The following is a 57,671-nucleotide window of genomic DNA, read 5'->3' as shown; positions in this document are numbered from 1 at the left end:
TGGAGGAATAATAATATTATGGAAGCTTTACCAAATTGTCCGAAATGTAATTCAGAGTATACATATGAAGATGGAAGTAACTTTGTTTGTCCGGAATGTGCACACGAATGGTCGCAACAGTCAGTAGGCGATAGTAATGAGGAACAACAAATTGTAAAAGACTCTAATGGAAATGTCTTAAATGACGGGGATGCAGTAACGGTTATTAAAGACTTAAAGGTAAAGGGTAGTTCCTCTACATTGAAACAAGGTACGAAGGTAAAAAGTATCCGCTTAGTAGAAGGAGATCATAACATCGACTGTAAAATTGATGGGTTCGGTGCGATGAAACTAAAATCGGAATTTGTGAAAAAGATATAACTAAAGAATTGAGGGTGTAATATATGATTAAAACGACACTTGGACAATTAAGGATTGCCGGCATTTTAGATGGTATTTCCCTAGTAATCCTCCTATTTATAGCGATGCCATTAAAGTATTGGATGGATATACCAATGGCGGTTACAATAGCTGGCTCAGTACATGGTTTTATCTTTGTGTCGTATGTGCTTGTTATTTTATATGCACAAATTCGATTAAGATGGAATATTATTTGGTCTATGTTAGCTTTGGCAGTAGCATTTATTCCTTTTGGAAACTTTTTTTATGACTGGCAATTAAAAAAGATGGAAACGCGGTTCCAAAACTAAAAATATTCATGTCTGTAAGTCAAGAGATTCTAGTATTTTGAAGAATAAAATCTATCTAATAATCCTGCTGAACTACATTATAGAAGGGTGCTTTCCACAGGGTAAGCGGTGAGCCTACAAATCACTGTGAAAGTCTTACTACGGAACGAAAGATAAGAGCGCAACTCCGTGTGGCAACGGCTGCGACTTACATCTTGTTGGTCAGCGCTGTACCCTTCTCATGCCAACTTCAGATAACAAATTGAATAATTAAATGTACTAAGAGAAGTATTTCTTGGCTCATTTTCTACCTATCTCTTCTACTAAAGAACAAGTTAATTGAATAACACTTTAGTTTTTGAACTCCATAAAGTGACTTGAATTTAGATAAAGTTTTCCTTTTGAGAATCCAATAGAAGAATAAAATTCATCAGCCTGTTCGGAATCAGTGTGAAGCACCAAAATTTTATAATAACCTTTTGCTTCGTCAATTATCCTTTTTAACAATAGACTCCCTATACCAATTCTCCTATACTCTTTGCTGACATAAAATCTTCTCAGTCTGCCAATATGTGGTTCATTAGAAAATGGGTCTTTATTTAATCCACCAATAGCAACAAGTATATCTTCTTCGTTAAATACACCAAATAAACCTTCTCCAAAATGGTTAAAAGTATTCCTACCATTTTTATAATCTATTATTAATCTTTCTACAAAACGAAAGCCTTCACCTTTGCTTTGATTTACTAAACTATCCAAATCAACATTCAATAGATTATATATATGTTTTACCTCATATTTCATATAATTCCTCACTAATAGCGCAATTCCTGTTCAACTATTTTGTTCTCATGCTTTTTTCTATTATCAGCTGTTTTACTTTTACCCAATCATCATCGGTAATTGAGTATATAACTGCATTTCTAATATATCCGTTTTCAAGAATTCTTTCTTTCCTTAAGATACCTTCTTTAGTAGCTCCTAAGCGTTTGATAGCTTTTTGAGAACGGATATTTCTCTCATCTGTCTTAAATTGTACTCTTATCATCTTTAATTCCTCGAAACAATATTTGAGTAGTAGGTACTTACACTCCAAATTGACAAAAGTCCCTAAAAAGTTACCTGCATACCAAGTTGCTCCTATTTCACATGACTTCTGACTTAGGTTGATATCATAAATACTTGTACTTCCTATAATTTCATTTGTTTCTTTTAAAACAACCACAAACGGTAATGCTGTCATTTGATTGCGAAGTAGAATTTTTTTTGACACATGTTTTTCCATTTCAGTTTCCGAATTAATTGCACCAAACATATAAGTCCAAACTTCAGGGTAGCTAATAGAAAATAAATATTTTGCATTCTCTTGTTGTAAAGGCCTGAGTATGATGCTTTCACTCTCTAAGACAGGTGGTTCAGCAAACAATAACTGACTCAAATAGGTTCCCTCCTTCATAGAACATAATTTCACTAAAATAGTCTCCTTTATACTTTTATTTCAACAAATGTTATAACGATTCCTTCTTCAAAAAGGCACCTTATTTCATGAATCGTGTAAAAGTAAGTGAAACACGGTTATAACAATAATATGATTAAAATATCAATTAGGATTTTGAACTGCTGCTAGTTTTTATTGTGTTACAAAACTACGTTAAATTTTTCAATTAATATGCTAGATAGTTAGTTGTATTGATCATCGGATTATTTGTATATTGTTGAGGCAAAAGTTCATGGAGTTCATGCAATATGTCCAGATGATCATGTACTACTGAAAAGAGTTAGACTAACTAAAATTTTGGGTAAGTAAAAAAGCCCCATTAAAATAGAGCTCTCTCTTCTCATCACACTTATTAAGGAGTTAAAAACTTAAACAGCTAAATAAATGGAAGTTAATTATTGCTGTTTTTTTCTCCCCATTCACATAACTGTTCCAAAACAGGTAATAGAGTAGTTGCTTTATGTGTGAGACTGTACTCAACTTTAGGAGGGATTTGAGGATACTCCTTCCGTAAAACCATCCCGTCTGCTTCCAACTCTTTAAGTTGTGAACTTAACGTTTTAAAGGTAATAGCTCCTATTATTCTTTTCATTTCATTAAAACGAACAGGTTGTTTTTCTGCTAGTAGGTAGAGGATGAGCATTTTCCATTTACCACCAATCACTGATAATGTATATCCAAAAGGCGTTTCCTGGATATTCCCCTTTTCTTTATAATCAGCCATACTCATGTTGACACTATCCTTTCTGACAGTAGCTACCAAAAATGTGCGTACTATTTATTTGTTTCTGTTCATTCTATACTTAATTTACTTTAAAATAAAGGAGAGAAAAAGTAATGGCTAATGTTAAAACCTACAACCACAATCTTTGGGATCATGGAATTACCCAAGGATACAGCGTCAACGACACTATTTACATTTCAGGACAATTTTCCCACAATCAGGAGGGGGTGTTCGTAGGCGAAGGTGACATAGAAGCACAGGCACGACAAACCCTTGAAAATCTCGACCGTGTACTGGAGGGATTTGGTGTAACGAAGTCAAACATTGCATATGTTGAACTCTATCTAACAAATCCTCAAGAGCATTTCGAGCAAGTCATTGGACTGTTTAAGGAATATATAGGAGAGCATCGTCCAGCCGGCAGCTGTATCGGCGTGACTTACTTGGCGTTCCCAGAGCAACTGATTGAGGTAAGAGCTGTCGCGCACACCGATTAAGTAAACTAAATCTTACATTAAAGGTAGCAACTTGATTGAACCGAACACCGAATAGTGTACACTTGTAGAAAAGTGGATCTATTCGGTGTTTTTGTATTTCTATTGTGCTAAGTTATTATTAAAAAATATTTAAACACCGATTATAATCATGGAACAGAACCCTCTCCCATTTCCAACTAAACTGTGGGCGTTAGTGAAATCAGGATAAGACCCGTAGTCATTTTGTATTTCTAATAAACTAAGCAAAACAGTTATACTTGGTACAAATATTTTGTTTAGAAAGGATGAGTATAAAAATGGAAATTAATAATTTAATTAGAATTAAGACAAGGTCGGATTTAAGAGTTTGGTTTGAGGAAAATTCAAAAACAGAATTTTTTTGTTGGGTAATAGTAAGTATGAATGAACAATCAGAAGTCATCCAGTATTTAGATGCAGTTGAAGAAGCACTATGTTTTGGATGGATTGATGGCATAAAGAAGAAAATATCAGATACTGAACTAGCCCAAAGGCTTTCCCCAAGAAAGCAAAAAAGTAATTGGACACAATTAAATTTAGAAAGGGTAAGGAGATTAGATAAATTAGGCTGGATGAAAGAAGAAGGACTGAGAATTCTCCCTGATATGAGACTTGAATCTTTTACTATAGATAAAGATATTGAAACTCGTTTGAAAGAAGATGACCAGTTATATGAGAACTTCATTAATTTTCCTGAACTATACAGGAGGATTAGAATTGATACAATACAAAGCAATAGAAATGAACCTGAAGTCTTTAATAAAAGATTGGATAAGTTTATTGAAAATACTAGAGAAAATAAAATGTACGGTCAATGGAATGACAATGGTCGCTTGATCAATTATTGAGGAAAGGATAGGAAAAGAGAATTGAAGTTAGAGCGTTTGATATCAATTGTATTTAAGCTATTACATAATGAAGTTTTGTCCGCATCTAGTTTAGCTAATGAATTTCAAGTATCATCGCGGACAATTTACAGAGACATCGAAGCTATTTGTGCGGCTGGAATACCAGTTGTTTCATACCAAGGTACTAACGGTGGATTCGGTATAATAGAAGGTTATAAATTTGATAAAAGCTTAATTGGTTCTTATGACGTATTGAATCTTATAACAGTGTTAAGTAGTTTGTTAAGTATTTTTGAAGACAAGGAAGTTGAACAAACGATAGATAGATTAAAACTATTAGATACAAATAGCAGCAATAAGACTTTATTGGTTGACTTGGAAAGCAATAGGACAGAACCAAACTCATTAATAGATCTAAGGAATGCTATAAATGATCAAAGGGTGATCAGGTTTGATTATGTAAGTAATAAAAATGAACTTACATCACGACAATTAGAACCTATTCACCTTCACTATAAGTTTCGTAACTGGTATTTATATGGCTATTGCAGAGAACGTCATAATTATAGAGAATTCAGAGTATCGCGTATGATGAGTATAACTCTAACAAAAGAAAACTTTCTACAAAATCATGAAATTAAAGATGAATTGTCTTATTCAAATAATAATATAGATGGGTTTGAAGATGTAGTAATCTGGGTAAATCCTAACTCCTTAGCAGAAGTATTAGACCAATTCCAGAATTCCTCAAAAGTCATTAACGGGGATGGAAGTATGACATTTACATTTTCTGTTTATAAACCTCTACATGCTGGGTGGCTTAAATCTATTCTTTTAAGCTTTGGAAGTGGAGCTAAAATTATAAAACCTGTGGAACTGCAATCAATTATAATAGATGAGGCAAAAAAATTAATAAAAGTTTATCAAGATGTATGACAAGCTGCTGTCATATATCTTTTTTTATAATAAACAAGTACCAAGTTTAAAACAAAAAAGGAGTAGAGGTTAAATGCATCATGCAAACAATATGTATAATTACCATATTTGGGCTAATAAGGTGTTACTAGAAAGAGTAAAAGAATTACCAAGCAATGTCCTATATGAAGAGGTTAGCAGTTCCTATCCAAATATTGCTCAAACTTTTAGTCACATCTATGTGGTAGACGTTATGTGGTTACAAGTGCTTAAAGGGTTTGACATGAAAGAAGCATTAGAAGCTTCTATAGCTTTATTAGAAAAGACTAATCTATTTTCTGTAGATGAATTTGTAGAGTCATTTGAAGAACTGGCATCTCAGTATGAAAAATGGATGAATAGTCAAAAAGATTTGGAACAAAAAATTAATTTGAATAATCCATGGTCAGGTGCTAGAGAAACTGCTTACTCAGAAATTTTGTTTCATGTTACTAATCATGGTACTTATCACCGAGGTAACATAACAACTATGTTAAGACAACAGGGGTACGCTTCTACAATGAATGACTTGTCTTTATATTGGTATCAGAGTTAGGTCAACTAGCCCTATAGTTTAACAAGCTAAATACAAAAAAGTCGGTTCCTTATCGTACAGGAATACGACTTTTTCAGCTTAAACTTCCCTTAATGTACAAAATTTACGAAATGTTCGGCACTCCAGTTAGATGTCTCATATATATATGGTCATTTAGCAATAAAAGTCCCTCGTTACTTAAAAATATAATCATAATTGATATTCAATCAACCAACAATCCTGATATACTCCTTCGTGTAACTCGTTCTTAGGAAGTATTTTAACTTTTTTAAAACCACATTTCTGATAGCATTTTATAGCCCTTGCATTTCTTATTTGAGGGTCCATAATTACTCGGTCAGCCTTTTTATGTTCGATTAAAAATTTAACCATTGATGTAACAAGGAATGTTCCAATCCCTCTATTCCAATACTCTACTTCACCTATAAATTGATCTGTACCATAAATATTTTCGTCAAAATATCCATATTCTTTTTTCGTTTCATCATCCAAAAGATAGAATTGAATATATCCTATTTCGTTACCATCAAATTCTACAATGCATTTAAATTCATCATCTTCGGAATCATAAAAGACTTTATTAACTTTATCTAAATCAAAAGGATTGTCTCTGCCTTCATAAAATTCAAGAACTGACGGGTTCGAAAGCCATCTTGCTAACAGGTAATTATCCTTTTTTTCTAATTTACGAACTTTTAAATTCCCATTTTGAAACAACAAAATAATCCCCACTCTCAATTTAAAAGTCTTTTTAAATTAATTCGTTTTCCTTCAATGAGTTTTATACTATCCTGAAAGCTCTAGGGATTGCTCTTAGTTATTCACTAATTCTGCTAGATACTCTCCAGCCACAAGCATTCTAGAGCCGTACCAAAACATTTCACCATCGACTAATATTATTTCTGTATTTGGGAGAAATGCTTGAAACTCAGCTAAATGCTTTTGTTGAAATGGGAATGGTTCAGAGGCAAGAAAAAGTTTATCCAGATTGGCATTTGTAAGCTGTTCATTTGTTACTGTAGGATATCTCGATTCTTCATTTGTAAAAGGATTTTCAAAGCCCATTACTTGTAGTACGTCATTTATGTAAGTTGTACCACCAACGACCATATAAGGTTTTCGCCAAATAACATATGCAGCTTTACCGTTCTCTCTACTTTTTATAGACTGAAAAGATTTTTGACAGGCTGTTAGGAGAAGTTTTGCAGTCATTGTAGTTGCTGTAACTTCACCTAATGTAGTAATAAATCTATAAGCATTCTGTATGGATTTTACCTCTAACACAAAAACAGGTGCTATTTTTTCAAGTTCCAGTACTATTTCTTCTGTATTTTCCTCTTTTTCAGCAAAAATAAGATCCGGTTGAATCTTTTTGACTTTCTCAAAATTGATCTCTTTCGTTCCTCCAACAATCTGCACCTGGTCAACTATCCCTTTAGGGAATATACAATATTTCGTCCGGCCAACAATTTCCTTTTCTAACCCTAATGAGAAAAGTGTTTCGGTAATAGCAGGGCATATGGAAATAATACGTTTAGGCGACTCAGGGAGAACTACTTTTCTACCAAGGTGATCTGTTAATTCGTATGTCATTGTGTTCCTCCTTTTACTATTCCTCTAAGTAATTAGTTCGTTGAAAGTAAAGAGTTCTCCTTTACATTTCAATAAGATAATATATACAAAAAGAAAACCAAGGCATTCCACTGGAAGCCCTCGGTTTTCATGCTCATTTACTTACTTTTTCTCCCTATACTCATTCAATTTCTTTTGTCCCTCTGTTTTTCTCTCTTCAAAAGCTTTTGTATTAATCATTGTTTTCCCTAAAGTAAGTAGCGTTATAAACATAACTCCTGTACCTACAACCAGATAGAGCATTGTAAATATTTTACCTAAACTGGTAACAGGTGATAAGTTTGTATTTACGCCAGTTGGGATTAAACTCACAACACAAAAGTAAATGGCATCTATGACACCCCACCCTTCTTTTTTCGTGTAGAAGAGCGTACCAGATAGAATGATAAGAAATAACGTAGTAAAGAGAGACAAGAACATAGGATTTTTAAAAGCTTTAACAAAAGCTTCTAGAAATCTTTTTACGGTTAAAATAAAGGACAACATACTGATTTCACCTACATATTAGATTATTATTTAAGTAGTATATCAATAAATGTTCCACTCTACTTATAATAAGTGTGAGGATTCCTTATTATATTGTACTAACCGACACAATTTGGATTAATTGTTGTTTGTGAAGCTTTCCCATTCTTCTCGTAATATCCCCATACGAATCGAATCGTAGTATTTCCCGTTATAGATACGTACCTTTCGAATACGGGCTTCCATTGTCATACCTAATTTTTCACCAACTCGAATCATACGATGATTACCTGACCAAGTTGTATAGCCAACGCGAACAAGTGGCAGTGTTGTAAATAGGTGATTCATCCAAAGGCTTAATGCACGGGTCCCTAAACCTTTCCCCCAACTACCTGCTTCGTGAAATCCAATGCCCATTTCCAACCACTTAGAAGGCTCATGCTCCCAATAATAAGAAACAATTCCTCTTAACACACCATCTACTTCAATTCCCCAGAAATTTTCTCGATTAATATATGATTCAGCCTTTTCCATAAAGGTATCATATGGGACAGATGTATATTCATAATATGGGGCATCCCATTTTTTCCATTCTGGCTTTTCATCTTTGCACATTAATTCCCATAGTCTAGTTAAATCCTCATTCTTAATAGGTCTGATAACTAATTCATTGTCTAGGTACAATATTATTCCTCTTTTCATCCTAAAGTATTGTATAGGTTTATTGGATTGAAAAGAAAAAGTGTATTAATCTTTACTTCTCAATCACCTGTAGAACATTTTTCATCTTAATCACTCCTCTATAGTTATTATATAAAGTATATATAATAGTTCCGAAAATTCATATATTTAACAGGAATAAAAGTAGAAATGGCGAATTAACAATAGAGGTGAAAAGATGGTTGAAAAGAAAATATACTTAGTCAGACATTGTAAGGCGACAGGGCAAGATCCTATTGCAGAGTTAACGAATGAAGGAAGAGAGGAGGCTTTAAAGCTTGTTCCTATATTAGAAAAATGTCATATAGATCATATTATTTCTAGTCCATATCAAAGAGCTTTGCAAACAATTAAACCCTTTTCAGAAAGTATAGGAATTCCTATTATAATAGATGACAATTTACAAGAACGAGTGTTGAGTGCGGATCCTATGGAGGATTGGTTAGAGCATCTGGAAAGAACCTTTGTAGAAAGAGATTTAACATTTTCAGGTGGAGAATCAAGTAATCAGGCATTAAAGCGCATACAAAAGGTCATGGACAAGGTTTTCGAAAATGACCAAATGCATCATGTAGGCATCATTTCTCATGGGAATATTTTATCCCTGCTCATTAATCACTATGTTCCGACATTCGGATTTGCTGGGTGGCAACAGATGAAAAATCCAGATGTTTTCGTACTAGAGCAAGATAATGGCATAGTACATATAAACAGGGTTGAACAATAAAAAATCCTGTGTATACAACAACAGGATTTAAGGCTTAGTTATGATAATTCTTTCGTGCTAGGTGGAATTCGGTTACTGCTCATTTGTCGTTCTTGTTCCTGCTCGGCGATAATGTCGTTATCTTCAGCATTGTCTCGTGTAACTTTTTGTGTAAGGATGGCTCCAACTGCAACCAATATCATAACTGCAATATAATATCCTTTTTCATTTAGCTGTAAGTTATCAGCATTATAGAGACCAATACAGAACATGAAAACCCCGGCAATTAACGTAAAATACGCCAATACCGTAAAAGCCATCGTATTACGTCTGCGGTACCTTTTTTGATTCATGACAAACTCCCCTTTAAACTCGTTTTAATAGCTATTGTATGTATTATATTTTAGCAGAAATGAATAATGATGTGAAATATTCTGAAGTATAAGATAATAGTAGAGTGGGAGGGTGATTATGTATTTACATTCAAAAAAATGGTTCATGTTCTTATCTTACTGGTTATATTTTTGCTCGTTTCATGTAGTAACCAAACACCCCTTATTATTGAAGAGGTTGACAGTATTACCGTCCAATGTATGGGTACAGAAGAATTGTTGGAGATAACTGATGAAAAAATGCTGAAGAAAATTATAAAGGAAATAAATAATAGTAGAAGAGAAGGTGCAGAGGAAATGGAGTTTCCAGAAGGTCACGATGTCTCACTTATAACGACCTTAGATGAAAAGTACAATATATCATTATATGAGGGTGGGAAGACGTTATTAGAAGGTTTTTATATTCACTCCAATATTCCGGATTTTTGCGACAAGTAAGGGTGAGGAAATTATGGTTCATAAATGTGATTTAACTATTAGAGTTATGAATGAAAACGATTATCCTTATATGACTAAATGGCTAAATGATGATTTGGTCTTAAAATATTATGGTCCAAGGCTAACATTTGAACAAGTCGTTACTAAATATGGCCCCAGATTTAACAGTGAGCATTACGTGACGGCTTGCATATTGGAATATAAAAGTGCACCAATTGGTTATATACAATATTATGAAATCCCAAAAGATCAACTAAAGATATACGGATATCCTTTGGAAAAGTCTATCTATGGAATTGACCAATTTATCGGAGAAACTGGACTGTGGGGCAAGGGGATAGGGACCCAGATGATTAGTACTTTGTTAGAGTACTTAAGTTCAAAGTTCGATGTATCTATGGTGGTTCTGGATGTCAAAGACACTAACCAACGGGCTATAAATTGTTATAAAAAATGTGGGTTTCAAATTGTTAAGAATTTAAAAGATAATCACCTTTTAATGGAAAGGGTGATATTTTGAAAATAGAAGATTTTTAAATAGTGAACTCGTTTTGTTACAGTTATTCAACGAGTTTGAAGGGTACGAAAAGGAGATGAATCACTGATCGATTCGACACAAAGAGCATTAAATTTTGTTAAAAGTCACGGGGGATTAGAATGAAATTAAGCATACTCGAGCAGGCAGAAATAAAAACATTAACTTCCAGATTAAATGCCATACAATCAATCCCCGGTAACCCAATGGGGGTCCATCAATTAGTTAAGGACACAACTCATGCTTTTGCTGTTAAACATATTCCAGGTCCAGCTTTTAATACCGTTCGAGGATTGAATGAACAGGTACTTTCACATATAGAAGAGATCTTTGGCTTCTATGAGAATCTTTCAATAAATTTTCGAGTCGAGATTGCTCCTACGAACAGTTCAGAAAAGTTATTAAGAAAACTAGCTGAACTGGGGTTTTATCAATCTGGCTTTCATGCATCTTTTATAGGAGAAGTAAAAGGCTTTAAGAGTCAGAGTATGCCATCCTCTCTAGATATTCGACCTCTAGGTAAAAATGATTTTGATTTATTTGCTTCAATTTACGTGGCTGCATTCGGACTACCTGCTTTTATTCAAGAGGGGATTAAACAAAACAATGAAATTCTATTTGAAGTTCCAGGTTGGGAATTTTACATTGCTTACAAGCAAGATGTTCCGGTAGGAGTTGCGGTTTTAAATGTGCAAGAAGAGATTGCGACTTTGGCGGCATCTGCAACTTTACCTGGTTATCGTAATATGGGAGTACATTCTGCATTGCTTAAAAAACGTGTTGAAATTGCAATTGAAAAAGGAGCAAGGTACATAACTAGTGAGGCTACATATGGAAGTGGAAGTCATCGAAATATGGAAAGAGCAGGACTTAAACTTGCCTATACAAAAGCGATATGGACCAAACTTTAAGGGGAGACATGTTTTTACGAAGGGAGTTCTATGTTATACAAGTTAAACAAGTTGGATGAGATAAAGGTGGAAGTAATATGAAAAGTATTTTAGCATTTGAGGCACCTGAAGAAGCGGCTAAATATGATATTATCACAAAAGAATTGATGGCAAAACTAAAGGGATATCAGCATGTATTGGAAGAACATTATCAATTGACCGCTATTCCTAAAGGAGTACTTTGGACGACGGGGGAACTGGCGACTACTACCTTCTCGTCAATACCAATACCAGCATTCACGAGAGAAGATTTCATTTATATGTCCCCAATTCTAAAGGAGTGGCAAAACTTGTTGGTCTCCCAATTGGATGGTAAGGTAATACCCCATATTCAAAGTTTTTATGAGAACTTTAGTACTGACCAGTTATTTGTCATTCTGGCCCATGAACTAACGCATCATATTGATTTGTTCGTAGATGAATTTGAGGATGAACGACATGATAGTATTTGGTTTGAAGAAGGAATGTGCTTTTATTTGCCTAGAAAGTATTGTTTAACAGACGAACAATTTGAAGAAGTAACTGCTATTGAACTTGAGTTATTGACCACTTTTACAGAAGAATATGGTGATAATGACTTGAATGATTTCGGTTCGATGTCTTACCAGGGTTCACTTTCTAGTATTATGTTTGATTATTGGAGAAGTTATTTAAAAGTTAAATCACTGGTTGAAAAGGTGAATGGGGATGTCCATATAGTATTTGAGCTATATAACAAGTGGCATGAGCAAGGAAGGTATATTTCATTAGTCCAGTATTTCGGAAATAATTTAAAATAAATAAAAAGAGGTGTTGTTATGAAACAAGCATTATTAATCATTGACGCGCAACAGGAATTAATAGAAGGGAATGACCAGGAAGGTAGTGTATTTCTAAAAGAACAGTTAATAGAAAACATCAATTTAGTAATTAAAAAAGCAATTGAGTCAGATGCTATTATCGTTTTTGTAAGAGATACAGATGTGGCAGAAGGAAAAGGAGAAGGCTTCCAAGTCCACAGAGGTATTACTATACCTACAGACGCAAAGACATTCGATAAAGCTGCAACAAATTCATTTTATGGAACTGGATTAAGAGAATATTTAGAAGAACAGAAGGTTCAACATGTAGTAATTATGGGCTGCAAAACGGAGCACTGCATAGATACAGCAGTACGAACTGCAACCGTTTCACAATTAGATGTCACGTTAGTTGGAGATGGACATTCAACAACAGGTTCAGCAGTTCTTACGGCAGAACAAATTATTAATCATCACAATAAAGTACTACATGGTCATTATAATGTAGATAATTTTTCAATGGTAAGAAATGCAGCGGAAGATCTATTTGACCCATTACATGATACGCATCGATAAGTGGTAGGTTTAAAAAAATTTTTTATGACCGTATCTTTTTAGTCCATATTTCCGTTTATATTAGTGAAAGACAAATTTGAAGGAGGGGTAAACATGCGGCCGCTTGTTGAAAAAACTCCGTTTGAATTGAATGAGGAATTTGAGATGGCTATTAAGCCTTTTATGCATAGTTTAAGGAAGTATTGTTTATCCCTGACGCGTACAAAGTGGGATGGAGAAGACTTAATGCAGGAGACGATAGAAAAAGCATATATAAGTTGGATGAAAATGCCGAAGGAAATGGCAAAGTCCTATTTGTTTCGTATTGCCTCCAATGCCTGGATCGATAAGCATCGTAAACGTAAAATAGAAGAAAATTTGCATCAAGATATGTCCAATTATAATTATCAAGAAGGAATTTCAGCAGAACTTTTCCCAAGAATCTATGCGTTATTACATGAACTGTCCGCAAAGCAAAGGGTGGTGGTATTACTGGTCATGGGATTTGGCTACTCCTCAAAAGAAACGGCAAATTTGCTTTCGGTCAGTGAGGGTTCTATCAAAGCTGCTCTAAACAGGGCTAGGAAAAATGCTAAGCAAAAATCCTACGAATCCTTCCGATATGATGTTGAAGACGAAACAGCTATGTCTTATTTACACGCGTGGAGCAGTGGAGATCCGAATGCCGTTATTCGTGTTTATCAGAACGATCATCAACAACCATATATGCAAAGTGGAAAAATAGAACTCGCTTCCTCAAGTCACTCTATCGTCCATTCATACGTACAGGGCAATTCTTCTTATATGCTAATTTCGTTCCTCAAGAAAAATGGCGAAGTGCTAATTGTTCCGTTCTATCAATTAGAAGTAGCTAGGTTATTATCTCAGCTTACTTTTTGGAAAGAAGAGGGTCTTTTAGCTATAGCGTAGAAAGGGGAAAGAAAATGTCTAACCTTATTCCATATGTTGTAGAACAAACAGGACATGGCGAGCGATCATATGATATATATTCGAGATTATTGAAAGATCGTATTATTTTCCTTGGCTCGGAAATCAATGACGTTGTTGCTAATAATATCGTGGCGCAACTATTGTTTTTAGAAGCAGATGATCCGGAGAAGGATATTTCTTTGTACATCAATAGTCCAGGAGGCTCAGTAAGTTCTGGATTTGCAATTTATGATACAATGCAGATCATTAAACCAGATGTACGTACGATTTGTACGGGAATGGCTGCTTCATTTGGTGCGACGATATTAGTTGCGGGTGCAAAAGGAAAACGTTTTGCTTTACCGAACAGTGAGATTATGATTCATCAACCTCTTGGCGGGGCACAAGGTCAGGCAAGTGATATTGAAATCAGTGCTAGACGTATTCTGTTGATGAAAGATAGAATTAACCAAATCTTTTCAGACCGAACAGGTCAGTCCATTGAAAAAATAGCAAAAGACTCTGACCGTGATTATTTTATGACAGCTGAAGAAGCGATGAGTTATGGCATTATTGATCAAATCGTATAACGATATAAAACTCCTCACCTTATTTGGTGAGGAGTTTTATTAACTTAGAGCAGTTAATACCACAGCAATACCATTAAAGACGCCATGTATAATCATGCCAGGATATATGGATCCAGTTTTTTCATAAGTCCATGAAAATATAACACCCGTAAGAAAATTGACTGGCAATGTATTATAGGTAGGAATATGAACAAGCATGAAAACGGAAGAACTAAGTAATATCCCAGCTGGCACTCCCCACTTAACTCTAAACCATCTATAAAGAAAGCCGCGATAGAAAATCTCCTCATAAATAGGAGAAATGATAGCAGCTGATACGAAAGCGATGAGAAATGACAAAATTCCCATATTGCTTTGTAGGCTTTGTGTCTTTGTATTTTCTGAAGTCCCCCCAAGGAGTTCCATTAATATAACTATTATTACACTAGTTCCTATTAAAAAAACTGTCCAAGTTATAATAGACTTCCAATAGGACGTTTGGAATGAGTTGAAGCCGACAGCTCGCCATGAAAGGTTATATGGTCTCAAGGCGATGACATACACTCCTCCTGTGAAAAGAATAGACATTACGAGTCCTGTTAATGTGCCTGAATAAAGGCTATCCTCCAAAAATACAAACAAAACATCCTGTAATAGGTTCTCGATAACTATAGGAACAAATAAAAAAGTTATCAATAACAGCAGTATAAGTTCTCTCCAAGACCAAAACATTGTTTTGAACGAAAATTCTTTCATTTTGTAATTCCTCCAATAACGAAATATGTTATTTTTAGAATAAGTGGTGACGTAACGTTACCTGCAAGACATTTTATATGGAGGGGATGAATATTGGTTCACTACACTACCGGAGAGGTATCAAAAAAACTTCATATCTCTGTCCGTACTATTCGTTATTACGATCAAATCAATTTATTTAAACCAACAATGATTCATGAAAGTGGTAAAAGGCTTTATTCGGAAGAGGATCTCTTATCGCTTGAAAAGATAACCTTGTTAAAAGCGGCTTCGCTTCCGCTAAAGGATATACAGCAGATCGTGGAAAGAGTCTCTATTGCAGACATACTTAAAATGCACCGAGAACGACTCAATGTAGATATGCAGCAATTACAAAAATCTATTGAGCATACAAACACCTTACTTAACATAGTCCAGCTCGAAGGGATGCTAAAGTGGGAAGAATTAGTACCGCTTTTCCAACAACATCAAAAGTATAGTAAGGAAGATGTATGGAAGGAAATATTTACCGAAGAGGAAAGAGCAACCTTAACAGCTAGTCTGCCAAAATTAGAACAGGATGCAGATAACACAGTGAAATGGATCAATCTTATAAAACGAATCGAACTATGTTTGGCTGAAGGGAAACCACCAAATTCTCCAGAAGGAAAAATTATTGCGGAAGATATCCGTATTTTATCCAGTATTACATTCGCAAATGAAGACTTAGCTGATAAATTCTGGGAAGTTCGGAAATCTGAAGATACATCCGAAGCGTTAGGTCTCTATCCCGTTAGTCAGGAAATAATTGAGTTTATAGAAGAAGCGGTGGAAGGGATAGCTAGTGTGCAACAATAAGGCGATAGATAAGTGCTAGCTATTCAAAATCGATAATAACTAATTCTCTAAATGCTCCTCGTCACTCAGAGGATAAAACTAAAAATAAGATAAAAGAAGTGATATGTATATAGGTATAAGGAAACGCACACAAGTATTTGTGTGTGTTTTTTTATTTTAACTTAAGTAATTAGTCTCAATCGTTAAGGTATTTTGAAGAAAAAAAGTGCTTATATGTAACTTTATGCCTCTAAAATAAGTCGCAAGGAAAGAATTTATGACTTTGTTTGTAGAAAAAGTAGAGGTTATGAAGAATCCGTTACCCGCAAATTTAGCGAAAGTATAATTATGTTAATCTTCTGTCACTAACTGATTAACTGTTAAGGAGAAGTGGAGGTAAAAATAAACTATATAACTATAAGGAGGTTATTATTTCTAAAATAATAGTTATAAAAGAATGGGCATATGGATAGAATGGTTGGGGCGAGTGAAAGGGGTGTAAACAATGAAAAAAGTTATAGGAACTATCTTGATATTTCTTGTTCTACTAGGATCCAGCACCATTTATGCCAGTGGTTTGCCACAAATTTCCCTTTCCAAATGGTATGGTCAATCATTTCAAGAGGAGAGTGAGGCATTTGAAGTTGTAACATCAAAAAGTATTAAAGAGATTCTAATGGAAATGAAATTATTTCTAACGACAACAAATGAAAAACTTGATGTTGATGTTTCAACTTTTTTAGACACTCAGGTAGAGGCAACAAACTCCAATTTGGAGGGATTTTCAAATGAAACTAAAAGAAGTCTTGCTGAATCAATAAAAGATTTGGAAAAGGTTAGCTTTGATGAGTATATGGACGAAGACGAAGAACTCATAAAAGAAGAGCTCGAACAAGAGGTTGAAGGACTATTAGCAGATGTGTTAAGCAAATAAACACTAATCTAAAAACTACAGTGCCAAGGGAGATTTTTCATTGAAAAAAACAGTTAAACGTAAACTAATCGCAGGAGCAGTGGTAGTAGGCCTAATATCGACTACAGGAGTTGCATTTGGAGCAACGGATGCTGGCGCAGGTTTAAAAGGTTGGTATGACTCACAATTTAAAAAGGCGAATACTGAGGTAGCTATTGAATCGGCAAAACATACTACCCAAAAATTGCTCGAATTTAATAATGAAGCAAAAGAATTAAAAACAGGTGCTACTGAAAGTATTAATGGGACAAGGGATACTGAAACAGAAGCTGCAAAAAGTTCCATTCATCAAGAAAGTAGAGATTATATAAATTCAGTTAATAATAAAAAAGCTGAAATTCAAAATAACATCGACAATCAATTTAAGAAAATTGAGGATGATGCGAATAAGGCAATATTAGCAGCTAGCAAATTAACTTATAGTTTAGCTGAATTGGATTTAAAAACACAAACAAGTAAGGAAGGCAAAGCTGCTCTTGCGTTTTTAAATACAGAAATTGAAAAAGAAACCAACAAAGCACTTAGTGACTTGGAGTGGGAGATTCGTACAACAAAGGGTTTCTTACAGGATTTGCTAAATAAAAAGAGTAGTGCCTCAATCGAATCCATCAATAAAACAGTGGACAATGAGATTGCTAGACTACTCGACTTAATTGCGAAGAAAACTGGAGAATTAGTAACTGCTCAACAGACTGCAATTTCGTCAAAAGCTGCAGAATTAGAAGCAGCTGCTAAATTAAAGTTAGAAGAACGAGTAAATGCATTAATTAATGAAAAATAAAATAAACATATTTGATAATTGTAAGATGGACTAATTCATACAAAATTATAAAATCAAAGGGAGATAGTTAATATGATGAAAACAGTTAAAGGGAAAGTAATCGCAGGAACAGTAGCAGTAACACTTTTTGCAGGGGCGGGGGCAGCATTTGGAGCATCTGATGCTGGCTTAAACTTAAAAAATTGGTATAAAGCTCAATTTACTAGTTCTTCGAATGAAGTAAATAAACAAGTAGCGGAATATGCGGGAAGTAAAGTAGAAGAAATTACAACAGAATATAACACTATTAAATCAGATGCTGGAGATAGTATTAATGAAAAAGGAGAATTTGTCGCAGGCGTAGCAAGTGATATTATCGATGAACGTAGTCGTGAGCATATCGATTCTATTAAAGATGAAAAAGCTCATATTGAAACCTACCTAGCAGGTCAATTTGATTCGCTTTCAACTTTTACACAAGGTTTAATAAATGAGGCAGGTAAAGAGGCATTAAAGTATGCAGACAAAGATTTAACTAAATATACTGGAGATACTGGAAAAGCGGCTGTTGAAAAAGTAAATACAGACGTTAAAGCGGCGACTGCAGTGGCGGTGAAAGATTTAAAGGATACAATCGATTGGGCAAAATCCGATCTTCAAGCGAAACTTGATAAAGAAAGAGATTTAACAGTAGTGGAAATCAAAGCCATGATTGATGCAAAAATTGTTGAACTACGTGGGGAAATTACGAAGAAAACAAATGCATTAGTTAAAGAGCAAGAAAGAATTATCACATTGGCAGCTAAAGGTTTACAAATAGCTGGATTAAAAGAACTTGATGATTTAGTAAGTGGCATGAACAATTAATTAAAATTAATAAGGACCTCTTACTTTAGAGGTTCTTATTCTTCTAATTGGAGGAATATAAATGCTAAGTAGAATTGAGAAATACAAAAAGAAAAGACAAATTAAAAAAGCGACAATAATTATTGCTTTACTAATTATACTTTTGGGACTCTCAGGTGGTGTAAAAACTGCTTTAGCAGATCAAGATATTCAAAGTTTACTGAACAATTGGTTTAACAACAAGAAGGTGGAATCCGTTCAGGAAATTGAAGGGGCGGTCTCATCAGAAAGAGATCGTTTAATGCAGGATCTTGAGGTGGAACTACAAAGAGAAATGCAAGCTGCTGAAAATCAGCTGAATAGCTTTACAGCAACTCAAAAACAAACTCGTATTGCGGCGTTACAAGAATATGCTAACAACATAAAAGCAGGAATGACCATTGATAATAGTGAACAACAAGCTGCAATTATGAAAAACATAGATATTATTTTAGAGAATGCAAAAGCACAGCTGGATGGTCAACAAGCTCAGTTGAATTTAGTGGCAATTCCAAATCCTGAGGCAAATCCTATACCTAATCCAGTAGTGGTTCCAGAAACAATCCCTGCCCCTGAATTAGAAACATCACCAACACCTGATACAGAAGTGATTTCCGAAATAGAAAAAGCTCCTGAAAAGGAAGTTAAGGCCTCATCCCCATCAGTAAAAGAAGAACCTGTTGGGATTCCTCCTGTCGAGGTAGATATTTACTCGGTTACAGATTGGTTTGTTCTGCCGAATACTTCGAATGTACAGATAGAAGAACTGACAATCACAGATGACGTATTTTCTATTAATTCCTCTTTTTCGGATATTTTGATGAACTCCCAGTCTCGAGGAATCTTGAATAGTATTTTACCAGGTTTAGAAAAACACCCGCAGTTTAAACTAATTCAATATAAAACAATTGAAGAGATGTCGCGTGTTGCACCAGGGCATTTTACAGAATCAATTTTATATCTATTAAATAAATCATTAAGCACAGTAAAAAAATAAAAAATACCAGGTAACTCAACAACTAACATTGTTGAATTACCTGGTATTTACTTTTTTCGGGGTAAAAATATTTACTTTATGGAGTAAATAAATTGATTTTTAGAGTAATTTAAATTACTATTAAAAGTAATAAGGAGGGGTATTATGGAAGATATAAGATTGAATGTTGCTTTACTAAGAAGAAAGGTTCCCAATTTGACGACCGCGGCGAAATCAATAGGGATTAGACCTGCGACCGTTTCGAATTTATGTACTGGGAAGATTGATTTGGGAAAGGCGGAGATAAGGACCCTTGTAGGTCTAGCTTCTTTGGCAAATTGTAAGGTAGATGATCTAATCATACGGGGGGAGAAGTTGGATATGATTGAAACAAAAATCAAAGCACTCGATTTTTTTGCTCCATTAGTAAAAGAGGGAACAACTGGTTTAGTTGCAAGACCTGGAATGGGGCAGTTAGTTATTCTTGCGGAACTTTTGCACAGATTTAAAGACGGTGATTATACGACGATATTTTTATTGCCCAAAACACGACAAGAAGAACTTGAAACAGAGGGTATTACTGAGTTAGCGAATTATTTAACTGAATCCACCGAAGAGACATTTTTGAAGTTATCCGAAATTTCTGGGGATATCCTGTTAATAACAGATAATAGTTATGTGGTGTCGGGACAGTTATTAGATCTGCAAGAAAAAATGATCAAAGAAGGAATTAAAAATGTCACCACAATACTATTAGACCTTTCTGGGGAAGTGGTCGATGAGGATATTCCTTTTGGACCTTTAGAAACAGTGTGGCAATTGGATGCTGACCTTGCAGCACGTCACCTTTATCCTGCAGTTCAACCAATTATTTCTACTTCTTCACTTGTGGAAGGAGTGGACGTAGATCAACGTCACTTTAATTTAAGACAAAGAGCACAGAAATTACTTAGACGTTATAAAGAGCTGCGTTCGTTAGTTGTTGTGCATGGTTTAGATAAAATTAGAAGTAATGAATTAGATACTTACGAACGTGGAGAACGACTAGAAGCGTATTTTACACAACCCTTTTATGTTGCAGAGTCCTTTACAGGTCAAGTTGGGCACGAAGTTTCCCTGTCTCAAACATTGCAAGATGTCGAATATATTCTAGATGGTAAGGCTGATGAACAATCAGTAGATAACCTGAAATATATTGGAAGTTTGGTATAAGCTATATCGAAGAAAAGCAACTGAAGCTATTTCGGTTGCTTTTTTATTTAGTATTTTTGTTGACTATTATTATTTCTATATCCCTACCCTTCTGTTTAAATCCTTTCTGAAAAGGAGAAACTTAGTTAAAAAAGGGTGTTAAACATGACAACTTCTGTAAAAACCTCTTCCATTCATAAAAAAAATCCAAATAAAAGAGTATATGCCAAACAGAATATGTGGACAGGTATTTTGTTTGGACTGGGAATTGTAGCATTTATAGATGAAGTAGTTTTTCATCAGCTTCTTCATTGGCACCATTTTTACGATAAATCTACTACGGATATTGGACTAGTGTCTGATGGGCTTTTTCATGCATTTAGCTTCATAGCTACGATAGGAGCATCCTTTTTACTTGCAGATCTTCATAGGCGGCATGCTTTTTGGTTAAAGAGATGGGTAGGGGGAATCCTTCTAGGTGCAGGTGTTTTTCAACTGTACGATGGAATTATTCAACATAAGTGGATGGGTTTACATCAGATTCGATATGGGGTAGATATCCTACCTTATGATTTAGTATGGAATATTTTAGCTGCTTTAATGATTATTTTAGGGTTTATTTTAATATATCAGACAAGCCATGAAAGGAAGGTCTGAGTATAAGTGCATACTCACGAACAGTATTCAGCGACTAGTCTCCAGTTTTTTTTAGCAATTCCTTTTATACTGTTATTTGTTTTTTATATTGTGGCGGTAGGTCTATCCAATCGAAAGAAAAAACCATGGTCAGTGTTCCGGTTAGTAGCATGGAGCTTTGGAGTACTGTGTGCATTGCTCGCAACAATTGGTCCAATTGCAGATTTAGGACACATGAATTTTTCTGTTCATATGATTGGTCATGTATTACTTGGCATGTTGGCGCCGCTTTTAATGGCGTTAGGTGCTCCGATAAAGCTCCTGCTGCGAACGATTAGTGTATATACAGCACGAAAACTAACTACAATCTTACGACGCAATATTTTTCTTCATTTCGTTCAACATCCTATTATTGCTTCTTTACTAAATATTGGTGGCTTATGGGTTCTTTACACAACTGACTTGTTTCTAATGATGCACGAAAATATGCTTCTTTATGTAATTATTCATGTACATATTTTTCTAGCTGGATATGTATTTGCAGTTTCAATTATTTACGTTGATCTGGTGATTATAAGAAAAAGTTATTTATATCGTACGGTCGTCTTTCTTTTTGCATTAGCTGGTCATTCCGTCTTAGCTAAATATATTTATGCGAATCCGCCAAGTGGAGTTCCAATAGATCAAGCGGAATTCGGTAGCATGATTATGTACTACGGTGGGGATACTGTGGAGATAGGGCTAATTTCAATACTGTTTTATCAGTGGTACAAAAAAAGTCGCCCTATACTCAATAATGGAAAGGATGGGTTTGCTATAAGTACTAAAAAATTTACAGTTGCAGGAACAGATATTGAGGAAGTTAAAAGATTAAATGCAAATGCAGGCATGAGTTATCGTGAAATAAATGAGTGGTTTGCAAAAAAACAATCTAAGGCTGGCACAGTAACTAAAAAAAGATAAATCGAGAGGGGTCAAAATAATGTATATGAAAGCTTTATTTATGAAATTTCTCATGATAACTGCGGTGCTATGGGTTGTTTTAAGCCTTATTTATGATGTGTCTTTTACTGACGTAGTTATTACTAGTGTGGTTCTTACAGCAGTAGGATATGTAGGAGATGTCTTTATATTACCTAAAATAGGAAATGTATGGGCAGCTATAAGTGATTTTGTTATTGCTTATGCAATTATTTACTTCCTTGGTTCCTATATTTATGAGCAACCACTAGCCTTAGGGACAGCGGCTTTTATATCTGCGCTGATATTAATGGTAGGAGAACTCTTGTTACATCGATATATGCATACAAATATCTTCGAACCGAGGAAATCGAATCCCAATGAGAAAGTGGGATATTACAACCGAACGAATTTACAGACTGAATTTGCAGAAGAAGTGGAGATTGAATCTTTGTCCAAAGAATTAAAAGGAAAAAATTCAAAGAAGTAATAATTTATAAACAATGAGGTATATATATCAGTCTTTAGACCATTCTAATATGGTCAAGGAGGTGAGCAGTCATGGGAAACAATAATAATCGCAATAATAACAACAACAATAACCGTAATAACAATAACCAAAATAATCCAGCTGAGTTCGGTGAGGATTTCAACTTTGACAATTTAAACGAGCAAAACCAAAACGAACAAAACAGAAACAATAACAACCAAAACCAACGTAATAACAATCGCAACAACAATAACAACAATAACAACAATAACAACCTTAAGTAATAATTGCTTCTAATACAGTTATTCCTAAAGTTAACTTTAGGAATGACTGTATTTTTGGTTTATGAATATCGCCAGTGAGGTAAATAAGAATAATAACCAAAAGTGGGTGGATAAAATGGAGAGTTTAGTAATACAACCTTTGGATGTTACGGATGCGTACATGACTTATCTATTCCCATTTTCTTTTCGAGAGAAAGATCGTCAAAAGTTAATGGAGCAGCTAGAAAAGCACCAGTTCACCTTTTTTACTTTAGAAAAAGAAGAACTACAAGACAAATATTATGGAGATGAAATAAAAATCTCTCATGAGGAATTGGAACAGTTCTTTTTGCCATTCATTGAAGATAAACTATTCCCTCCTAATACCAATAATAGGGGATTTTTGCGTTACTCTAAAGTAGTTGAAGATTATTTTACATATGAATTGAATGATAACAAATTCAATTTTATCATTAATAGTGTGGACATTATTTTATGTCCTTTTGGTATTGGTATAATCACCATACGTGCTGCAATGAATCAGGATCAGGAGACATTAACAAGAATATTGGATCATATTAGCCACTTTCGCGTGCTAGAGCCTAAGCTTTCATTTGATAAAGGATCTAAAATTCACTATAAAAGTAAAGTATTCCAAACTACAAATGAGCTCGTTTTTGACTATTTATGTCAGCCTCTAAAGCCATTTATCATCCACGACGAAAAGCTAGCAGGTTATTATGGCAGTCTCCCTTATTTTGAAGATGAGCGAATGCATACATCTGTATTTTTAGTTGGGGCAAATAATACTGAAATTACAGTAGACCAGTTGTTCCGTCTGGCGCATTTGGATGGGATGGATATAGAAGGGAATGAGTTTATCTCTAGCTCGAATTCCAATTATGTGAAGCGATATGTGAGCGACCGAATTCATGATCGTTGGGCACCGAATACATATGTAATTGCTTCAGAACACACCCAATCAACTATTTCCAATAAGAAAAAAGAAAGTTTAAAGCAAGAGATTTCCCAGTTTATGAGTGTGCATTATTATAATTTAATGCTGCATTATTACTATAAGATTATGCTATTAAAGGTTTCCTTTGAGCATAGTGAGGTTAGTTGGGCTAAGGATAAAAGATATGTGGAGGAGTTAATAGAACTTATATCAAAATTCTACTCACGTTATTACTTTGAAGAGGTTTCTGCTAGATCTGAAGGAAAAGAGCTAACGCAACAGTTACGTAAAGTATTCCGTTTACAGAATCTTTTCAATGAAGTAAAACAAACTGTAGATGACTTGTACCGTGCTCAAGACAATCAATCGGACAAACGAAATAATTCCCTGTTATTTATGTTAACTATTTTTACAGTAGTTTCCGGTATTTATGGGATGAACCTAGTCATTGAGGATTGGAAGGGAAAAACGGACTGGGCAAAAATTCCAGGGTATTCCTTTTTTGAGTGGATAGCGCTTATTACTTCGTTAACTGGAATTAGCCTAGCTATCGCCTTAGTAGGTTACACAGGTGGCAAAGGTATTTACAATAGGTATAGAAAATGGAAAAGAGACAGGTCCTAAAACTTCTTATCAATGGATAAGGAGTTTTTTCTATTTCCTATTTTCAGCAATATCCAGTATATTAAGATTAGTTTATAAGTATAGAAAAGTATTAGAATGGGGTAAAAAAGTGAATCAAACAAATACATCTAAATCAATTGTGTTACCATTAATCATTTCCATTGTAGCAATTTCTTTTGCAGCCATTTTTGTTAAATGGTCACATGCACCCGCTACTATATTAAGTATGTATCGAATGATTTTAGCCACTCTATTGTTACTACCAGTCGTTTGGTTTAAAAGAGCGGAGTTTAAAAAACTAACAAATAAAGAATGGCTACTACTTTTCGTTGCAGGTATGTTCTTAGCTTTACATTTTGCCCTATGGTTCGGATCTTTAAAACTGACAACAGTTGCTAGTTCAACTATCATTCTTGCACTGCAACCTATTATCGCATTGATCGGTGGTGTCATTATATTTAAAGAAAGAACGACTAAATCTGCACTTATGACCATGGGTATTGCAGTGATAGGAGCAGTGATGGTCGGATGGGGAGATTTTGGCTTAAGTAGAAATGCTATTCTTGGGGATATACTTTCTTTTCTAAGCGTTATTGCTGTTGTCGGGTATTTATTAATTGGGCAAAAAGCAGTAAAAAAGGTTTCGCATTGGATTTATAGTTTTGTTGTTTTTGGATTCGCTGCTATCGCGCTTGTTGTCTATAACATGCTGACAGGCGTTACAATGGGAGGTTATGATTTAAAAGAATGGGGAATTTTTGTATTGTTAGCAGTTGTACCAACAATATCTCATTTGATAAATAATTGGCTAATGAATTATGTAACTGCAACAACTATATCTATGAGTATTTTAGGTGAGCCTGTGGGGGCAACTATTCTTGCTGCTATTTTCCTAGGAGAACGGCTAGTAGGCTGGCAAATTGTTGGTGGTATTCTTGTGCTCGTTGGTGTATTTTTGTTTATCCTGCAGCAGATGAATCGATATCCTACAAGTAAAATACAAAAAACTAGACAATCTTAGAGAGTCTAGTTTTTTTGCATTAATTTAGCTTGATCTCTATTTCAGGATGTTTAGTCTAATTCAAATTGCTATTTATTTTAAAAAGCCACCTTCTATTAATAGCTCTTTAATTTCTTGTTTGGTCATTAGTTTTTGTTTTGTATCTATTAGAATAGCAGGCACGGTTGAATTTTGGTTTGTAGAGTTTGAGGAAGAGATCTTTATCAAATCTTTGTTGAATACGGTAGCCATTGGTATTTCATTTTCCGCGATTAGTACCTCGTGGGTCTTTTCTCCAGCTCGAGCTCCGATTTCTATGATGTGGACATCTTTTTTGTGAAAGTACTCAATTAGTACTTCCGCCAAGTCGAGTATATTACAGGCGTTCATATGCATGACAAAAATCTCTCCTCCATTTCCTAACTCTGTAGCCTGAAGAAGAGTTTTGATTGCCTGTTGAGGCGTGACAAAATATCGTGTCATTTTTTTATCAGTAATGCGAATTTGATTTTCTTCTTCTAATTGTTTAATGAAAATTGGTAGTACACTACCGCTACTTCCAAGCACATTCCCTCCTCGAATGCATAAGAACCTTGTGGGCGAGCCCAATTCGTTTGCACAAAGAATCAGCTTTTCTCCAAGTGCCTTTGTCATGCCATACGTATTAGCTGGGTCTGCTGCTTTATCTGTAGAAACGTAAATTACTTTTTTTACTTGGTTCTTTATGGAAGCTTCAATTACATTCTGCGTTCCAACTATATTCGTTTTAATAGATTCTAGAGGATTCTCCTCGCAGACAGGTACATGTTTAAGTGCGGCTAAGTGAAACACATAATCTACCCCAACACAGGCTGCGGAAAGAGCATTTTCATCTCGTATATCCCCTATATTAAATTGTAGTCTTGTATCTTCAAAATTTCTTCGCATCATGACTTGTCTATTTTCATTTCTTGAAAAGATAATAATTTTCCTAGGGTCAAGAAGAAGAAGTTGTTTGATTAATTCAATTCCCCATGAGCCTGTCCCCCCGGTTATCAATATTGTTGCATTGGTAAACACTATTTTTCCTCCCTAATAATTGATTGGTTTTTTTTAGAGACATTCGGTACATTCGGTCACGTACGCAAACGAATCCCACTTAACACCTCCCTCCATAAGTCATGATTTCCTTCCCATTTATCTTTATTTGGAAACTCAATCGAACAAATTTTTTCTAAAGGCCAACTTTTTTCTACAATTCCTTGAACATACGTATGGTTAATGAGTAAAACACTGAAATCATGTTTTACCAATCTAGAAAGGACATCTTGTAAAACTGCTGCATCTTCGAGCGTTCCTTCTGTTCGGACAAATAGTATTCGTTTGGCGTTATCCATTTCTGAAAGAAAGCGTTGTATTCTTCTTTCGTATTTCTCCATGACTTCCGCGTAACCACCTAAATAAGTTAGTGTATTTTTTTCTCCATCAAAATCATGGTTGGAAACAAGATTATAGCCATCATCTGAAACGCAGATAAATGTATCAGCATATCCGATAACTCGTAGATTGTCATATTCGAGGAAATCCATAAAACGATTTTCTAAAAGCTCATTTACCTTTGATAGTTCGACACTAGCCATCCAGTCTAGTACCCCTGAATATGGTCTCAAGTTGTGTTTTTTCAGTTGGATAGATGCTAAGCAAAGATCTCCTAGACTAAATATGGCATCATATTCTCCTTTAAGTTGACTTAAATCCATTTATTTCACCCCCTTCAATCTTCAGCTTCAAGGCGTCATGTACACCTTATTTAATAGTTAATGCGATTTATTAAAAGGGAGCAGGGGCTAGTTTCCTATAAGTAGAAAATATTTATATAGAGAGAAAGATAACCTTGAAGTTTTTTAGAATATCTTACTAGTCGATTGAAAGAACAAAGGCGATGTAGAGCTTTTATTCAAATAAAAAAAGACAGGTTGCCCTGTCTATTCTGATACAATCTCTGGATGGAAGTTGACTGTCTCCATAATAATGGGAGTTCCTTTGGGAATCTCGGAATCCTCTGGAAGAGAGATGAGTAAGGAACCTATTCCGTCCTCTCCAGCGGTATAAGAAAAGTTTTCATCCATCTGCAGTACCCCGTTAATATATACATTAAAATAGCTATTGTTTAAATTCAGGGCTGGTAACGATTGTGCCGTTTCACCTTGATCATCTAAAAAACTTGAAGCGTTGATCTTGTGAGTGGTAACTTCTGTTATTGTTTCTGGCACCTCATGAAAGTAGCGAGCGACAGTGGGTGAAGTTGAAATAGTTTGTTTTGGCGATATAGCTAGTTTAACAATTTTTAAAGCCAAGTACGTTCCTCCTTTTCATTTCTCTTCAACATATGACTCAGAGTGAGTAGGAGGTATGGGCAGATGAGCATTTCTTGAAAAACGGGAAGAATGACCTATGTATACACATTTTTGATTTTAAATGGATACACTAACTTTATCCCGCATTACGGGCAGTGAGGCTTCTGTCTAATGTAACAAAGATTAAGTAGGAGACAACTGCATGCAAATGCCCTGCCTTAGTAGAAAATAGACGAAAACGCAACGTCGTGTGGACTCGTCTATATGACTCGTTACCTGCGAGCCTCGGGCTAACATGACGTTGGTCGCTAAGTCATTCCATAGTACTATTGTCAATCAGTGGAGGATGAAGAAATCCTAACTGATTGAAATTTTACTTTATTTCAGTTGGTAGGAGGAGGGAAGTAATGAAAAACCAACCGTACGTCCCGCGGAAAGCGACTGCACATTTTTCGCAGCCTTTAATCATTCCGATAATGGTAAACAGACCAGAGTCCAAAGTAATTAGTCATAAAGAGGTTATTACAACTGAATTTTTTGTGTTATCCGATGGTATCAAGAAAGTATATACAGAGAAAGACGCTATTGCTGATTATGGAATTCAACGAATTATGAATCCAGTAAGTGTTTCCTATATGAATCTTTTTATTAACGGGATTTTACAACCAAAAGTTAATTATCAAGTAACCGAAGGAATACTCATTCTATTGACAGAGGATGTACCTGAAAAGGGGTGTCCGATTATTCTTCAAATGATTCGAATTTAATCGCCCACACATTATGGAGTTAATAGAAATATGTATAGAACATGCGGTTAAAACGGGGAGATGTATAATTTGAAAATCTTGCTAGCCACATATTGGTCTATTCCTCATTTGGGTGGGGTTTGGAACTATATGGTTCAATTGAAAAAGAAGTTAGAGCAGCTTGGGCATGAAGTCCATATGCTTGGATATGATGAAGACAATTTGAATATCCATATGATTGGTTCAGATAAAAAGGTGCCAAGAGACAAGTTGCTACCTTTACTTCAAGCCAAAATTAACAAAGATAATTATCCTGAAATTTATGAAAACAAATTAGTTGAATACACAGAGTTCCAACGATATATTTTTGAATTAGGAACAGCTTACTTTGGCTTAGAAGATTATGATTTGATACACACACAGGATGTTATTTCAACAGCCTGTATCGATCGAATTCGTCCCAAGCATGTTCCGTTAGTTGCTACTTTACACGGTTCTGTCGCGCATGAAATCCATCATCAATTAACGACTATTCATAAAACACCTAATTCTTACATTGCCAGAGCGTATTACGATGATCTAGAACAACTTGGAGCGGGTACAGCAGAAAAAACTATCGTAGCGAACAATTGGTTGAGAAACATATTAATCGACGAATTCAAAGTGGCAGAGGAACAGATACGAGTACTCCATTATGGTTTTGACACAGAAAGCTTTATAAAACAAATGAAAGTAAAAACACTTATTACACCACCCAAAAATAAAAAAGTAATCATCTATACTGGAAGGCTTACTGACCTAAAAGGAATTAAATATTTGTTAGATGCTTTAGGAAAACTAAAAAAGGAACGTCAAGATTGGGTTTGCTGGATAGTTGGGTCGGGCGATGGAGAATCTAAACTTCGAGTTAAAAGCAAAGTGCTTGGGCTAGATGATTACGTGCAGTTTTTAGGAAAACGTGAAGATGTTCCAGCTTTATTGGGGAAGGCTGATATTTATGTACTGCCTACGTTGTTAGAAAATCAGCCATTGTCATTAATCGAAGCGCAAATTGCAGGTAAAGCAACTATTGTTAGTGAAGTTGGAGGTTTACCAGAAATGGTGCAGCATAAGGTAACGGGTATATTGACACCTCCAGGGGATTCTAATACTTTATTTGAAAACTTAAATTTACTTCTAAGTGATGAACAGCTACGAAAGAAACTGGGAACGAATGCGAAAAAGTGGGGTATGACGCACTGGTCAATCGATCAAGGGATAAAAAGTTTGCTGGAAGTTTATAATGAGGTTGTTTCAATGAGGAAGAATGGTGACCAAGATGTCTCGAATAATCCAATACATTAAACTTTTTTTTCTAGCATTATTCTATAAATGTAAGACCTGGTGGGAGGGCATTTGGAGTTCTAAGGAATTCAATACAATTTCAGAAAAACCAAAAGAAGATACTATCGTGTCTTCGGAGAATTACAAGTCGAGATTTGCTAATGAGGGAATAAATTCAGAAGTAGCAATAGTTAAAGAGATTTGGAATCAAATAGATAGTTCGCTTCCGGAGGGTGTAAAGTATCCTAATAACTCCACTATCAACCTCTTTAAGCCAATGAAATCAGATTACTACAATTTGTTGTTTCCTTACTCACCAACTACTCCAAATTTATTTGTGGATCGTTCAATATGGACAGATATTCTGAGTCATTTGCCAGAGGGGTACGAGATTCCTCCAAATGTAACAATAAAATTAATGAAGCCGATGAGTAGTGAATATTACGAGAATATTTTCACTTCCTCAAAAGCAAATACGAAAGTGTTTGTAGATAATCGTGTTTGGGAAGAAATTATGAAGAATTTACCTAACACATATATGATTCCTAACTTTCAAACAAATATAAGTGTGTGGACTAAAAGACAGAACATGGCTTCCCCAATAATTATGAAACACCAATTTAGTAAAATTTCATAAAAATATATCCTTAGATGAATGATTCTTATAAGATTCATTCATTTTTTTAGTATATTGGGATTCTGCTAATACCAGCATTAGGTAGTGCTGGACTTTCATTTTTATAAGGCGCATGTCCCCATTTTTCTATTCAACTTGCATATATTATGGAAAAGATAAAAGGAGATTGGATATGAAAGTAATAGTTTCAGGGGGGGCGGGCTTCATAGGCTCTCATCTTGTTGATGCACTTATAGACAGAGGTATTGAGGTTTATATTATAGATAATTTGGTTTCTGGACAGAAGGAAAATGTCAATCCACAAGCACAATTATATATCGTCGATATATGTAGCGAGGAAGCAAGTAAAATCATTATGAATATCCGGCCAGATGCATTTTATCACTTAGCTGCACAAGCGGATGTTGGAAAATCTGTACAATATCCCAAGTATGATGGGGACGTAAATATTATTGGAACACTAAATATGCTGGAGGCTTGTCGCAAAGCAAATGTTGGGAAATTTATATTTGCAAGTACCTCGGCTGTATATGGGAATTTAAACAATGAATTACTTTCGGAAGATGAGATCACAGTTCCTGCTTCTTTTTATGGACTGTCCAAGTTAACTGCAGAGTCTTACATAAGGCTTTTCTATGAGCTTTATAGACAATCATATACAATTTTAAGGTACGCCAATGTATATGGTCCAAGGCAACTTCCTAAAGGAGAAGGTGGAGTTGTGTCTGTATTTTTCGATCGACTTCGAAAAGGTGGTCATATCAATGTGCATGGCGATGGAAAGCAAACGAGGGATTTTATATACGTCAAGGACATTGTTACTGCCAATATTGCAGCGTTGGAGAATGGTGACCAAGAAACGATCCAAGTAAGTACATCACAAAGGACTTCTATCAATGAAATACTATCTTATTTAACAGACATTCACGGAATTTCCATTCTAAGAGAATTTACTGCACCAAGAGAAGGGGATATTAAGCATAGCTGCTTATGCAATAAAAAAGCTACTAATCTTTTAAGCTGGAAGCCACTCTATACAATTGAAGATGGATTAAAAGAAACATATGAGTTTCACCAACATGACATGACTAGCGCATATATAGAGAGTGAGCAAATGGGATGACTAAGCAAAAATTAATAATAACAGGTGCAACAGGTTTTACAGGTATTCATGCATGTCGTTATTTCCAGCAAGCAGGCTACGAAGTAATTGGCGTTTCCAGACAACAATCCAAAATAGAAAACAATCAAGTCCATTTCGAGTCATGTGACTTAACCAATAAAGAAGAATTAACAGATCTGATACAAAGGAATAAACCAGACAGAGTGCTTCATTTGGCTGGTCAAAATCATGTGCCCTCTTCCTGGTCAAATCCAATTGCCTCATTAGAAACAAATACAATATCGACTGCCTATTTACTGGAAGCTATTCGCCAGCAAACTCCAAACTGTAAAGTCCTAGTCGTTGGGTCAGCACTTCAATTTGATGTAAATGACATTACAACCCTGGATCACCCATATAGCTTGAGTAAAACCCTACAAGTATTGGTAGCACAATCATGGGAATTATTATATGAAATGAATATTGTTATTGCTAAGCCTTCGAATTTAATAGGTCCAGGAAAATCCAACGGTGTTTGCTCCATTTTAGCTAGAAAGGTAGCAGAAATGGAATTCCTCGGAGCAGAAAAAGTACTTACGGTGAATAATTTATTGGCACAACGGGATTTTCTCGATGTCCGTGACGCAGTTTGCGGATATGAAATTCTATTTCAAAAGGGTCAATCAGGTAGTATGCATGATATGAATTCGGGATTGCCTAGATATTTAAAAGAAATTACTAGTAGTTTACAGGCTATTTCGAGCATTGATTTCACTGTAGAGTCTGTAGAAGACAAATTAGAAGAGAAAATAAGTAAACTTCCTTCAGATCTCTTATTAGAAAATATGCCAGCTTTAATCCCATTTGAAAAATCTATAGAGGATATTCTAAATTATCAGCGTAGTTTACTGCGATAGGTGGTAGAATCTAAAAGTGAAGCTATTTCGTTAGCGTTGCTCATGAACTTAACTGGTTCATGAGCTTTTCATTGTCTTTTATTATCCAAAAAGGAAATTGTATTGTTATGCTATTTCCTGTTATGGGGCATAGAAGTTTTTGAGGTTTGACCAAATTTAATTGGACAAAAGCGATTAACCCAAAAGGAAGCCAATAAGAAATTGTTTCCCGGGAAATAATAAAGTCGAGTTATGTTATATTTTTTACAGGAGGGATGAACGTGGCTAACTATACATACGAACAGCCTATTGATATTGAGGAGACTCCGAAAACCTCTGTTTACAATGAAAACGGAGAAATCGTGTATATATTTCAACGATATTATTCCAATGGTTTAAAGAAGCGATTAGATAAAATAATGGATTACCGTTACTTTCTTTGGTATAACGTTTACGATACAAATGGTGAATTAAAATGTATGTGTAAAAAAGTATCTCGCAAAGGAAAAGTTTATTTTGAAGCATTTGACTATAACGAACAGAAGAAATACATAGTTGCGTATGATAAGTGGAAAGAGCTAGTGCCAGACTTATTAATTACAGATGGTAATTTGCAGATTAAATTAGATAAAGAAATAGAAGGTTGGTCTAAATTTTTCTATAATGACAATGAAATCGCAAGGTGGAAAGCGAGTCTCGACAAGGTTTTTAAAATTCAACTTGAAGTGAATGACAATACTCCTGTAAATAACGCAGCATTCTTTATCGCAATTAGTCAGTGTGCTTTGTTTATAGGTTCCTAAAATAAATGTGTGTGAAGTTTTCAAGTCGAAAACTCCATGCATTTTTTATTATATAAATGCATATTATTTTACATCGTACGCGATGTAGTTTACTGTAATGAATATATCGTAGACGATTAAAATAGAAGGAGGATGTAATATGAGAACATTATACGAAACAACTATTGTAAACACAGGTGGTCGACAAGGTGAGGTACATTCACTAGATAATATATTTTATTTGGATATTGCTAAACCACAAGCATTAGGTGGAGAAGCAACTACTGCATCAAACCCAGAACAGCTTTTTGCTGCAGGCTATAGTTCATGCTTTAATAGTGCTTTAGAGCTAGTGCTCGAACATGATAAAGTAAAAGTAGAAAAGAGTGAAGTTACTGCAACTATTTCATTAATCACCGATAACGAAAACGGTGGCGTGAAGTTAGCTGCTAAGCTAGAGGTTGAAATTTTTGGCTTAGACGATGAGCTAAAAGAAAAATATGTAAAAAAAGCGCATGACTATTGCCCGTATTCTAAAGCAGTAAAAAACTCCATTGATGTAGAAATAATCGTATTATAAATAAATCTTTTAGGTGTGATTTTTTTGAACAAACCTTCCAAATTGGAACAACAGCTATGCTTCGAGGTATACAAAGCATCTAGTAATTTTTCCAAACTATATGCCCAAACTTTAGAACCATTTCATTTAACATTCTCGCAATATCTAGTACTTCTCACGCTATGGGAACAGAATAACTTGTTAGTAAAGGATATCGGAAATCAATTAGGGCTTGGGATTGGAACATTGAATCCTATTATCAACCGTATGATCAGTAATGGATGGCTTAACAAACAGCAGTCTGATAAGGATCGACGAGCATTCGTTATTTCGTTGACGGAAAAGTCTCTAGAGCAGGAGAAACCAATCGAACAGGCAATCATAAGTAAAATTACTAGTTGTAATTATTTAGATATTAACGCACAGACTTTAATGACCAATCTAAAAGAGTTAAATGCAATTCTAAATCAACTTAAGGAGTGAGTAATATGAGCATTTATGATATTAAAGTTAAAAAATCTGATGGCCAAGAGTACGAGTTAAATGAGTATAAGGGAAAGCCAATGCTCATCGTCAACACTGCAACTAAATGTGGTCTAAGCGGTCAGTTTGATGGACTTGAAAGAATATATAATGATTATAAGGATGATGGGCTCGTTGTACTAGGATTCCCTTCAAATCAATTCAAGCAAGAATTAGGTAATGCTGAGGAAGCAGAGCAAGCTTGTCGAATGAGTTATGGCGTCACATTTCCAATGCATGAAATGACCAAGCTTAATGGAAAAGATGCGCATCCACTCTTCCAACATTTAACCGCTAACAGTAAAGGGATTTTATCGAAAAATATCAAATGGAATTTCACTAAATTTCTTGTCGATGAAAAAGGGGAAATCATTAAAAGATATGCACCAACAGATAGCCCAGAATCGATAAAAAAAGACATTGAAAAAATATTTTCTGAATGAATCATAAAACCTGGATATGGAATATTTAGGTTTTATATGTTTAGGATTGAATGTGAAAGGGAATAACAGGGAAAATGATGGAATGGGGAGATACAATGGGGAAATTAGTAGAAAAGGAACAAATACTTTTAGCATACTATGTTTGTAACTTCTTAGAAAAAAATGATAAAAACACAGATGAACTAGGAGAAGTCTTAAAAAAAGCATTAGGCAATAATTTGGAAAGTATTCAGGGTGAACTAAATGATAAAGGTCTACTAAGTGATCATGATCGAATGATAACTAATGAGGGAATATTATATTTGGACAATATATTACACATTCCATCCGATGCTGTGGAGCGGAACAAATTAGCTTATGTGAAGGATAACCTTTTGACGTATGAGTTAGAGTTATCTGTTCCTGAAATCAGGGAGTATATTCATAAACATGTAGGAATTGAATAATATATAATGCACGTTGACTTCCAAATAGTCAAACGTGCATTTTTGTATTGCTGGAAAATTGTACGAAATCACCTCAGTTCTTATAGCGTCTGCACTTTTCCTATAAACCTATAGTAGAAATGCATTTTCTATGGTAAGATTCTTCTTATCAAAATTTCAAGATAAAGAAGGAGTTGCAGTGGTAGTTACTAAAAAAAGCAATTTAGGAGAAAAGTTAAGCCTGTTCACCTTGACTTGGCCGATTTTTTTGGAAGTATTTTTGTTTATGTTAATGGGAATTGCGGATACATTCATGCTAAGTGCCCTTTCGGATGATGCGGTTTCAGGAGTAGGAGCAGCAAACCAGTATATTCATATAGCTATCTTAGTACTAGAGGTTGTCGGAAATGGTGCGGCAATTGTTGTTTCTCAATATTTAGGCTCAAAGCGTTATATAGAAGCATCAAAGATTTCAGGATTGGCAGTAACCCTAAACTTATGTGTGGGGATTCTCCTCAGTATTGGATTCATTCTATTTTCTAAAAGTATGATGGTTGCAATGAATCTGCAAGGGGATGTTCTAGTCCATGCTCATCAATATTTGACGATTGTTGGAGGAGCAATTTTTTTACAGGCTATTATTAATGCACTTTCGGCTATTATTCGTGTTCATGGTTATACGAAGCAGACAATGTTTGTTTCCCTTGGGATGAATATTTTCCATGTCATAGGAAACTATGCGTTAATTTTTGGGAAATTTGGATTTCCAGAACTAGGCGTTCAAGGTGCAGCTATTTCATCTGTAGTAAGTCGTTTTTTAGCATTACTTGTATTCTTCTGGCTGTTATACCGAGTGATGGAGTATCGAGTACAGGTTCACTATTACTTCACTTTGTCCAAAGAGTATATTAAAAAGATTTTACGGATTGGTCTTCCATCTGCATTTGAACAGATTTTATACCAAGGCTGTCAAATTGTATTCTTATACTACGTTACCTATTTAGGAGCAGAATCATTGGCAGCTAGGCAATATGCTGTGAATATTTCGATGTTCACGTACTTATTTGCTATTGCAATTGGAATGGGAACAGCGATAATTGTCGGACGATTGGTAGGAGCAAATGAAAAAGATGAAGCATATAAATCAGTTTGGTTTAGTGTGAAATGGGCCATAGTTTTTACTGTAACAATGGTAACAATCGTTATCATTCTACGTTATCCACTTATGGGGTTATTTACTGACAATACACAAATTATCAAAATAGGTGCATCTGTGTTACTACTAAGTTTTGTATTAGAAACAGGACGAACGATAAATATAGTGATTATCAATTCATTACGTGCTGCAGGTGATGCAACTTTTCCGGTTATTATGGGTGCTCTATCTATGGTGATGATGAGTTTGCCATTGGGCTATTTTTTGATTTTTGTATTGGATTTAGGTTTAGCGGGAGTTTGGCTAGCAATAGCAGCAGATGAATGGACTCGTGCTACAATTATGTACTTTAGATGGAAAAGTAGGCGCTGGGAAAGATTTGCACTCGTACACCCAAAAGTGGAGGAAGATGGATTAAGAGATAACTAGGCAGATCCTGTCTAGTCACTCTTAGTCTTTTTTTCTACTCCCAAAGCTTGGAGATATATGTTAAACAAATAATATATATCTATTAAAGGGTAGGGATTATATTAGATTAAACTCTAGTGAACAAATATTTTCAGAACTAACTTTAAGGCCTATTCTCAACAGTTAAAGTTAATCTGCAAAAAACTTGTTCGTTTTAGTAGCTCCAACTAAAAACAATCTTTAGTCGATAATCAGATTAAAGATTGTTTTTTTATCGGGATAGAAACTCATCTGTTATTTTTGGATTACAAAGAGTTTTATTCTAATATTAACAAATTGTAAGTACTTCTAATTTTTTTAACTGTTCTACCGCTTGTCTCAATACATCTATATCCTGCACTAATGCAACGCGAACGTAGCCTGCACCAGCGGAACCAAAAACGGTTCCAGGTACCATTACGACTCCAGTTTGATCAATTACTTCAAAGACGAAATCCATGTCATTCATTTCATATGGATATTTTGCCCAAACGAACATCCCCCCAGTGGAAGGTGCGACTTTCCACCCAAGATCAGTTAATGCGTTTGTGAGGAAATGATGTCTCTCAGAAAATATCATACGCAAACGTTCTGTTATCTCCTCTGCATGGTTTAAGACAACAATCCCTGCTTCCTGAATGGGACCGTAAATACCAAAATCTAAATTCGATTTTAGTTGCTTCATAATATTAATCATCTCTGCGTTTCCAGCAATATAAGCAATCCGAGTACCAGCAAGGCTAAAGCTTTTCGATAAAGAGTTGATCTCCATCCCTACTTCTAATGCTCCCGGTGTTGAGAGGAAGCTGCTTGGCGAATTCCCAGTAAAATAGAATTCTGAATAAGCTGCATCATGTAGAACAGCTATATTGTATTTATTGGCAAAGGCAACGACTTTCTCAAAGAAAATCGGATCAGGCATTGCTGGGACTGGATTTCCTGGTAAATTTAATATCATTAGTTTTGCCTTCATTGCAATCTCTTCAGGTATTGCATCTAAATCAGGTAAAAACTTATTTTCTTCTAATAGTTCCATATAATAGGGTGCTGCACCAGCAAGTTTAATGCCAGCATCATAGGCTACATAACCAGGGTTTGTCGTTAGAATAATATCTCCTTCATCACAAAAGGCAATTGGGAGGTGGACAAGTCCTTCCTGTGAACCCATCGTTTGAACAATCTGAGTTTCTGGATCCAATAGAACATTGGAGCGACGTTTATAATAATCTGCAACTGCCTCATTGAAGCGTGTTGTTCCAGTAAGAGTATAGCCATAAGAATCTGTTGCATAGCTAAGATCTGATAATACTTTTCTAGCACGTTCATCTGGTGGAAGGTCAGGACTACCTAAGCTCAAATCATATAGGTCAAAGCCTTGAGCTTGCTTGGCAGCTGCGGCGGCTTTCAAATCCCCAAAAATTGCTTTTTCAAATAATGACATTTTAGTAGATGGTTGAACCTTCAATATAAGCACTCCTAACTCAAATGAAATTTTATGTTCTATCATATCATAATTTTCAATAAAATTGTGAGAAACATGAATGCAATATATTACAAATGCCAATACTATTATTTTCTACACAGAATCGCTAAACTGCATTCTTGCTATTCGGACAAGTTTTAAAGTAATAATCTTCACGAAAGAACAAAATATGCTAATAAAACATGTTGAGTGATTAAAACAGAATAGATTTGTATATCCTTTTTTAAGAAGTTCCCAGTAAGATCATTTTCTTTAAGGAGACTATGTATATGACAGAAAAACCAAAAAACTATTCAAGAAGAGACTTTCTAAAAACGACAGGGATTGCTACTGGAGCATTAATTGGTGGCGGGTTAATCGGTGGCTTAGTTGGGTTAAATGTAGATAAGACAGATAAAAGTGTATCTGATACAGGAACTACAAATCATGAGATGGCAACTAACCAGGGATTTCAATTCTTTCAAAATCAGAGAGAGTTCGATGTGCTTTCAAATGCTACGGAACGTATTTTTCCGAAAGATGATTTAGGACCAGGTGCAATTGATTTGGGGGTACCTTATTTTATTGATCACCAACTAGCGGGACAGTATGGGAGCAATACAAAAGAATACATGCAAGGTCCGTTTGCTGTAGGTGCTAAAACTCAAGGATATCAGAGTCGGCTAACAAGAGCATCAATTTTTAGGCAAGGAATTGGTAAGTTAGAAGAAGAGGCTAGTAATAGATTTGATAAGGGATTTTCTAGTTTAGAAGCTGAGCAAATGGATGAAATTTTAACAGCTTTTCAAAACGATGAAATTGCAATGACGGGAGTTACTTCAGCGTTTTTCTTCCGCTTACTTCGAACTGCAACATTAGAAGGAGCCTATGCGGATCCAATGTATGGTGGTAATCGAAACATGGATGGTTGGAAGATGAAAGAGTTTCCTGGACATCAAATGGCATATATAAATGTAATTGAAGAAGATAAATTCCAAAAAATCGAGCCAATGTCACTTGGCGGAATGTAAACGAAAGTAGAGGGGAAGATTTATGGCTACTACATTACCAAAAGTAGATGTCGTTATCGTTGGTTTAGGGTGGACTGGCGGAATCATTGCGGCAGAATGTGCAAAAGCTGGACTAAAGGTGATTGGTTTAGAAAGAGGAAGAAAACGAGGGACAGAAGACTATCAAAAAATACATGACGAGTATCGTTATGCTGTTCGTTATGAATTAATGCAGGAAGTATCAAAAGAGACTATTACTATTCGAAATAACCGAAAGATGCCTGCACTCCCAATGAGACAGATGAGCTCTTTTTTACTCGGTGAGGGATTAGGAGGTTCAGGAACACACTGGAATGGGCATACATGGAGATTTTATCCGTATGATTTTCAAATTAAAACGATGACAGACGCAAAATATGGTCCAAATAAGTTATCCAGTGATTATCTACTTCAAGATTGGGGTGTTACCTACGACGAGTTAGAACCGTATTTTTATAAATATGATCAAACCGCAGGGATTTCCGGGGAAGATAAAAATCCATTTTGGGGTAAGAGGGCGCAGGACTTCCCGACACCTCCCATGAAAAAAACTCCCATCTTGAAAAAGTTTGAAGGAGCGACCAAATCACTAGGCTATTCTCCTTTTATGCTACCCTCTGCAAATCTCTCGGAGGCATACACAAATCCAGATGGAGAGGTCATAAATGCTTGTCAATATTGTGGTTTCTGTGAGCGATTTGGTTGTGAATATGGAGCCAAGACATCACCTGAAATAACTGTTATTCCGACGGCTACAAAAACCGGAAATTTTGAATCAAGATTTCATGCAAATGTATTGGAAGTTGTAAAAAATGGGGATAAGGTGACTGGTGTAAGATATTTAGACACACAGTCTGGGGAAGAATTTATCCAAGAAGCCGAAGTCGTTGTTCTAGCAAGCTACGTTATGAATAATGCAAAGCTGCTAATGGTATCTAAAATTGGTGAGCAATATGACCCTGAAACAGGAAGAGGAACACTTGGTAAGAATTATTGCTATCAAATATTACCTGGTGCAACTGGTTTCTTTGATGAGCAAATGAACACATTTATGGGAGCGGGAGCCCTTGGTATGTCTATCGATGATTATAATGCGGACAACTTCGATCATAGTGATTTAGATTTTATTCATGGGGGTAGTATTTCCATCACACAAACCGGATTTAGACCGATCGAAACGAATCCAATACAACGAGGTACACCAACCTGGGGAGCAGAATTTAAGAAAAATTCTATATACAATTACACTCGTACATTATCAATTGGAGCCCAAGGTGCATCGATGCCTCATAAGGAAAATTACTTGTCGCTTGATAGTAAATATAAGGATGTTTATGGGTTACCACTCCTCCAAATGACTTATAATTTTACGGATCAGGATAGAGCCTTGCATAAGTATATTACTGAAGTATCTACAAATATTATGAAAGAAATGGGAGCGAAAACGGTAGAAGGAAAAGAGGTCATTACGGATTATGATATCGTAGGCTATCAGACAACTCATAATACGGGTGGAACAATTATGGGAGCAAATCCTGAGAATAGTGTAGTAAATCCGTTTTTACAACATTGGGATGCAGAAAACTTGTTTGTAGTAGGAGCAGGAAACTTCGCGCATAATGGAGGCTATAATCCAACCGGAACAGTAGCAGCGCTAGCTTATAAAAGTGCTGAAGGAATTATAAAATACAGTAAATCAGGTGGTTCGCTTGTTTGATAAATAGTATAAGATTTGAAAAAGCTACGGGTCCTTATTGGGCTGGTAGCTTTTTGTAATCTTAGTGATTGCATGTTTTCGACTTTTTATTGACTTAGAGAGTAGAGAACAACTATTTGTAATTTAACTTTACAGGTTTTAATTGTGAATAAACAAAGTATTTTGGTTAAATTATCCTTTTCGCAAGTAAAAGATCATGGGGCACAAGTAAATATAGAATAAGAGCAAGTAAATTCCATACGACCGCAAGTAAGAAACAAATGAAAGCAAGTAAACAAAAGGTGAGCGCAAGTAAACAAAAAATAGTATCAAGTTAATCAAAAATAATATGAAGTCACATGCTTCTTGAGTAACAAAGTCCGTATCTTTTTGAAAGTTGTAGTTGTAGTGGAACGATGATCGGTAGATACAGCAAGATTACCAATCGAGATCCGCATGAAGTTGTAACGCCAGTTCGAGAAAATAGTATGTTCACTTAAAGAGAACTTACGCTATCATCATTTCGATTTTAGTTGTCATTAGCATATGCATTTTAAGGTGAAAAAACAAAATGATTTAGTACAATCAGTAGAGTTTATGGTATGATTAAACTAATAACCAGGTGCTAATAACAGGTATAATATATCTGAATAATAAAGTGGAGGTACATATGAGAGACTTAATTCAATTAAAAGATAAAAATATTGTTGTTATGGGTGTTGCGAATGAGCGTAGCCTTGCATGGGGAGTTGCGAAGTCATTATTTGAAGTAGGTGCAAATGTTATCTTTACATACCGTAAAGAACGTTCCCTTGGAAAAATAGAAAAATTATTGAAAGATAATAGTTTAGAGGCAAAACTAGTAGTAGAATGTGATGTAAATAGCGATGAAAGTATTAAGGCGGCATTTCAACAAATTGGACAGGAAGCTGGAGTAATCCATGGTGTAGTTCACTCCGTTGCCTTTGCACATGCAGAAGATTTAAAAGGTGATTTTTTACAAACTTCAAGAGAGGGTTATGCTTTTGCACAAGATACAAGTGCTTATTCGCTTATTGCTGCAGCTAGAGAAGCAACGCCTTTTATGACCGAAGGTGGTTCTATCGTAACAATGACATACTTAGGGGCTGAACGTGTACTAGAAGGCTACAATGTAATGGGGATTGCCAAAGCATCTCTAGAAGCCTCTGTTAAGTACTTGGCTTTGGACTTAGGGAAAAATAATGTACGTATAAATGCTGTTTCCGCAGGGGCAGTTCGAACACTAGCTGCAAAAGGAATCTCTTCTTTCAATACGATTTTGCACCAGATTGAAGAAAAGTCTCCGTTAAAACGGAACGTCACTCAACAAGAAGTAGGCGATATGACTGTTGCGTTATTAAGTAATTTATCAAGTGGTGTAACAGGTGAGGTCATCTTCGTAGATTCTGGCTATAATATAATGGGCTAAATTAATATTCACGAATAAAAGCGGCGGAAAATGAATTAGTCATTTTCCGCCGCTTCTTAGATAATAAGTATATACAAAAATATACCGTGAACACTGGATTCATGGGACTTTAAAGGATAAATAATACAGTGATTTGCGTTACATGTGGAGAACAAAGGCTAAGTGCGCCACGTCCTGTGGCAAAGCCTTTGTGACCAACATCCTGTTGGCCTCCGCGGGCGAGGTCGAGCCTCCTCGTTGAAAACATATGCTCCTTCGGTTACTCGTCGCGAAGACCTTGACCAGATAAAGTTTGGCCAATGTCTTCACTACGCTCCCTGAGGGGTCTCGACTTTCTCGCTTATCTCGCTGGAGTCGCCACATTTCACTACAATGATTTAAGTGAGTAGTACTCTACTAAAAGGTTTAGCATAGCCTCTAGTTTAGACAATAATAATAGTCAAAGTTAATAGCGGGATAAAACCGTCTGTCCGGTTAAGGATACTATTTTATCATGAAAGAAGAAAGTAGATCTCCATTTATCGGAGTCTATTTCATCCTTATTTATTTTAAGATAAAACATGTATATTTAGGCGGATTTATATCCAATTATTCGTCTATATAAAGTGAATCTAGTTGATTGGAGGGCAGAGCGGCGACTCCAGTGGGAATAGCGCGAGCTGAAGCCCCTGGACTGAGCGTAAGCGAGGGAAGCGGCTAAAGCCGTGCCCACGGAAAGCGTGCGTCCGCTCGGAGTGGAAATCAACGGCATATCTGCTTTTCTGTTCTTAGAAGACCAGCTTTTTATTGTGCTAAATATAAAATGTATAATCCTCTGGTAACACACGTTTTAAGAATTTCTTCGTGCGTTCTTCTTTTGGACTTATGAAAATATCATGAGGGGTACCTTCTTCTACTACTACGCCGCCATCCATAAAGATAACTCGGTTTGCAACATCCTTTGCAAAGGACATTTCATGTGTGACAACTAACATAGTAGTACCTTCATTGGCGATATTTTTCATAACCGTTAGTACCTCCCCAACCAATTCAGGGTCTAATGCAGAGGTTGGTTCATCAAATAGAATAATATCAGGATTTAATGCTACTGCTCGTGCGATCCCAACACGCTGTTGTTGACCACCGGAAAGCTGACTTGGGTAGGAATTATATTTGTCTGATAAACCTACCTTGTCTAGCGCTTTTTTACCAATATCAGTAGCTTTAGTTTTATGTATTTTACGACCAATGACAAGACCCTCCGTCACGTTTTCTAAGGCAGTTTTATTGTTGAATAAATTATAATTTTGAAATACGAAAGCTGTTTTTTGTCGGATGGTGTGGATATCTTTTTTAGAGGCATCATGCAAATTTACTTGCAACTCGCCAAAAGTTGCCATACCACTATCGGCCTTTTCTAAAAAGTTAATGCAGCGCAATAATGTCGTTTTTCCAGAGCCACTTGGACCGAGAATAACTACTACATCACCTTTATCAATAGTTAAATCTACTCCCTTTAATATCTCATTCTTCCCAAATGATTTATGAATTTCATTGATCTTTAACATTTGATAATCCTCCTTAAGCGCTCACATATTTGTATCTGCGTAGACGTTTTTCATATAATTTAAATCCGTATTCGACAAGGCTACACAAAATTATATATACAAGAAAAATATCTATATAAGCTTCCACATAGTTATAGCCTACGTTTGCCGCTACCTTCGCTTTTAATGTGATTTCCTGTAAGGACATTGCATATCCAAGTGATGTAGCTTTTATTAGATTCACGGTAGCTGTACAAATATTAGGTAATGCTACGACCAACGCTTGAGGTATTACGATTCTAAGGTAGGCTTGGAGATTTGAAAGTCCAACTGATTGAGCTGCCTCTAGCTGTCCTTTGTTGACAGTGCTTAAAGCCGATCTAAATACTTCTATCAATATAGCTGTAGTGCTGAAAGAGAATACGATAAAAGCGTACCAAATAGGGTTGATATCGTAGACGTTTATGTTGATATTATACCTCTCAAAAAACAAGGAAAGTATTAAGGGAACACTCGCATAAACGATGAAAATTTGAATAATAATCGGTGTACCTCTTACGAAGGAAACATATATTCTTGAGAACCAGTTTAATACAGGTACTTGATTGATACGTGTTAAAGCCAATAAAAAGCCTAAAGGTAGTGCAATAAGCAAAGCTACAACGGTAACGAGAAGCGTAATTGGTACACCGGATAATGCAATGAAGAATGTATCGATTAAAAATGTATAATTTAAACCTTCCGACATTATTTACACTCCTTAATTTGTGTTAATTGTATGCTTTCCTTTGCTAAATACTTTTTCAAGCTTTCCAAAGAACTTTTCGATAAGTATGGATAAAATCCAGTAAACTAGTGCAAGTGCGATAAATATCTCTAATGCATGTGTATTATAGTTTGCTGCAATGATTAAATTGGCTTTCCCAACGATATCGATTAGCCCGATAGTATATGCAAGTGACCCCTCCTGAAGTAATGCGATAAGGCCATTTCCGAAGTTAGGAAGTGCAACTACAAGTGCTTGTGGGAAAATGATTCTTCTATATGCTTGAAAGGGACTTAAACCAACGCTAACAGCAGCTTCAAATTGACCTTTTTCTATGGACTCATAGGCTGATCTAATAACCTCTGCCATGATAGCTGCGAATTGTAAGGTGAAGGTAATGACGACAAATACTGCTGTATTTAAATCATGTAAATATAAACCGAAGTTGTCGGCTAAAGCAGGTACACCGTAATACACTAAAAACAGTAGTACAATAGATGGTGTACATCTTAAAATCGTTATATAGAAGTTTGCTAGTTTTTGAGCAATTTTACTCTTTCCAAGCTTCATCATAGCGAGAATCAAACCAAAAAAAGTACCGAAAATAATGGATAATCCAGCAACGACAAAAGTTACTTTTAAAAATGGAAGCAATATCGGAAGTGAGTTCCATATGTACGATACATCAAAGTATTTTTCCATATTGTGCATTATTCCCCCTATGATATTTTAAAGGCTACCTGTGCATCCTGCGCCAGGCAGCCTCTATCCCGAATAAACGGGCAGTGACACTTCCAATCCAAGGCTTTATTCTATAGTAACTACTTATAGGTGGAACAACTGCCCGTAAAACTCCTAAAATAAGGTGGGGTGAAGAAAACCCTACTCATTGTTGTTTTACGTTATAGGAATCTAACAATTATCTTTCAACTTGGTCTAACACTTCAAAAAGGTCTCGACCGTAGAACTCTGTACTGAATTCATTTGTTTTCTTTTCTTCTTGTAATTGCTTAATAGCTTTATCGTAAGCATCTGCAAATTCTTGCTCTTTTTTGTTGAATAATGGCCATGTCTTGATAACTGCAAATTCATTGTAAACAACTTCATCTTTTAGATTATAGTAAGGTCCAGTTTCATCTAAAACCTGTTTTTGGAATGGCCCTTCAATTATTACTCCGCCGTCAACACGCCCCTCATTGACCCATTGGATTACATCCACGGTAAATGCATCACCTGCATCTAGTTTTACAGGGTTATTAGGATTTGCTTTGTTGTATTCATCAATTACAGTATACTGCGCATTATTTGCGGCAATCGGTGCTAAAGAATATTCAGCAGTTGCAAAATCCTCTAACGATTTAATATGCTCATTTTCTTTTTTCAATACGAGACCTGCACTACTTAAACCAAGGAATTCTTTGGGGAAAATAAACTTTTCTGTGCGTTCCTCTGTCCAAAAAGCATTTTTCACACCAACCTGAAACTTGCCTTGCTCTACTCCGATTAATAGATCATCACTTGTAGTCCCCACATATTCAAATTCATATTCAGGTAGTAGTTCATCTACTAGTTTCATAATTTCTACATCATATCCAGTGGCATTTCCATTGTCATCCAACCAAGAAATAGGTTTAGAAGCCATGTCATATGCTACTTTTACTTTGCGAACATCACCACCTTCTGACGAAGTAGAAGCCTCCCCGGAACTACAAGCCGCTAAAAAAGTTATGGATACTAAACCAACCGCTACTAATTTGAAATACTTTTTCATGTTCATTCTCCTCATCCTTTTACTAAGTTTTTATTTTTTACTTCTTCTAACGCTGAAAGTGCTAGTTTCTTAATGGTCATATCATCCATAGGAGGATTATGGAGTCCCGCTCGGACATCTCGATAGTAACGTTGTAGTGGATTAGTTCGCTGTAAGCTTTTGGCGCCAACTAAACGCATTGCTTTATCAACAATAGTGATGGCTGAATTAGTAACTATATGCTTTGCCACACTTACTTCGTTGGAAAGTAGTTCTTTTGTAGCCTCATTGTCATACGAGGTAGCGACTCCGTAAATGACTAATCTTGCTTTAGTAAGTTCTAAATCTATTTCTCCTATAAGCTGTTGAACGTTTGGCAGCTGTGCAATAGATCCGTTCAAGCTATTTGGTGAATGGGTATTGGCAAACTGTACTGCGTAGTCTCTTGCTGCCTGTGCGATTCCGAGATAGGTCGCTGGTATATGTAATAGCCACCCATTAATCTTTCCACCACTAGCGAACTCGGGGAGCTCTACTAGATATGACTCATGAACGATTACGTTATTCAATACTAAGTCATTACTACTCGTTCCTCGCATGGATACAACATCCCAGGTTTCTTCAATGGAAAGGCCAGCTGTATTGCGAGGAATAAGGAAGAAACCAACTTTTTCTTTTTCCTCAATCCATGCAGATGTTAAAAAGTAGGATAGAACAGGGGATGCGGTCGTGAATATTTTACGTCCATTTAGTATCCAAGAATCTCCTTTTCTTATGGCTTTAGTTCCAGGCCTACCCCCACGCGTTGGGCTTCCAGTTTGAGCTTCACTGACAGAACGATTTATGAGTGCGCCATTTAATACTTCTGCTGCAAAAAAATCGAGTTTCTCTTTCTTCCAAAGTTTGTTTTCAAATAGTTCACCAACAACACCTAAGCTCCAACCTACTGATAGGGCTGTGTTGGCATCAAAGCTAGCAAGTGTTTCTTGTAAAAGAACCATATCGTATACAGAAAATCCATTACCACCATACGATTCAGGTAGTGTAAGGCTTGCATATCCGATATTGATCAAATCATCCACGTTTTCTTTTGGAAAAATAGATTGTTCATCAATTTCGGCGGACTTGCTTTTAAATTTTTCTTCTAACTCATATAACTGATTAATCCAATACTGCTGTTTTTCCGTTTTGATGTACAAGTTATTCACAGTTGTCGTCTCCTTTTAATTTTAATTATTCCTATGTGTTAAGTTGGTTTTAAGTGCAAATAAAAAACCCTTTTGAAAATCAAAAGAGTAAGTAGTTTTATGTACACTTATCTCTCAAGTTTCTTGCTGGAAGTAGCACCATACCATAGAAGTGGCGGTTGCTGAAGCATCATCGGACCAGTCCCTCAGCTTCTCTTAATAAGTAGTATGGAGTTGTGGGAATAATCGTACTACTTAATCTACAAGAAGTCAATAGTAATTCTTATCAATTTACTATGGATTAAGTATTTGATTCTATTTTAGGGGTTTTTGAACTGTCATTCAGGGTATTAACAATAGTGTAGATATAAGTAGAGGAGGAGTTTGTTTGGATAAGAAAGTAACTGGAAATAGCAAAGATGAACAATTAGAAAAATTCCGTGTGGACGATCAAGGACAAGCATTGACTACGAATCAAGGACTAAAAATATCTGAGGATGAATTTTCTCTAAAAGCAGGAGAACGAGGGCCTACTTTGATAGAAGATTTCCATTTTCGTGAAAAAATGACGCATTTTGATCATGAGCGCATACCAGAAAGAGTAGTACATGCTAGAGGTTATGCGGCTCATGGGGAATTCGAATTATACGAATCAGCTAGTGAATTTACGAAGGCAAAGTTTTTACAAACACCTGGTACAAAGACTCCAGTGTTTGTACGGTTTTCTACTGTGGCAGGTTCACGTGGATCTGGTGAATTAGCTCGCGATGCTAGAGGATTCGCTACTAAGTTTTATACGGAAGAAGGAAATTATGATTTAGTAGCAAATAACATTCCTGTCTTTTTCATTCAAGATGCTATTAAATTTCCAGACCTGGTGCATGCTATAAAGCCAGAGCCACACAATGAAATTCCGCAGGCTGCGACTGCTCATGATACGTTTTGGGATTTTGTTGCTAACAATGAGGAGACGGCACATATGATCATGTGGACAATGTCAGATAGGGCTATACCACGTAGCTTTCGTATGATGGAAGGGTTCGGTGTAAATACATTTCGTTTCATTAACGAGGCAGGTAAATCCCATTTTGTAAAATTTCATTGGAAACCACTACTTGGTACCCATTCAGTTGTATGGGATGAGGCACAAAAGATAAATGGGAAAGATCCGGATTTCCATCGTCGTGACCTATATGATGCGATAGATAATGGGGATTATCCTGAGTATGAATTTGGAGTCCAACTTATCGCAGAGGAAGACGAATTTAAATTTGATTTTGATATTTTGGATCCTACTAAACTATGGCCAGAGGAAGAGATACCAGTAAAAATTTTAGGGAAGATGACATTAAATCGTAACGTAGATAATGTATTTGCTGAAACTGAGCAAGTTGCGTTCCATCCAGGAAGTGTTGTACCAGGAATAGATTTCTCAAATGATCCACTACTTCAAGGACGATTATTCTCTTATACAGATACACAATTAATCCGTCTTGGTGGTCCTAATTTTCATGAGCTACCGATAAACAGACCTGTTTGCCCATTCCACAATAACCAGCGTGATGGATATGGAAGACAATCGATTAATGTGGGAAGAGTGAACTATCATAAAAACTCTCTTGCTGGGAATACTCCGATACCTGTTAGTGAAGCTGAAGGTGGGTATTCGCATTACCAGGAGAAGATAGATGCTCGAAAAGTTCGTGCACGAAGTGAGAGCTTTAAAGACCATTTTTCGCAAGCTAAGTTATTTTGGAATAGCATGAGTAATCCAGAAAAAGAACATATTATTAGTGCATTTAGCTTCGAACTTGGTAAGTGTAAAGAATTGACAGTTCGTCAACAAGTTCTAGAGATGTTCGCGAAAGTTGATTTGGATTTATCGAATAAGGTAGCGGAAAATTTAGGACTTGTAGTGCAAGGTGTGAGTACTACAACTACTACAAAATCTTCCCCGGCACTTAGTCAGTTAAATACTTTTATGAAGCCACATACTAGAAAAATAGCTGTTTTAGTTGGAGAAGGGTTTGAAGAGGATTTACCCTCAATTCTAGCAGATTTAAAAGCAGGCGGAACAATGCCGGAAATAGTGAGTGATCATCATGGATCAGTTGTTGGAGCAGATGGGACGTTGCTGCCAGTAGACCATACTTTCCTAACAGCTGATTCGGTATTATTTGATGCGGTATATGTAGCAAGTTTACATGGTAAAACAGCTATGTTTGAAAAAGAGGCTACGTATTTCATCAAGGAAGCTTATGCACATTTTAAACCGATTGGCGCTACATTTAGTGGTGAGCAACTAGTGGACAATCTTCACTTTACTGGTCAAGCTGGTGTACTCTCCAAAGAATCTGGGAAAAGTTTCGTGGACAGTTTCCTAAAAGCTATTGCTGCGCATCGATTCTGGAACAGAGCAGTATAAATATCAAGTGGGCATGTCCAACTATTAGGACATGCCCATTTTACATAGAACATAAATTATATAGTGTTAGTGAGAAAACGTTTGACCATTTTTCTTTGTGTATAATATAGACAGAGGTTTACAGATACTGAGTAGAAGCAAAAGCAGAGGGGGAAATTTCATGCATTATGTAATAATCGGTGGAGATGCAGCTGGGATGAGTGCAGCTATGGAAATTGTACGTAACGATCCAGACTCTCAGATTACAACGCTAGAAAAAGGGCATATCTATTCCTATGGGCAGTGTGGATTACCCTATGTAGTCGGAAAGCATGTTCCTTCTTCAACAGATGTAATAGCTCGAAGTGTAGAAATGTTCCGAAGTAAGTATGGGATTGATGCAAAAACAGGATACGAAGTGACGAAGGTGGATAACATAAATAAAACTGTATCAGGGGAAATCTTACAAACTAGGGAAAATTTTATATTAAATTATGATCGTTTACTTATAGCAACTGGTGCGACCCCAGTTATCCCAAAATGGGATGGTGGTCATTTATTAGGGATTCATACGATTAAAACGATTCCAAATACAGAGGCGATTATCTCAGATCTAGAAAATGTTCAGCAAGTTACAATAATTGGTGGGGGATACATCGGGCTAGAAATGGCAGAGAACTTTGTGAGTATTGGGAAAAAGGTGCGAATTATTCAAAGAAGCAATCAGCTTGCTGGTATATTTGATAACGATGTAGCATCTTTTATACATGAGCATGCAAAGGAAAATAATATAGAAGTATTATTAAATGAAGAAGTTCAATCGTTAAAGGGAGTTAATCGGGTAAATACGGTTATAACAGACAAAGGGAGTTATCCAACTGACTTAGTCTTAGTGGCTGTCGGAGTTAAACCAACAACTGAATTTTTAAAGGGAACTGGCATTGAAATGCAACTAAATGGGGCAGTTGTAGTTAATAATCATTTAGAAACGAATTTAGATAGTATTTATGCGGCGGGAGATTGTGCAACTCATTTTCATCGTATTAAAGAATTGAATGATTATATCCCTCTAGGAACTACTGCAAATAAACAAGGGAGAATTGCCGGATTAAATATGATTGGTCAACGGACAGAGTTTAAAGGTATAGTTGGCACATCCATCATGAAATTTTTTAATTTGGCACTTGGAAAAACAGGTTTATCTGAGAAAGAAGCAAAAAAGCTTGGTATTTCATATGAAGTCCATGTTCAGGAATCAACGGACATCGCAGGCTATTATCCGGGCAAGGAAACGATGCATATAAAACTGATCTACAGTGTTGGTGACCAACAACTTTTAGGTGGCCAAATTATTGGTGGAAATGGTGTAGATAAAAGAATTGATGTATTAGCAACAGCTCTTTATCATCAAATGACCTTTTCTGAGTTATTGGATCTTGACCTTGCATATGCTCCTCCGTTTAATGGAGTTTGGGATCCGTTACAGCAATTGGCAAAACGAAATACTGTAAAGAAATAAAAAAGTAATGTTGACTATTTGCATTTTGTTGCATATACTAAAAAAAATAATTAGTAACCAGCGAAGAAAAGGACATGAATCATTTTAACTTTCTTATCAGAGAATGGGGTCACCGACTGAAAGCCCTTAAAGAAAAACGAATGGTTTACCACCTTGGAGCAATTATGGGGAACGCATTTATGTAATTATCCATAATCGGGAAACCGTTATCTTGTATGAGCGCAACAGAATTTTTAGTGTTGCAAATTAGGGTGGAACCACGACCACACTCGTCCCTTTACCGGGATGGGTGTGGTCTTTTTGTATTATGGAAAGTCAGTAAAAAATGATAATTTAATATTCAAGCGAAGAAAAGGACATGAATTATTTAAAACTTTCTTACCAGAGAATGGGGTCACCGACTGAAAGCCCCTAAAGAAAAGCAAATGATTTACCACCTTGGAGCAATTATGGGGAACGCATTTATGTAATTATCCATAATCGGGAAACCGTTATCTTATATGAGAGCAAGCATCTTTTTGTGTTGCAAATTAGGGTGGAACCACGACCACACTCGTCCCTTTACTGGGATGGGTGTGGTCTTTTTTTAGGTGAAATTTAATTAAATTGGAGGAATTAAAATGTCAGTTAAAGCAGAAGAAAGAGTTAATCATCAAAATTTAGGGCAGAGATTAGAGCTGTTTATGTCGATGGAAGAAGCACCTGGTATGCCGTTTTATCTACCTAAAGGGATGGTGCTGCGAAATGAACTTGAAAATCTATGGAGAGAAAAGCATCAAAGAGCAGGCTATCAAGAGATTAAAACTCCCATTATGATGAAGCAGGAGCTTTGGGAGAAATCAGGGCATTGGGATCACTACCATGAAAATATGTATTTTGCAGACGTAGATGATCAAAAGTATGCGATAAAACCAATGAATTGCCCAGGAGCTGTCTTAATTTTTAATAGCAAACGAAGAAGCTACCGAGAGCTGCCTATTCGATATGCGGAACTTGGTCTGGTCCACCGCCATGAATTATCAGGGTCTTTGAATGGATTATTACGAGTTCGAGCATTTACTCAGGATGATGCTCATCTATTTGTTTTGGAGGAGCAGATTGAAAGTGAATTAGCAAAGGTGCTAGATCTTGTAGATGAATTTTACTCAGAATTTGGCTTTAGCTATAAAGTAGAGCTATCTACGCGCCCAGAAGATTATATGGGGTCAGTAGAGGCTTGGGATAAAGCAGAGCTAGCATTAGAAACTGTTCTTCAGAGTAAGGAGGTAGAATATCAAATAAATGAGGGAGATGGTGCATTTTATGGTCCGAAGATTGATTTTCATATTTTAGATGCGTTGGGACGTAGTTGGCAATGTGGGACTATTCAGCTTGATTTTCAAATGCCTGAGAAGTTTGGTTGCCAGTATAACGACGAGAACAATCAATTACAACAACCAATTATGATCCATCGTGCGATTTATGGATCCGTTGAACGATTCATGGCTATTTTGTTAGAGCATTTTCAAGGTAGCTTTCCGCTGTGGTTATCCCCAATCCAGGTCAAGGTATTACCCATTTCCGATGCGCATATTGAGTTTGCGGAGGAGGTAAAGCAACAGCTAGAACAAGAGGGATATCGAGTGGAGGTGGACAATCGGGTAGAAAAAATTGGCTTGAAGATACGTGAAGCAGCTATGCAAAAGCATCCTTATATGCTCATTGTAGGCGATCAAGAAAGAGAAAATAATGCAGTTTCTGTTCGCAAACACAAAGTAGGTATTTTGGGTGAGATGAGTATTTCAGCTTTTATAGAGGAATTGAAAAGAGGAGACAAATAGCCCTAGAGTGCAGCAATTAAAACTCTGCTACTATAAATGTTTATTGCTCCTTCTGTATAGACAATTATAAATAAGCTTTAAGTGAATCAATACTGTACCAATTGTCTTAATAACGCAAAAGAGCACAAGTATTCACATTATTGAAAAGGAGTTTCCATACTTTATAACGAATGAATAAAGACAGAGTAAGGAGGTAGTTATGAGAAAGTGGTTATTGTTATTTGGGGGTCTTGCTATTCTAGTTGGTAATGTATGGGGCATCTATTCTATGTATCAGCCGAGAGTAGGGCCAATTGGAAACGGAAAAATTGCGGACCAGGTCTGGGTTAGTATATCTATAAGTTCACTGACGGGGTTATTTGTTATAGCACAATCTGTAGTTTTTTTTCTATATGATAATCATAAAAAAAGATTTCCAAAATTGGAAACAGAACGTTTTTTATTGCGCCCAATTGAAATAAGTGATGCAAAGGACGTATTTCATTATTTTTCACAAGACGAGGTCACCAAGTATTATGACTTAAATACGTTTAAGGACATAAGGGAAGCAAAAGTATTAATAGAAAACTGGCAAAAGCGATACCATAAAAAAGAGGGGTTACGCTGGGGAATTGCTACGAAGGAAGACAATAAAATTATTGGTAGCTGTGGTTATCACAATTGGGAGAAGGAACATTTTAAAGCAGAAGTTGGTTTTGAAGTGACACCAGAGTTTTGGCGAAAAGGCGTTATGACTGAGGTTTTAGAGCCTGTTTTACGTTACGGTTTCGAGGCAATGGAGTTAAATCGAATTGAAGCACTCTATGATCCCGAAAACTTAGCCTCAAAAAAGACACTAGAAAAAGCAGGCTTTGTATATGAAGGAGTTTTAAGGCAATCAGCGTTTGAAAAGGGATATTTTTGTGATGCGGCAATTTGTTCCTTATTGAAAAAAGAGAATGTGCCGCAGCACAAACTCTTTAATATCTAACCCAGCTAAGTCCTGTTGTTCCTTCACCAGCGTGGACTCCAACACAAGCACTAAGAGGAAGAACAACTACTTTTAGTTTAGGGAATTCTTGTAGCAATTCTTCTTTCCAAGTTCTAGCATCAATCGTATTGTTGCAATTAATAACCGCAACTTCTGGAACCGTGGAAATTTTCATGTCGTTTCGTAGCAAATTCATTACATAATTCTTCGCTCTTTTATCTGCGCGAACCTTTTCTTTCATAACAACTTTTCCGTTATCAAAGGAAATAACAACTTTTATGTTTAAAAGGTTACTTAGAAAAGCTTTTGTTCCAGATACACGACCACTTTTATGGAGTTGCGTTAAGCTGGATGGTATAAAGGAAAGTTCGGAGTTATTCGTCATATTTTCAATATGAGCAACAACCTCCTCTATGTCGTGATTTTCTTCCATCATACGCTTACCGACTTCTAGCATTTTGACCATTGGATATGATCCTATTTTAGAGTCAATTGAATACACTTGAAAGTTTGCCAATTTTGAAGCAGTTTGTGAGCTATTATAGGTTCCTGACAACTCACTGGATGTGTGAACAGCAACGGCACAGTCGTATCCTTTTGCTTTTAAGTCTTCATATAATTGCACCATCTCACCGATTGGAGGCTGTGAAGTTTTTGGATGAACCTTTGCTTTGCGTAACTTGTCGTAAAATTCGTCATGCGTCATTTCAATTGTTTCTTTAAAAGCACCATCTTCAAATACGATATTCAAGGGAAGGACATAAATATTATGTTTTTCAATGAAAGTTGGGTCTAATAAAGCGGCGGTATCAGTAATCCAAGCAACTTTTTTCTTCATAATTTTAAGGGCTCCTTTTTTGCAATCCTATTAGCGCTAATTTACATCAGACTTAATATTAGCAATAGTGTTATATGTCATATTTTGTAGGTATTTCGGAGCCTAGTACATATTTTGAACATAATTTCAAAGGAGAGTGAATCATGAAGCAAACATTACCACAGGAGGTACATAAATTAATGCAAGTGTTTTTGCAGTTATTGAACACATATTTAACTAAGGATTTAATTGAAGGAATCTATATTTATGGTTCTACTGCAATAGGCGCATTTGAACAGGAGAAAAGCGATATTGACTTTATTGTGTTATTGAAGCGAACAGCAAATAAAAATGAAATAGAAATTCTGGACGATATTCATGTTCAATTAACAAATGAAAACCTTGGAGCACGTATGGATGGAATGTATATTTTAAAAGACGACGTAGGGAAAACAAATAGTGTCTTAGCTCCCTATCCTTACTATTCGGATGGAAGTCTAGAGGTTGGTCATTGGGATATTAATCATATAACCTGGTGGATTTTAAAGGAGTACGGAAATGTACTACAAGGAACACCAATTATAGAACTTGGCATTGCTACTAAATGGGAAGATGTTTTCAATACATTAAAATATAATATTAATGAATATTGGTACAGTAAGGCAAAAGAAATAAGGGGTTCAGTTTCAGATGAAATGGTGGAATTTGCTACGACAACTATTTGTAGAATTCTATACTCTTTAGATAAAAAAGAGATTATTTCAAAGGAAATAGCATTAGAAAACGGAATAGACACATTGCCTGAACGGTGGAAACCTTTATTGATGGAGGGTCTAAGAATACGTTCATCTAGACAAACTGAGTCATTATTTAATACAGAAAGTTTCCGTGCAGAAGCTTGCCGAGATTTTGTTTTTTTTGCGCATGAATTATGTAATGATAAATATTTCCTGGAGGTATAAGAATGGAGTTTAGACAATTAGTAGGTAAAGATGCGAGTGCGTATTGGAAGTTAAGACTAGAAGCATTGCAAAATAGTCCAGAAGCTTTTGGCACGAGCTATGAGGAAGCGATTCTACGGGACAATCCAATTGAACGAGTAAAAGATAATTTTAAAGTAAAGGAAAATTATACATTTGGAGCTTTCGAACAACATACATTAATTGGTGTAGTTACTCTATTACAAGAAAGTACTTTAAAGATGAGGCATAGAGCTAATATTTTCGCTATGTATATTAGTCCAAAGGCCCGAGGAAAAGGTATTGGCAAGGCGTTAATGGAGATGGCAATTGAACATGCCAAAGAAAGTGAAGAAATTCAAAAGATAAACCTATCTGTCGTATCAAGCAATAAGGCAGCCAAGAATCTGTATCTTCAATTAGGTTTTAAAGTATTTGGTACAGAAGAGATGGCATTAAAGATAGGGGATACTTATTACGAAGAACAGCATATGTCACTTATTTTAGAATAGAGGGTGGAATTATTATGACTAAAAAACCAGAAGTGAAATATCCGATGTTTCAAGCACCAGTACGTTCTATTTTTGAAAAGTTCTCTCGTGAGAAGGATGTTGCGTTAGTTTACGGAGAGCCCATTGTTATGGAGAATAAGCAGGTATTACCTGTTGCCAAAGTAAACTATTTTGTGGGAGGAGGAAGTGGTGGGCAATTGGATGAAGAGCAGGCTGTGTCAATTGGACAAGGAGAAGGAGGCGGAGGTATTTTTTCCATTAAGCCAATTGGGGTATATGAGATTACTGATAAAAAAGTTATATTCAAGCCTATCCTTCCCGTTAAATTGATGCTCACATTCGTTGCGGTTATGTCGTTTGGTTTAGTTTTACTTATAAAGAAAAAACGTTGACTTTACTGTGCAACGTTTTTTCTTTGTTTGTACCACTGATATAATGTTAGTAACAGTATAGCAACAATTGCCCCGGATGTATCCAATATGACATCCTGAAGGGAAGCCGTCCGACCGATTGTAAAAGATTGACGAAATTCATCAGCGATGGCAAGAAACATAGTAATTACGACCACGGTGGCCTTTCGATACTTAATTCTTGATAGTGCAATATAGATGGCTAAAGCAATTACTCCAAAATAAATGAAATGTGTTCCTTTTCGTATCAAAAATTCTAAAAATGCATAGTAACCACG

The 57,671-nt window shown here is 35.8% G+C and carries 67 protein-coding genes and 1 riboswitch (1 of these 68 only partly in view); of the genes, 47 read left to right on the top strand and 20 right to left on the bottom strand.

Annotated elements, in window-relative coordinates; all coding sequences use genetic code 11:
• Positions 1 to 18: 18 nt before the first annotated feature.
• Together MKY60_RS19340 and MKY60_RS19335 are read left to right on the top strand one after the other, a co-directional pair.
• Positions 19 to 360: a zinc ribbon domain-containing protein YjdM gene (locus MKY60_RS19340; protein WP_093496261.1), complete on the top strand. Its 342-nt coding sequence runs from the start codon at positions 19 to 21 to the stop codon at positions 358 to 360.
• Positions 361 to 383: 23 nt separating this feature from the next.
• Positions 384 to 689, top strand: coding sequence for a DUF3817 domain-containing protein (locus MKY60_RS19335; RefSeq protein WP_093496262.1), 306 nt, complete (start codon positions 384 to 386; stop codon positions 687 to 689).
• A gap of 330 nt (positions 690 to 1,019) precedes the next feature.
• Here the strand turns inward: MKY60_RS19335 and MKY60_RS19330 are convergent, their stop codons facing one another.
• The 3 genes from MKY60_RS19330 to MKY60_RS19320 form a co-directional block, all read right to left on the bottom strand.
• Positions 1,020 to 1,472 (bottom strand): GNAT family N-acetyltransferase, encoded by a 453-nt coding sequence (locus MKY60_RS19330; protein ID WP_093496263.1) that lies wholly within the window; start codon positions 1,470 to 1,472, stop codon positions 1,020 to 1,022.
• Between the two features lie 34 nt (positions 1,473 to 1,506).
• Positions 1,507 to 2,106, bottom strand: coding sequence for a GNAT family N-acetyltransferase (locus MKY60_RS19325; RefSeq protein WP_269915825.1), 600 nt, complete (start codon positions 2,104 to 2,106; stop codon positions 1,507 to 1,509).
• Positions 2,107 to 2,557: 451 nt separating this feature from the next.
• Positions 2,558 to 2,896 (bottom strand): winged helix-turn-helix transcriptional regulator, encoded by a 339-nt coding sequence (locus tag MKY60_RS19320; RefSeq protein ID WP_090565842.1) that lies wholly within the window; start codon positions 2,894 to 2,896, stop codon positions 2,558 to 2,560.
• 107 nt (positions 2,897 to 3,003) lie between these two features.
• Here MKY60_RS19320 and MKY60_RS19315 point away from each other — a divergent pair, with 107 nt between their 5' ends.
• From MKY60_RS19315 to MKY60_RS19300, 4 genes are all read left to right on the top strand, one after another.
• Complete coding sequence (locus tag MKY60_RS19315; protein WP_090565843.1) at positions 3,004 to 3,387, top strand: RidA family protein; 384 nt, start codon at positions 3,004 to 3,006, stop codon at positions 3,385 to 3,387.
• A 296-nt stretch (positions 3,388 to 3,683) separates the two neighbouring features.
• Entirely contained in the window at positions 3,684 to 4,253 is a 570-nt protein-coding gene (locus MKY60_RS19310; protein ID WP_090565845.1) for a YdeI/OmpD-associated family protein, read from the top strand.
• Between the two features lie 21 nt (positions 4,254 to 4,274).
• Complete coding sequence (locus MKY60_RS19305; RefSeq protein WP_093496265.1) at positions 4,275 to 5,189, top strand: helix-turn-helix transcriptional regulator; 915 nt, start codon at positions 4,275 to 4,277, stop codon at positions 5,187 to 5,189.
• A 73-nt stretch (positions 5,190 to 5,262) separates the two neighbouring features.
• Entirely contained in the window at positions 5,263 to 5,763 is a 501-nt protein-coding gene (locus MKY60_RS19300) for a DinB family protein (protein ID WP_093496266.1), read from the top strand.
• A gap of 189 nt (positions 5,764 to 5,952) precedes the next feature.
• On the opposite strand, the gene MKY60_RS19295 is transcribed toward MKY60_RS19300, so the two are convergent.
• The 4 genes from MKY60_RS19295 to MKY60_RS19280 all read right to left on the bottom strand — a co-directional run bounded on the left by MKY60_RS19295 (position 5,953) and on the right by MKY60_RS19280 (position 8,544).
• Positions 5,953 to 6,483, bottom strand: a complete 531-nt coding sequence (locus MKY60_RS19295; protein ID WP_245402425.1) for a GNAT family N-acetyltransferase — start codon at positions 6,481 to 6,483, stop codon at positions 5,953 to 5,955.
• 93 nt (positions 6,484 to 6,576) lie between these two features.
• Positions 6,577 to 7,356: an ABC transporter substrate-binding protein gene (locus MKY60_RS19290; RefSeq protein ID WP_340930935.1), complete on the bottom strand. Its 780-nt coding sequence runs from the start codon at positions 7,354 to 7,356 to the stop codon at positions 6,577 to 6,579.
• A 141-nt stretch (positions 7,357 to 7,497) separates the two neighbouring features.
• The gene (locus MKY60_RS19285) at positions 7,498 to 7,881 is read right to left on the bottom strand and encodes a potassium channel family protein (RefSeq protein ID WP_093496268.1); all 384 of its coding nucleotides are present in this window, start codon (positions 7,879 to 7,881) and stop codon (positions 7,498 to 7,500) included.
• Positions 7,882 to 7,998: 117 nt separating this feature from the next.
• On the bottom strand, positions 7,999 to 8,544 hold the full coding sequence (locus tag MKY60_RS19280) for a GNAT family N-acetyltransferase (RefSeq protein WP_340930934.1): 546 nt from the start codon (positions 8,542 to 8,544) through the stop codon (positions 7,999 to 8,001).
• Between the two features lie 214 nt (positions 8,545 to 8,758).
• On the opposite strand from MKY60_RS19280, the gene MKY60_RS19275 reads away from it, so the two are divergent.
• Entirely contained in the window at positions 8,759 to 9,307 is a 549-nt protein-coding gene (locus MKY60_RS19275) for a histidine phosphatase family protein (RefSeq protein ID WP_241598110.1), read from the top strand.
• 38 nt (positions 9,308 to 9,345) lie between these two features.
• Here the strand turns inward: MKY60_RS19275 and MKY60_RS19270 are convergent, their stop codons facing one another.
• Positions 9,346 to 9,639, bottom strand: coding sequence for a YiaA/YiaB family inner membrane protein (locus MKY60_RS19270; protein WP_090565861.1), 294 nt, complete (start codon positions 9,637 to 9,639; stop codon positions 9,346 to 9,348).
• Positions 9,640 to 9,894: 255 nt separating this feature from the next.
• Here MKY60_RS19270 and MKY60_RS19265 point away from each other — a divergent pair, with 255 nt between their 5' ends.
• The 7 genes from MKY60_RS19265 (at position 9,895) to clpP (ending at position 14,455) form a co-directional block, all read left to right on the top strand.
• On the top strand, positions 9,895 to 10,116 hold the full coding sequence (locus tag MKY60_RS19265) for a hypothetical protein (RefSeq protein WP_340930933.1): 222 nt from the start codon (positions 9,895 to 9,897) through the stop codon (positions 10,114 to 10,116).
• Between the two features lie 13 nt (positions 10,117 to 10,129).
• Positions 10,130 to 10,636, top strand: a complete 507-nt coding sequence (locus MKY60_RS19260) for a GNAT family N-acetyltransferase (protein ID WP_340930932.1) — start codon at positions 10,130 to 10,132, stop codon at positions 10,634 to 10,636.
• 137 nt (positions 10,637 to 10,773) lie between these two features.
• Positions 10,774 to 11,562, top strand: coding sequence for a GNAT family N-acetyltransferase (locus MKY60_RS19255; protein ID WP_093496273.1), 789 nt, complete (start codon positions 10,774 to 10,776; stop codon positions 11,560 to 11,562).
• A gap of 77 nt (positions 11,563 to 11,639) precedes the next feature.
• Positions 11,640 to 12,380 (top strand): hypothetical protein, encoded by a 741-nt coding sequence (locus tag MKY60_RS19250; protein ID WP_093496274.1) that lies wholly within the window; start codon positions 11,640 to 11,642, stop codon positions 12,378 to 12,380.
• 18 nt (positions 12,381 to 12,398) lie between these two features.
• Entirely contained in the window at positions 12,399 to 12,956 is a 558-nt protein-coding gene (locus tag MKY60_RS19245; protein WP_093496275.1) for an isochorismatase family protein, read from the top strand.
• 93 nt (positions 12,957 to 13,049) lie between these two features.
• Entirely contained in the window at positions 13,050 to 13,865 is an 816-nt protein-coding gene (locus MKY60_RS19240) for a sigma-70 family RNA polymerase sigma factor (protein WP_093496276.1), read from the top strand.
• Between the two features lie 14 nt (positions 13,866 to 13,879).
• Positions 13,880 to 14,455: an ATP-dependent Clp endopeptidase proteolytic subunit ClpP gene (gene clpP, locus MKY60_RS19235; protein ID WP_093496277.1), complete on the top strand. Its 576-nt coding sequence runs from the start codon at positions 13,880 to 13,882 to the stop codon at positions 14,453 to 14,455.
• 39 nt (positions 14,456 to 14,494) lie between these two features.
• Here clpP and MKY60_RS19230 read toward each other — a convergent pair whose 3' ends face one another.
• Entirely contained in the window at positions 14,495 to 15,190 is a 696-nt protein-coding gene (locus MKY60_RS19230; RefSeq protein ID WP_093496278.1) for a CPBP family intramembrane glutamic endopeptidase, read from the bottom strand.
• A 93-nt stretch (positions 15,191 to 15,283) separates the two neighbouring features.
• Between MKY60_RS19230 and MKY60_RS19225 the strand changes: the two genes are divergently transcribed.
• The 12 genes from MKY60_RS19225 to MKY60_RS19170 all read left to right on the top strand — a co-directional run bounded on the left by MKY60_RS19225 (position 15,284) and on the right by MKY60_RS19170 (position 25,743).
• Complete coding sequence (locus tag MKY60_RS19225) at positions 15,284 to 16,027, top strand: MerR family transcriptional regulator (protein ID WP_093496279.1); 744 nt, start codon at positions 15,284 to 15,286, stop codon at positions 16,025 to 16,027.
• Between the two features lie 484 nt (positions 16,028 to 16,511).
• Complete coding sequence (locus MKY60_RS19220) at positions 16,512 to 16,940, top strand: hypothetical protein (protein WP_093496280.1); 429 nt, start codon at positions 16,512 to 16,514, stop codon at positions 16,938 to 16,940.
• Positions 16,941 to 16,980: 40 nt separating this feature from the next.
• A complete protein-coding gene (locus MKY60_RS19215; RefSeq protein WP_093496281.1) occupies positions 16,981 to 17,760 on the top strand; it encodes a hypothetical protein in 780 nt (259 codons plus the stop codon).
• A gap of 72 nt (positions 17,761 to 17,832) precedes the next feature.
• The gene (locus MKY60_RS19210) at positions 17,833 to 18,606 is read left to right on the top strand and encodes a hypothetical protein (RefSeq protein WP_340930931.1); all 774 of its coding nucleotides are present in this window, start codon (positions 17,833 to 17,835) and stop codon (positions 18,604 to 18,606) included.
• 61 nt (positions 18,607 to 18,667) lie between these two features.
• Positions 18,668 to 19,621, top strand: coding sequence for a hypothetical protein (locus MKY60_RS19205; protein WP_340930930.1), 954 nt, complete (start codon positions 18,668 to 18,670; stop codon positions 19,619 to 19,621).
• Positions 19,622 to 19,765: 144 nt separating this feature from the next.
• Positions 19,766 to 20,812 carry a hypothetical protein gene (locus MKY60_RS19200; RefSeq protein WP_340930929.1) on the top strand — a complete coding sequence of 349 codons (1,047 nt, stop codon included), beginning with the start codon at positions 19,766 to 19,768 and terminating at the stop codon, positions 20,810 to 20,812.
• 216 nt (positions 20,813 to 21,028) lie between these two features.
• Positions 21,029 to 21,448, top strand: coding sequence for a DUF2243 domain-containing protein (locus tag MKY60_RS19195; RefSeq protein ID WP_241598251.1), 420 nt, complete (start codon positions 21,029 to 21,031; stop codon positions 21,446 to 21,448).
• Positions 21,449 to 21,454: 6 nt separating this feature from the next.
• Complete coding sequence (locus MKY60_RS19190) at positions 21,455 to 22,390, top strand: cytochrome c oxidase assembly protein (RefSeq protein WP_093496286.1); 936 nt, start codon at positions 21,455 to 21,457, stop codon at positions 22,388 to 22,390.
• Positions 22,391 to 22,409: 19 nt separating this feature from the next.
• Complete coding sequence (locus MKY60_RS19185) at positions 22,410 to 22,877, top strand: YndM family protein (protein WP_241598095.1); 468 nt, start codon at positions 22,410 to 22,412, stop codon at positions 22,875 to 22,877.
• A 71-nt stretch (positions 22,878 to 22,948) separates the two neighbouring features.
• Positions 22,949 to 23,161 carry a histidinol-phosphatase gene (locus tag MKY60_RS19180; RefSeq protein ID WP_090565896.1) on the top strand — a complete coding sequence of 71 codons (213 nt, stop codon included), beginning with the start codon at positions 22,949 to 22,951 and terminating at the stop codon, positions 23,159 to 23,161.
• A 115-nt stretch (positions 23,162 to 23,276) separates the two neighbouring features.
• Positions 23,277 to 24,722: a hypothetical protein gene (locus MKY60_RS19175; RefSeq protein WP_340930928.1), complete on the top strand. Its 1,446-nt coding sequence runs from the start codon at positions 23,277 to 23,279 to the stop codon at positions 24,720 to 24,722.
• 109 nt (positions 24,723 to 24,831) lie between these two features.
• Positions 24,832 to 25,743, top strand: coding sequence for a DMT family transporter (locus tag MKY60_RS19170; RefSeq protein ID WP_340931120.1), 912 nt, complete (start codon positions 24,832 to 24,834; stop codon positions 25,741 to 25,743).
• A gap of 72 nt (positions 25,744 to 25,815) precedes the next feature.
• On the opposite strand, the gene MKY60_RS19165 is transcribed toward MKY60_RS19170, so the two are convergent.
• The 3 genes from MKY60_RS19165 to MKY60_RS19155 all read right to left on the bottom strand — a co-directional run bounded on the left by MKY60_RS19165 (position 25,816) and on the right by MKY60_RS19155 (position 28,058).
• Entirely contained in the window at positions 25,816 to 26,781 is a 966-nt protein-coding gene (locus MKY60_RS19165; protein ID WP_241598092.1) for a polysaccharide biosynthesis protein, read from the bottom strand.
• 56 nt (positions 26,782 to 26,837) lie between these two features.
• A complete protein-coding gene (locus MKY60_RS19160; RefSeq protein WP_093496290.1) occupies positions 26,838 to 27,461 on the bottom strand; it encodes a DUF1796 family putative cysteine peptidase in 624 nt (207 codons plus the stop codon).
• Between the two features lie 225 nt (positions 27,462 to 27,686).
• The gene (locus MKY60_RS19155; protein ID WP_090565904.1) at positions 27,687 to 28,058 is read right to left on the bottom strand and encodes a DUF4183 domain-containing protein; all 372 of its coding nucleotides are present in this window, start codon (positions 28,056 to 28,058) and stop codon (positions 27,687 to 27,689) included.
• Positions 28,059 to 28,465: 407 nt separating this feature from the next.
• Between MKY60_RS19155 and MKY60_RS19150 the strand changes: the two genes are divergently transcribed.
• The 11 genes from MKY60_RS19150 (at position 28,466) to MKY60_RS19100 (ending at position 37,078) form a co-directional block, all read left to right on the top strand.
• The gene (locus MKY60_RS19150; RefSeq protein WP_093496291.1) at positions 28,466 to 28,825 is read left to right on the top strand and encodes a DUF4183 domain-containing protein; all 360 of its coding nucleotides are present in this window, start codon (positions 28,466 to 28,468) and stop codon (positions 28,823 to 28,825) included.
• A 69-nt stretch (positions 28,826 to 28,894) separates the two neighbouring features.
• On the top strand, positions 28,895 to 30,148 hold the full coding sequence (locus MKY60_RS19145) for a glycosyltransferase family 4 protein (RefSeq protein WP_241598091.1): 1,254 nt from the start codon (positions 28,895 to 28,897) through the stop codon (positions 30,146 to 30,148).
• Positions 30,123 to 30,764, top strand: a complete 642-nt coding sequence (locus MKY60_RS19140) for a hypothetical protein (protein WP_241598089.1) — start codon at positions 30,123 to 30,125, stop codon at positions 30,762 to 30,764. Before MKY60_RS19145 ends, MKY60_RS19140 begins: the two co-directional genes overlap by 26 nt.
• A 172-nt stretch (positions 30,765 to 30,936) precedes the next feature.
• Positions 30,937 to 31,887, top strand: coding sequence for an NAD-dependent epimerase/dehydratase family protein (locus tag MKY60_RS19135; protein ID WP_340930927.1), 951 nt, complete (start codon positions 30,937 to 30,939; stop codon positions 31,885 to 31,887).
• Entirely contained in the window at positions 31,884 to 32,783 is a 900-nt protein-coding gene (locus tag MKY60_RS19130) for an NAD-dependent epimerase/dehydratase family protein (RefSeq protein WP_093496295.1), read from the top strand. The genes MKY60_RS19135 and MKY60_RS19130 overlap by 4 nt, the downstream gene beginning before the upstream one ends.
• Before the next feature lie 260 nt (positions 32,784 to 33,043).
• Entirely contained in the window at positions 33,044 to 33,565 is a 522-nt protein-coding gene (locus MKY60_RS19125; protein ID WP_093496296.1) for a tubby C-terminal domain-like protein, read from the top strand.
• Positions 33,566 to 33,704: 139 nt separating this feature from the next.
• A complete protein-coding gene (locus MKY60_RS19120) occupies positions 33,705 to 34,124 on the top strand; it encodes an organic hydroperoxide resistance protein (protein ID WP_093496297.1) in 420 nt (139 codons plus the stop codon).
• Positions 34,125 to 34,148: 24 nt separating this feature from the next.
• Entirely contained in the window at positions 34,149 to 34,586 is a 438-nt protein-coding gene (locus MKY60_RS19115) for a MarR family winged helix-turn-helix transcriptional regulator (RefSeq protein WP_340880643.1), read from the top strand.
• 5 nt (positions 34,587 to 34,591) lie between these two features.
• A complete protein-coding gene (locus MKY60_RS19110; protein WP_241598085.1) occupies positions 34,592 to 35,068 on the top strand; it encodes a glutathione peroxidase in 477 nt (158 codons plus the stop codon).
• Positions 35,069 to 35,163: 95 nt separating this feature from the next.
• A complete protein-coding gene (locus tag MKY60_RS19105) occupies positions 35,164 to 35,514 on the top strand; it encodes a hypothetical protein (protein WP_139219705.1) in 351 nt (116 codons plus the stop codon).
• A gap of 130 nt (positions 35,515 to 35,644) precedes the next feature.
• The gene (locus MKY60_RS19100) at positions 35,645 to 37,078 is read left to right on the top strand and encodes an MATE family efflux transporter (protein ID WP_093496301.1); all 1,434 of its coding nucleotides are present in this window, start codon (positions 35,645 to 35,647) and stop codon (positions 37,076 to 37,078) included.
• Positions 37,079 to 37,385: 307 nt separating this feature from the next.
• On the opposite strand, the gene MKY60_RS19095 is transcribed toward MKY60_RS19100, so the two are convergent.
• Positions 37,386 to 38,561 (bottom strand): aminotransferase class I/II-fold pyridoxal phosphate-dependent enzyme, encoded by a 1,176-nt coding sequence (locus tag MKY60_RS19095; protein WP_340930926.1) that lies wholly within the window; start codon positions 38,559 to 38,561, stop codon positions 37,386 to 37,388.
• 287 nt (positions 38,562 to 38,848) lie between these two features.
• On the opposite strand from MKY60_RS19095, the gene MKY60_RS19090 reads away from it, so the two are divergent.
• From MKY60_RS19090 to fabI, 3 genes are all read left to right on the top strand, one after another.
• On the top strand, positions 38,849 to 39,589 hold the full coding sequence (locus MKY60_RS19090) for a gluconate 2-dehydrogenase subunit 3 family protein (protein WP_093496303.1): 741 nt from the start codon (positions 38,849 to 38,851) through the stop codon (positions 39,587 to 39,589).
• Between the two features lie 22 nt (positions 39,590 to 39,611).
• Positions 39,612 to 41,324: a GMC family oxidoreductase gene (locus tag MKY60_RS19085; RefSeq protein ID WP_093496304.1), complete on the top strand. Its 1,713-nt coding sequence runs from the start codon at positions 39,612 to 39,614 to the stop codon at positions 41,322 to 41,324.
• A 649-nt stretch (positions 41,325 to 41,973) separates the two neighbouring features.
• Positions 41,974 to 42,753 carry an enoyl-ACP reductase FabI gene (fabI, locus tag MKY60_RS19080; protein WP_093495727.1) on the top strand — a complete coding sequence of 260 codons (780 nt, stop codon included), beginning with the start codon at positions 41,974 to 41,976 and terminating at the stop codon, positions 42,751 to 42,753.
• 791 nt (positions 42,754 to 43,544) lie between these two features.
• Here the strand turns inward: fabI and MKY60_RS19075 are convergent.
• From MKY60_RS19075 to MKY60_RS19055, 5 genes are all read right to left on the bottom strand, one after another.
• Positions 43,545 to 44,300, bottom strand: a complete 756-nt coding sequence (locus tag MKY60_RS19075; protein WP_241598077.1) for an amino acid ABC transporter ATP-binding protein — start codon at positions 44,298 to 44,300, stop codon at positions 43,545 to 43,547.
• Between the two features lie 13 nt (positions 44,301 to 44,313).
• Positions 44,314 to 45,027: an amino acid ABC transporter permease gene (locus MKY60_RS19070; RefSeq protein WP_093495725.1), complete on the bottom strand. Its 714-nt coding sequence runs from the start codon at positions 45,025 to 45,027 to the stop codon at positions 44,314 to 44,316.
• Positions 45,028 to 45,039: 12 nt separating this feature from the next.
• Positions 45,040 to 45,756 carry an amino acid ABC transporter permease gene (locus MKY60_RS19065; RefSeq protein ID WP_340930925.1) on the bottom strand — a complete coding sequence of 239 codons (717 nt, stop codon included), beginning with the start codon at positions 45,754 to 45,756 and terminating at the stop codon, positions 45,040 to 45,042.
• Between the two features lie 208 nt (positions 45,757 to 45,964).
• Positions 45,965 to 46,816 carry a transporter substrate-binding domain-containing protein gene (locus MKY60_RS19060; protein WP_241598075.1) on the bottom strand — a complete coding sequence of 284 codons (852 nt, stop codon included), beginning with the start codon at positions 46,814 to 46,816 and terminating at the stop codon, positions 45,965 to 45,967.
• Between the two features lie 11 nt (positions 46,817 to 46,827).
• Positions 46,828 to 48,003: an acyl-CoA dehydrogenase family protein gene (locus MKY60_RS19055; protein ID WP_093495723.1), complete on the bottom strand. Its 1,176-nt coding sequence runs from the start codon at positions 48,001 to 48,003 to the stop codon at positions 46,828 to 46,830.
• Between the two features lie 104 nt (positions 48,004 to 48,107).
• Positions 48,108 to 48,208: riboswitch (SAM riboswitch) on the bottom strand.
• A 162-nt stretch (positions 48,209 to 48,370) separates the two neighbouring features.
• Between MKY60_RS19055 and MKY60_RS19050 the strand changes: the two genes are divergently transcribed.
• The 4 genes from MKY60_RS19050 (at position 48,371) to MKY60_RS19035 (ending at position 54,695) form a co-directional block, all read left to right on the top strand.
• Positions 48,371 to 50,407 (top strand): catalase, encoded by a 2,037-nt coding sequence (locus MKY60_RS19050; RefSeq protein ID WP_340930924.1) that lies wholly within the window; start codon positions 48,371 to 48,373, stop codon positions 50,405 to 50,407.
• Positions 50,408 to 50,567: 160 nt separating this feature from the next.
• Positions 50,568 to 51,905, top strand: a complete 1,338-nt coding sequence (locus MKY60_RS19045; protein ID WP_340930923.1) for an FAD-dependent oxidoreductase — start codon at positions 50,568 to 50,570, stop codon at positions 51,903 to 51,905.
• Positions 51,906 to 52,525: 620 nt separating this feature from the next.
• Positions 52,526 to 53,725: a threonine--tRNA ligase gene (thrS, locus tag MKY60_RS19040; RefSeq protein WP_340930922.1), complete on the top strand. Its 1,200-nt coding sequence runs from the start codon at positions 52,526 to 52,528 to the stop codon at positions 53,723 to 53,725.
• Positions 53,726 to 53,924: 199 nt separating this feature from the next.
• Positions 53,925 to 54,695, top strand: a complete 771-nt coding sequence (locus MKY60_RS19035; RefSeq protein ID WP_338106507.1) for a GNAT family N-acetyltransferase — start codon at positions 53,925 to 53,927, stop codon at positions 54,693 to 54,695.
• Here MKY60_RS19035 and MKY60_RS19030 read toward each other — a convergent pair.
• Positions 54,685 to 55,533, bottom strand: a complete 849-nt coding sequence (locus MKY60_RS19030) for a DegV family protein (protein WP_241598067.1) — start codon at positions 55,531 to 55,533, stop codon at positions 54,685 to 54,687. The two genes, MKY60_RS19035 and MKY60_RS19030, sit on opposite strands and share 11 nt — an antisense overlap.
• 143 nt (positions 55,534 to 55,676) lie before the next feature.
• Between MKY60_RS19030 and MKY60_RS19025 the strand changes: the two genes are divergently transcribed.
• Genes MKY60_RS19025 through MKY60_RS19015 form a run of 3 tightly spaced genes read left to right on the top strand, consistent with a single transcriptional unit; the run spans position 55,677 to position 57,375 of the window.
• Positions 55,677 to 56,474, top strand: a complete 798-nt coding sequence (locus MKY60_RS19025; protein WP_340930921.1) for an aminoglycoside adenylyltransferase domain-containing protein — start codon at positions 55,677 to 55,679, stop codon at positions 56,472 to 56,474.
• Between the two features lie 2 nt (positions 56,475 to 56,476).
• Positions 56,477 to 56,983: a GNAT family N-acetyltransferase gene (locus tag MKY60_RS19020; RefSeq protein WP_093495717.1), complete on the top strand. Its 507-nt coding sequence runs from the start codon at positions 56,477 to 56,479 to the stop codon at positions 56,981 to 56,983.
• Positions 56,984 to 56,997: 14 nt separating this feature from the next.
• Entirely contained in the window at positions 56,998 to 57,375 is a 378-nt protein-coding gene (locus tag MKY60_RS19015; protein WP_093495716.1) for a hypothetical protein, read from the top strand.
• A gap of 2 nt (positions 57,376 to 57,377) precedes the next feature.
• Here MKY60_RS19015 and MKY60_RS19010 read toward each other — a convergent pair whose 3' ends face one another.
• On the bottom strand, positions 57,378 to 57,671 hold the 3' portion of the coding sequence (locus MKY60_RS19010) for a VanZ family protein (protein ID WP_093495715.1). The gene runs 180 nt beyond the window's last position; the window shows 294 of its 474 coding nt (coding positions 181–474); its start codon lies beyond the right edge, outside the window; its stop codon occupies positions 57,378 to 57,380.

It is taken from the genome of Psychrobacillus sp. FSL K6-1415, assembly GCF_038003185.1.
In the GTDB taxonomy this organism is placed as follows: Bacteria; Bacillota; Bacilli; order Bacillales_A; family Planococcaceae; genus Psychrobacillus; species Psychrobacillus psychrodurans.
This window is presented reverse-complemented; position numbering and strand designations above follow the sequence as displayed.

Coding starts and splice junctions, on each gene's coding strand:
- MKY60_RS19220 (WP_093496280.1), top strand. CDS start 16,512: ATGAAAAAAGTTATAGGAACTATCTTGATATTTCTTGTTCTACTAGGA.
- MKY60_RS19185 (WP_241598095.1), top strand. CDS start 22,410: ATGTATATGAAAGCTTTATTTATGAAATTTCTCATGATAACTGCGGTG.
- MKY60_RS19020 (WP_093495717.1), top strand. CDS start 56,477: ATGGAGTTTAGACAATTAGTAGGTAAAGATGCGAGTGCGTATTGGAAG.
- MKY60_RS19285 (WP_093496268.1), bottom strand. CDS start 7,881: ATGTTGTCCTTTATTTTAACCGTAAAAAGATTTCTAGAAGCTTTTGTT.
- MKY60_RS19200 (WP_340930929.1), top strand. CDS start 19,766: ATGGAAGATATAAGATTGAATGTTGCTTTACTAAGAAGAAAGGTTCCC.
- MKY60_RS19135 (WP_340930927.1), top strand. CDS start 30,937: ATGAAAGTAATAGTTTCAGGGGGGGCGGGCTTCATAGGCTCTCATCTT.
- MKY60_RS19105 (WP_139219705.1), top strand. CDS start 35,164: ATGGGGAAATTAGTAGAAAAGGAACAAATACTTTTAGCATACTATGTT.
- MKY60_RS19240 (WP_093496276.1), top strand. CDS start 13,050: ATGCGGCCGCTTGTTGAAAAAACTCCGTTTGAATTGAATGAGGAATTT.
- MKY60_RS19120 (WP_093496297.1), top strand. CDS start 33,705: ATGAGAACATTATACGAAACAACTATTGTAAACACAGGTGGTCGACAA.
- thrS (WP_340930922.1), top strand. CDS start 52,526: ATGTCAGTTAAAGCAGAAGAAAGAGTTAATCATCAAAATTTAGGGCAG.
- MKY60_RS19275 (WP_241598110.1), top strand. CDS start 8,759: ATGGTTGAAAAGAAAATATACTTAGTCAGACATTGTAAGGCGACAGGG.
- MKY60_RS19270 (WP_090565861.1), bottom strand. CDS start 9,639: ATGAATCAAAAAAGGTACCGCAGACGTAATACGATGGCTTTTACGGTA.
- MKY60_RS19110 (WP_241598085.1), top strand. CDS start 34,592: ATGAGCATTTATGATATTAAAGTTAAAAAATCTGATGGCCAAGAGTAC.
- MKY60_RS19320 (WP_090565842.1), bottom strand. CDS start 2,896: ATGAGTATGGCTGATTATAAAGAAAAGGGGAATATCCAGGAAACGCCT.
- MKY60_RS19290 (WP_340930935.1), bottom strand. CDS start 7,356: ATGACATACGAATTAACAGATCACCTTGGTAGAAAAGTAGTTCTCCCT.
- MKY60_RS19250 (WP_093496274.1), top strand. CDS start 11,640: ATGAAAAGTATTTTAGCATTTGAGGCACCTGAAGAAGCGGCTAAATAT.
- MKY60_RS19160 (WP_093496290.1), bottom strand. CDS start 27,461: ATGGATTTAAGTCAACTTAAAGGAGAATATGATGCCATATTTAGTCTA.
- MKY60_RS19130 (WP_093496295.1), top strand. CDS start 31,884: ATGACTAAGCAAAAATTAATAATAACAGGTGCAACAGGTTTTACAGGT.
- MKY60_RS19035 (WP_338106507.1), top strand. CDS start 53,925: ATGAGAAAGTGGTTATTGTTATTTGGGGGTCTTGCTATTCTAGTTGGT.
- MKY60_RS19330 (WP_093496263.1), bottom strand. CDS start 1,472: ATGAAATATGAGGTAAAACATATATATAATCTATTGAATGTTGATTTG.
- MKY60_RS19030 (WP_241598067.1), bottom strand. CDS start 55,533: ATGAAGAAAAAAGTTGCTTGGATTACTGATACCGCCGCTTTATTAGAC.
- MKY60_RS19315 (WP_090565843.1), top strand. CDS start 3,004: ATGGCTAATGTTAAAACCTACAACCACAATCTTTGGGATCATGGAATT.
- MKY60_RS19070 (WP_093495725.1), bottom strand. CDS start 45,027: ATGTCGGAAGGTTTAAATTATACATTTTTAATCGATACATTCTTCATT.
- MKY60_RS19100 (WP_093496301.1), top strand. CDS start 35,645: ATGGTAAGATTCTTCTTATCAAAATTTCAAGATAAAGAAGGAGTTGCA.
- MKY60_RS19310 (WP_090565845.1), top strand. CDS start 3,684: ATGGAAATTAATAATTTAATTAGAATTAAGACAAGGTCGGATTTAAGA.
- MKY60_RS19060 (WP_241598075.1), bottom strand. CDS start 46,816: ATGAAAAAGTATTTCAAATTAGTAGCGGTTGGTTTAGTATCCATAACT.
- fabI (WP_093495727.1), top strand. CDS start 41,974: ATGAGAGACTTAATTCAATTAAAAGATAAAAATATTGTTGTTATGGGT.
- MKY60_RS19255 (WP_093496273.1), top strand. CDS start 10,774: ATGAAATTAAGCATACTCGAGCAGGCAGAAATAAAAACATTAACTTCC.
- MKY60_RS19205 (WP_340930930.1), top strand. CDS start 18,668: ATGCTAAGTAGAATTGAGAAATACAAAAAGAAAAGACAAATTAAAAAA.
- MKY60_RS19065 (WP_340930925.1), bottom strand. CDS start 45,756: ATGCACAATATGGAAAAATACTTTGATGTATCGTACATATGGAACTCA.
- clpP (WP_093496277.1), top strand. CDS start 13,880: ATGTCTAACCTTATTCCATATGTTGTAGAACAAACAGGACATGGCGAG.
- MKY60_RS19025 (WP_340930921.1), top strand. CDS start 55,677: ATGAAGCAAACATTACCACAGGAGGTACATAAATTAATGCAAGTGTTT.
- MKY60_RS19085 (WP_093496304.1), top strand. CDS start 39,612: ATGGCTACTACATTACCAAAAGTAGATGTCGTTATCGTTGGTTTAGGG.
- MKY60_RS19230 (WP_093496278.1), bottom strand. CDS start 15,190: ATGAAAGAATTTTCGTTCAAAACAATGTTTTGGTCTTGGAGAGAACTT.
- MKY60_RS19140 (WP_241598089.1), top strand. CDS start 30,123: ATGTCTCGAATAATCCAATACATTAAACTTTTTTTTCTAGCATTATTC.
- MKY60_RS19150 (WP_093496291.1), top strand. CDS start 28,466: ATGAAAAACCAACCGTACGTCCCGCGGAAAGCGACTGCACATTTTTCG.
- MKY60_RS19090 (WP_093496303.1), top strand. CDS start 38,849: ATGACAGAAAAACCAAAAAACTATTCAAGAAGAGACTTTCTAAAAACG.
- MKY60_RS19245 (WP_093496275.1), top strand. CDS start 12,399: ATGAAACAAGCATTATTAATCATTGACGCGCAACAGGAATTAATAGAA.
- MKY60_RS19015 (WP_093495716.1), top strand. CDS start 56,998: ATGACTAAAAAACCAGAAGTGAAATATCCGATGTTTCAAGCACCAGTA.
- MKY60_RS19075 (WP_241598077.1), bottom strand. CDS start 44,300: ATGTTAAAGATCAATGAAATTCATAAATCATTTGGGAAGAATGAGATA.
- MKY60_RS19335 (WP_093496262.1), top strand. CDS start 384: ATGATTAAAACGACACTTGGACAATTAAGGATTGCCGGCATTTTAGAT.
- MKY60_RS19260 (WP_340930932.1), top strand. CDS start 10,130: ATGGTTCATAAATGTGATTTAACTATTAGAGTTATGAATGAAAACGAT.
- MKY60_RS19175 (WP_340930928.1), top strand. CDS start 23,277: ATGGAGAGTTTAGTAATACAACCTTTGGATGTTACGGATGCGTACATG.
- MKY60_RS19210 (WP_340930931.1), top strand. CDS start 17,833: ATGATGAAAACAGTTAAAGGGAAAGTAATCGCAGGAACAGTAGCAGTA.
- MKY60_RS19340 (WP_093496261.1), top strand. CDS start 19: ATGGAAGCTTTACCAAATTGTCCGAAATGTAATTCAGAGTATACATAT.
- MKY60_RS19300 (WP_093496266.1), top strand. CDS start 5,263: ATGCATCATGCAAACAATATGTATAATTACCATATTTGGGCTAATAAG.
- MKY60_RS19180 (WP_090565896.1), top strand. CDS start 22,949: ATGGGAAACAATAATAATCGCAATAATAACAACAACAATAACCGTAAT.
- MKY60_RS19045 (WP_340930923.1), top strand. CDS start 50,568: ATGCATTATGTAATAATCGGTGGAGATGCAGCTGGGATGAGTGCAGCT.
- MKY60_RS19195 (WP_241598251.1), top strand. CDS start 21,029: ATGTGGACAGGTATTTTGTTTGGACTGGGAATTGTAGCATTTATAGAT.